Below are 56504 nucleotides of genomic sequence, written 5' to 3' on the forward strand. Positions count from 1 at the left end.
ATTGACCCGGGGGTCCTTACGTCCTTCACTACAGTCGGCATTCGCCGTCACCGGCCCCGAGATGGCCGGTGACGGCGTCGGGGAATTTCGATGAACCGTCAGTCCTCTTCGTGAGGCCACAGACCCTGGACGTAGAGGCAGATCAGCGCGGCATGGGAGAGGGAAGTGCGAGAGTCCTCGATGTCGCCGTTGGTGGTGTAGTCGAGGAGGACGACGTCGTGCTCGCCGGCGAGGTGGCGCAGGCGCTCCACGAGATCGCTGGTTTTGTTCTCCAGAACCCAGCGATAGGCGGGAAGGTATATGCGGCGGCGTGCGCTCTGGTAAGCCAGCAGCCGGTCCCCGTGCAACCCTTCGCGATGGCCACGCACGGGTCCGTGTTTGCGCACGGTGCGTTTGAGCCCGGTCATGCTGGTGACGTGCAGTCTGCCCGGGTCGACATCGGCGGTCTCGAAGACTTTGAGCGCCTGCCAGACCCCTTCGACGGATTGGCTCCGCACACGCGGAGTCGAGGGGACGGGGATGCCACCATGAGGGTAGAACGGGCTCAGCCTCACCCACGGCGCATCCGCCTTGGAGGTCACATCGATGACGTGAGCGCCCGGAAAGGCTTTGGCGAGCGAGACTGCCGAACGACGGCGGTTGGCGACCTGAATCGGCATGACGACACCCTCACCTTGAGCAGCGGACAGTCGGGCTCAGGCTGTCAGACGAGAGTGACGATTTCGGGGTAAGGAGGTGGAGGCTCACGGATTCCCCTGGCCGCCATCCGGCGGGAACACCGTTCGAAGAACCTCGTGGTCCGATTGTGGGGCGGCCTGCAGGACGCGGTGGTCGGGTACGGCTGGGTGCTGACCACCACCGTGATCGCCGCCGCCGGCCGGACACTCCGCCGGGGGTAGGACCGAAGAGTGATCAGTGCCCGGAGATGTGCCGTCCTGTGATGGTCTGGGGGTGGATGGTGATGTACAGGTCGCGGTCGCCGCCGGCCCAGGGTTCCACGTCCGAGAGGCGTTCACCCTCGGGAAGGTGGTGGATCGCACCCTGAATGAGCACACTCCAGCCTTGTTGGGCTGCCTCGTCGGTATGGTCCACCTGGAAGGCGATCTTGAAGTCGACGCCCTCGACGCCGGTGCGCAGATCACGATCCATCGCGCCGCCTCTGCGGGTGCGGAAGACGACGACCCCCTCGTGGATTTTGTAGGTCACGGGCAGAATCACCAGCCCGCCTTGACCGGCGAACGCGACCCGGCCGATCCCGCCCGGGGAGATGAGTCGCAGGCAGTCCTCCGGGGACAGCTCCACCGGTTCGGGCAGGGCGTCGGCGGTTGACTGGGTGAGGAAACGTGTGAGCGCCCCGGTGTTTGAAATGGTCCACCTTCCTTGTCGAACGGGTTCTGGCAGGTAGGTATAGGTCAACTTGGCCTGGAGAGCGGCAAATTCCGTCATGTCGTGCGCCCTCCCCACAGCCGGATGTTCTCGGCGAGGTCGTCGACCCGGTAGGTCAGCGTGTCGCGCAGCGCGACGACCCCGTCGACGTTCTGCGCCTGCCGGACAGCGAAGATCGCTTCACTGCTGGTTTCCGTCTCCCCGGCCAGCGTGACGACCCCGTCCTCCACCGCGACGTCGATCTCCGCCACGGCGCGGGGCGGCAACTCCCGGATGACGTCGGCCTTGATGGACTCGTCGTCCCGGAGAAAAACCTTGATCAAATCCCGCCGGCTGACAATGCCGATCAGTCTGCCGTCGGCGTTGATCACCGGCAGCCGCTTCACCCCGTGCTTGTCCATCACCCGGGCCGCAGACACCACAGAGATGTCCTGAGTCGTCACGACCGCCGGAGTCGTCATCAGATCACCCGCTGTCTCCCCCCGGGACTTCGTGTGGGTGCCGCCCTCATGGTCGACCAGGTGACGAAACCGGGCCCGCAACGCCGGCCGGTAGTCGTCGCCGTAGTACTGCTGCTTGAACTCCGCCTTCCGCATCAGATCGGCCTCGGAGATCACCCCGACGACCCGGCCTTCGCCGTCCAGCACCGGGACGGAGCTGATGCCGTGCTCGATGAGCGTCTCGGCGACATCCTTGAAAAGTGTGCCCCTGCTGACGTGGACGACATCCCGGGTCATGACATGCTCAACCTTGGTACGCATGAACGAGTTCTCCTAAAGGCCGGTCGGCGAGGGCTCTGGCCGCCCACGGCGGCAGAGGGGAGCAAACAGGTCAGACCTGGAGGGTCTCGCTCAAGGTCCGACGCGGAGCCCGAGGTACGGCAGTGCCGTACCCAAGCCTCATGATCATCTGAGAGACACAAGAGGCCGTTTCTGCGCCGGCCGTACGGCAAGCCGGAGATTGAACAGCGCGGCACCGCAACTTACGTGAAGAGAACGGCCACGCGGGTCGGCGACCCGCAACCACCGATCCCAGTCCGCCGGCAGCTCGACGAACTCCCTGCGCCCCACCGTGAAACGCCACGGCTGCGTGTTGTCGACCGACGGCGCCTGTCCCGCGGTGAGCACGACTCGGCGGGCAAACGATGTGACCACGGCGCACCTCCTACCTCTGAGCTTCGCCCACGCCACTCCAGCGGGGCAGTGCCGTACGGCACCGCCCGCGGGGACCAAGGTCCTTGCCCGTGGTGGCCGGTCGTGGAATGAGGCGCCTTTACTCCCGGGAACCGCCGGCAAGAGTGAGGTGCAGCATCGTCGCGCCGACGGATGCGCGGCCAAGACCGCTTAGTGCGGCCAACCGGCCCGTGCGTGCGGGAAGCAGGTGGATATCGCCGCGGGCCACATATCCGCAGACGGCCACCGCCGCGCCCGGATGGTTGTCCAGGATGCTGTGCGCCAGCCCGTCGAAAGGCACAAGAACTCCTTGAGGGGCCAGGTCGCGAATACGCTCCGGCAACGGCCGCACGGAACGCAGATCCCTGGCCCCCGACACCACGGCCACCGGCCAGGTGAAATCCCGCAGGGCGGCGGACGCGTCAATGGGTTCGCCGGCGAAGGAAGGGAACCTGCCGGCGATCGTGGAATAGCCGAGCGCGGGATCCAGCGGACGCCCGTCGGGCCTCTGCGCATATGCCTCACATGCGTCGGGCACGGCCACGAGGTCCTGGGGGGCCTCCAAGACGGTGAGATCCTCCCAGGTCAGGTCATTGCCCGCCCGATCGCGGCGGGAGAATCCGACACCGCGATGCTCAACCATGACCACATCGAACCCGCGCTTGGCGGCCATCCGCCGCAGCCACCGATACGGCAACACCGAGCCAAGCCCCGGCCCGCCGGGGATCACCAGGAGCGGCACACCCCCGCGGCTGTCCGTCCTGACATAGGCCACATCCACCTCGCCACGCGAAACACGCCGCACCCCGAAACGCCGGTCATCATGCGTCACCATGCGGCTCATTCAACGGCGTGACGCGACGTCAAGGTCAACAGCTCGTACGGCACCGCTGGCGTGTTCGGGCGTGGCGATAGGCGTAGTGTGCGGGATTAGCCTGACATGATGAGATTCCCCGTTGAATCGATGATGTCCACATCGCGGAGGTTGGGGGCAGATGGCAAGGCTTCGGCGGGAGCCATATGAGAAAGAGTTGCTTCACCTGCAGACCGAGTTGGTGAAGCTGCAGGAATGGGTGAAGGCTGAAGGGGCGCGGCTCGTCATCGTCTTCGAGGGGCGGGACGCCGCCGGCAAAGGCGGCACGATCAAGAGGGTCACCGAATATCTCAACCCGCGCGTGGCCCGCATTGCCGCCCTGCCCGCACCAACCGAGCGAGAACGCACGCAATGGTATTTCCAGCGATACATCAAGCATCTTCCGGCGGCTGGAGAGATCGTGCTGTTCGACCGGAGTTGGTATAACCGGGCGGGAGTGGAGAAGGTGATGGGCTTCTGCACTCAGGAGGAGTACACCAGATTCCTACATCAATGCCCAATTTTTGAGCGGTTGCTGATTGAAGACGGGATCTTGTTGCGGAAGTACTGGTTCTCGGTCAGCGACGAGGAGCAGGAACGGCGCTTCCATGCCCGACTGCAAGATCCCACGCGACGGTGGAAGCTCTCACCGATGGACCTTGAGTCCATCACCCGCTGGGAGGACTACTCACGGGCCAAGGACCAGATGCTCGTGCACACCGACATCCCCGAAGCACCCTGGTATGACGTGCCAAGTGACGACAAACGAAGCGCCCGGATCAACATGATCACGCATCTGCTGTCCACTATCCCCTACCAGTCGGTGCGCCCGGCCAAGCTGAAGATCCCCAAGCGCCCTGCCGCCCAAGGCTATGAGCGCCCTCCCCGTGAAGCCGAAACCATCGTTCCGGACGTGGCAGCACGCCTCAAGCCATAAAACCGGCCAAGATGACGCCGTCAGGAGTCCCCGGGCAGCGTGATCGCGTAGGCCTTGCGGAGGGTCTCATGCACGGTCCACGTCGTGCGGTCGCCGCGGCGCAGCACACCGAGATCTCCGGGCCCGATGTGGAGCGTCGGGCCGTCCTCCACCTCAACTGTGGCGCGCCCGCTGACGACCACGAAAAGCTCATCCTCCTCGACGTCCGTCACCACCCCCGGCGTGATCTGCCAGATCCCACGCGACTGCCGCCCGTCCGCCGACTCCCACAGCACTTTCCCGCTGACCTCGGGGAAACCGGAGACGATCTGCCCAGGATCGAGCGGGTCGGGCGCGAGTTCGGCGTCGGGAATGTGCACGACAAAGCTCTGGTCCATGGCGCGGGTGGTTCCTCTCCTTACGACGCGGCGCCACCGACCATCTCACAGGATCGGGGCCGACGACCTCGCCTGCCCACATGAGGTACGGCAGAGCCTGCCGATGGCCGGCTGTGCCGTACCGATAATGAAGTCGCGGACTGGAAGCACCGGGCGCGATGCTGGATCCGTGAATCCAGTGCGGGAGACCACGCCTTCCCGGTGATCACATCAGCCTCGCGGAGATATGGGGGTACAAGTGGCGGAGATCATTACACGGAGCGCGGCGGAGGAGGACATGCCCGCCGTGCGAGCGATCGCGGAAAAGTTCGGGCTTCTGCACGGCTGGCCTCCGGGCCGCGACTTCCTCGACGCCGAACGTGCCTTCGGCACGCTCCTCCTCGCCCCCACGGCGGACGGGCAGGCCCGCGGCTTCGGCGGCACGTTACGGCGCGGGCCCGTCACCCACCTGGGTGACCTGTTTGTCGCGGCCGAACACCAGTCTTCCGGGGTGGGCCGCGCCCTCCTGGCGGAACTCCTGAAGGGGGACGAACCCAAGGTCACCTTCGCCTCCTCCGATCCCCGGGCGATGAGCCTCTACATCCGGTACGGCTTGCGCCCCTGGTGCCCGCTGCTCTACCTGACCGGGCCCGCCGCGGGGGTGGCCGGTCCGGCGGTCCGGGAGGCGCGTCTCGACGACGTCGCCGACCTCGACGCGCTCGCCGGGGGCGGAGCACGGCCGGAGACACTCGCCTGGTTCGCCGCGACACCGGGAGTCACGTGGCATACGACCGGTTCGGGATATGCCTTCGCCCGGGTGAGCGGCGACGTGGTTGTGATCGGCCCGGCCGGCGGTGCGACGCCACGGGACTGTGCGGAGGCGGTGCTCGGCGCGATCTCCCGGGTGTCCGGTGCCGCCACTGCGCCCCTGAGCGCCCGGATCGCTGTTCCCGGCGTGCACCCGCTCGTCTCCTCCTTGATCGAGGCGGGGTGGAGGATCGGCGACCTGGACACATTCATGGCCGACGACGATGCTCTGTCCCTGGTGCGCCCCGACCGTTATGTTCCCCATCCCGACCTCGGCTGAAGGCCGGCTATTCGACAAGCCCTTCCGGTCCGGCCGCCGGGTCCGCGCCCGCCGCGAACGCGGTCTCGAAGGCGGCCTCGCCCACGGCCTTGCTCAGCGAAGCCGTGATCCGGTCCACGTCGCCGCGCTCGGCCTCCACCAGCGGTGCGCCGACCGAGATGCTGCCCCGCAAGATCCGGGTCAACTCCGTGGCCCCCGGCTACATCAAGACCCCGACGATGGGCGTGGCCGGCATGACCGAGGAGGAGCGCCGCGAGTTCGAGAAGCAGGGGAGCGAGACGACCCCGCTGAAGCGCAACGGCACCGTCGATGAGGTCGCGGCGGCGGCGCTGTTCCTGGCCGCCGACGCGGCCGCCATCCTGCCCGTCGTCTACGGCGTCAAGGAGATCGCCAAGCACGGTGTGGAGCCCGTCTCGCTGATCGCGCTGGTGGTCGGCATCGCTCTCGGCATCGTCTTCGCCCGGCGCCAGTTGCGCCTCGCCGACCCGATGCTGGACCTGAGTCTCTTCCGCAGCCGCGCCTTCAGCATGGCCCTCGGCGTGATGCTCTTCGCTGCCGTCGCGATTGGCGGAATCTACATTCTTGTCACGCAATATCTGCAGATGGTGGCGGGGCTCTCCCCGCTGCGGGCCGGCCTGTGGCTGCTGCCCGCCGCCGCACTGCTCATCACCTCGTCGATGCTGGCCCCCATCGCCGCCCGCCGTATCCGGCCCGGCAACGTCACCGCCATCGGTCTGATCCTGTCCGCCATCGGCTACTTCATCCTCACCCAGGCACACGTCGGCGCCGGCGGGCTCGCCACAGTGATGATCGGGTTCAGCTTCGTCTACACCGGCATCGGCCCGGTGATGGGCCTCAGCGTGTCCCTCATCGTCGGCTCGGCGCCCCCGGAGAAAGCCGGCGCCGCCTCCGCACTCCAGCAGACCAGCAGCGACTTCGGCCTGGCCGTCGGCATTGCCGCCCTCGGCAGCCTGGGCACCGCGATCTACCGCGACGGCATCGCGGACGACGTCCCGTCCGGCATCCTGGCCTGGGTCGCAGAGGCGAGCCGCGACACCCTCGCCCGAGCCCTCGACGCCGTCCAAGGCCTGCCGGGAGCCACGGCGGCCCAGATCGTCACCCCCGCTCGCGAGGCCTTCAGCTCCGGCTTCAGCACCGTCGCCCTCATCGCCGGAATCCTGCTCAGCGCCCTCACCGTCCTCGCCCTCACCATGCTCCGCCACGTGGCCCCCACCAATGCGGCAGAGGAGGCGGTTCCCGAGCCCGCCGCCCTCACCAAGGAGAAGCGGCCTGTCTGAGAGCACACGTATCCGCGGCCCCGGGCCGGTGTCCTGGGCGGGGCACCGGCCCGGGGCCGTCGTGCCGCTTGCGATGAAGTTGTGCGGGATGGTGTGGTCAACAGCTGCGGGGCACTGACCGGCCCGCCGGTTTTCCATCTCCTGGCCCGCCGGTCTTCCGGTCTCCGGTCTTCCGGTCTTCCGGTCTGGAGGAGGATCGGCGGCCTGGACACGTTCAAGGCCGACGACGATGCCCTTTCCCTGGTGCATCCGGACCGCTGAATTCCACGCCCTGGCGTGGAGAGTCGCCTGGCCGGCTCTGCCGTACCGGCTCGATCAGGTGTGTGCCGTCGTGATGCCGGATCGCCGGGCGGTCGTTTTCGCGCATCGCGTCGAGAACACGGATGGCGAATGCCTCCGATGTGAGGGAGAGCACCTCGTCGGCGGTCACCCATCGGAAGTCCCTTGTCTCATCGGTCTCGGCCGGAGTGCCGTGTACGGCGCGGCACCGGAAAACCAGCGCGACGACTCCACACGTCATGTTCTTGTAGACGCCCGTCAGCGTTTCGAGCTCAACGGTAAGGCCGGTCTCCTCGAAGACTTCGCGGAGTAGACCGGTGGTGATGTCCTCATCCCGTTCGAGGATTCCTCCTGGTGCCTCCCAATGACCGTTGTCACGTCGCCGGATCAGGAGCGCCCGGCCCGTCTCGTCGAGGATGACGCCGGCGACGCTGACGGAGTGGCGATTGTCGTGCTCCATGCGATCCTTTCGAATGGGTTCCGCCTTTCGAATGGGTTCCGGCAACGAGGTCCGGCCTCGCAAACCTGTCGGTCGCGGGGCCGGAGTTTCGTCGATCAGGTGGCGCGGAGGAAGCGGATCGCCACCATCGCCGCCAGCAGCACTCCTGCTCCCGCCACCCAGGGCAGAAGTCCCGCACCGGATTCCGCCGTCATCGGCGCCGCGAGTGCTTTCGTTTTGGGTTGCGTCACTGCTGATTGTTCCTCGGACTCCGTCGCCGCCGGTTTGCCGGCCGCTTTCGCGGGCTGGTCGTGGCCGCCCGCCTGGCCGCGACGGTCGTAGTCCGAGCCCGGGAGCCTGTCGGCATATCGGCTCTGCACTATCCGCCGGTATTCGGCCAAGGATACGCCGGAGGCGCCGACCGAGGCGGTGGCCTGTTCGTTGAGCGGCACGACTCTGTGGCCGCGGATGACATACCAGGCTCCGAGTTGTGGCTCACGGAAGACTGCGCCGGGCGGTCCCTGCCCCGCGTACCGCTGCTCGGTGTCGCCACCGGCGATGTTGCCCAACTTCCAGGTGCCCGGTGCGGTGCGCGACATCCACAGGGACGCCAGCAGATTGCCCGGTCCTTTCGCCCCTACCGCGATGAAGGAGAAACGGCCGGGTAGCCACGACCGGTTCGCCACGAAGGCGGGGTCGAGTTCGTTGACCACGAGGGGCCGTCTGATGATCTCGACGGGGATCTGCCCTGGAGGAGCTCCCTGGGCCGTGAAGAACGCCACGACCGTGTCCTTGGCCGCGATGGCCGCCGCCAGCGCCGCCGCCAGGTCCGCCGGGGTGGGATGGGCCGCACGGGAGGTCCCCGCGTGGGCCGCGGCGGGAGCGAAAAGGAAGATGACGGCCGCCGCCGTCGCTGCGATGAATTTCACGGGGTCTCCTTCAGGCGCTGACGTTGTCGAGGGAGTGGGTCCACGACCAGCGCGAATTGTTGACGTAGAAGTCGTAGGTCGAAAGGTTGTAGCGAGGGTCGGGGCCCCAGGGATTGCTCCAGTGCACGCTGTTGCTTCTGCGGTCGTAGCCGAAGATCACTTCCATGTGCCCGCCGCCCGCCTTCCACTGCACGCGGGTCAGGATCGGCCGATGGGCGTCGATCTCACGGACGACGGCGGAGAACGCCAGGTAGTTGGCCGAGTAATAGCCGGGCTGGCGCATGCCGATGCGCCGGAACGCTCTTTGATCCTCCGCCAGGGTCGCCTGGTTGTTGGGACAGGCGAGGTTGATGTCCTGGTTGCCGAAGGCCATGTTGCAGAACTGGTTCTGGCTGTACTGCCCGTAGCCGTGGTAGGCGGCGACGGAATTGCCGATCGCGGCCCAGCACCAGTTCGACTTCTGCTGTTCCTGCTGGACGAAGTTCAGCTTGTACCAGTCGTATCGCTGGGCGTGGGCGGGGGTTGTGGTGCCGATCCAGGTGGTCGTCGCTATTGCGAGGGCCACGGCGAGTCGGAACATGGGCGCTCCTTGAGTGAGGGTGTTGGGGGCGGTCGTTCCGGCGGACGCGCCTGCATCTGGGGCGATGGCTTTATGCGTCGGCGGGGATCCGGCCGCTCTACGCATCACTCACGATACGGCTACATACTGTGACCGCAAGATAACTGTCTGTGACCATAGTGGAAGAGGATGATTCCTCATTCGGCACGTGTGAGTCCGGTCACGGGGTGGAATTCCATGTGCGGGGCGAGGGTGTCTTCCGCGTCTCCGCACTCGGCCAGGTTGCGGGCTGCGCCGTACTATCCGGTGCCGTCAAGCCGGCGGCGTGCGACCCGCTCGTTCATGAAATCTTCAGGCTTGTGGCCGGTGACGCCTGTTGTCGCGCGCCCTCGTGATCGTAGGCTGCTTGTCATGGACGGCGGTGGAACGTTTCTTCGGGCGGCGGACATCACGGCGACGCTGGACACCGTACTCACTGCTATGCAAGCTGCGGATGCCGACCTCGCTTACCGCGTGGCGGGCACGAGCGCGGCTGTTCTTCAGGGGGTTCGGCTTCCCGCCGGGGATATCGACATGCTGGTGACCCGGCGAGAGGATGTGGATCGGTTCGCCGCCGCGCTCTCTTCGTTTCCCTGCCTTCATGCCGCCTCGTGGCTCCCAGGGCCCTCGCAATACTTCGCTCGTTACGAGGTGGGCGGGGTCGCGGTGGAAATCAGCACTGTTGAGCGGCGGGTCGACTCCGACGGTATGGAATGCGTCGGCCGCGGCCCGTGGCGGCACTGCGTGTGGATCACATGTGGCTCGCACCAGGTTCCTGTGGTTCGTCTGGAACTACGGCTGGCCACGGAGCTTGTACGGGACAGGGTCGATCATTACGAACCTCTACTCGACCATATGAGGGCGCGTGGGTTCGATTTTGACCTGTTATATCGGGCTATGAGGGACCAAGGGCTGTCGGCGGAACGGCAGCGGCTGGTCTGGGATCGCCTTACCTACTGACAGCTGTTGAGGGTCGAGCGAGGGTGCGGCCCGGTGGCCGGGCCGCACGCTCATCAGGCGTTCGCCGTACGCTCAACGGCGCGTCATGGAACTAGTGCCTCCGCCACCGGTCGGTCTCGTATTCGTCGACGGCCTTGCCAAGACCTGCCAGCTTCTCGGTGAAGGTCATAGGGAACAGGCCGGGCTCGGCCGGCGGCCGGTTCGCGTCGACGTATTGCGTGCCGAGGTTGGTGAGGGCGACCACGATGTAGTGCCTGCCCGCCTTGCCCGGCAGCGACTTCACGATGCCGGCGTCGGCGCCCGAGTTGCTGACCCAGCCGGTCTTGTGGGCGAAGCTCACCTCGGCGTTGGCGTCGCAGGGACGCACGTCGCGGCCGAACCGGTTGCCGGCGACGGTGACGGTCCCGTCGTCGCCCACCCAGCGCGAAGGCACCCGGTGCGGGATGCCGGGCACCGGGCTGTCGCACCGGTTGGCCGTGGACAACATGTCGTTCCAACCCTGGTTCGCGAGGTGCACCTTGAACACCTGGCGCGAGGCCGGGCTCAGCACGGCGGAGGTCACCGGGGTGCCGTCGGGCGCGTTCCATGCCTTGCCGGGCAGCCCGTTGACCAGGGCGAGCAGCTTGGCGGTGTCCAGCGAGGTCATGGTGACCGGGTTGGACCAGCGCCCGCCGGTGGCGGGGTTGGTGTTCTTGAGCTGGAGGGTTTCCAGGCCGAGGCTCTGGAAGGTCTGGTTCAGCTCGTTGACGGCTCCCTTGTCGTGGAGCAGCTTGACCAGGGCGCAAGTGGCCGGGTTGTCGGAGGTGGTCAGCGACGCCTGCAGGTAATTCCCGACCGTGTTGCTGGTGTCGCCCCGGCACAACGAACTGTTCTCCGTCGGCCGGTAGTCATAGGTGTCGGTGAGCGCGATCGTGCCCTTGTCCACCAGACGCAGGACACCGAAACCGACCATCAGCTTCAGCACGGAGGCGGGGTAGGGCGACATGAAGTCGATGGGTGCCTGCTCACGGCCGGGGACGATGTCGATCGTGCCCCTGCCCTGGTTGGCATACCAGCCATTGTCGTCCCACTGACGCCAGCGGACGGCATTCGTGCGGTAATTGCGGTCCACAGGCACGGCGACGCCGTCCGGATGCTGCGGACTCATCAATACGGTGCCGGACGCCAGCGGGTTGCCGTGCTTATCGAGTTCCAGCACGGTCACGTCGAGTTGCGGCTGCTGCGTGATCGGCTGGGGATCGGCCGCGGTGAACAGCCGGGAGTACTCCGAAGGCGTCCTGGCCATTTTCTCTTCGACGTCCGCGAGCCGCATGGCCTGAGTTGAGCCGGGCGGCGCGAGATCGAGCACCTCCTGGAAACGCGCGTCGTTCATGGCCCGCTGGAGGAAACGGGTGATGTGGTTGGTCTGACCCTCGGCTTCGGCCTGCGCTGGCACCGTCGCCAGGCCCAGGAAGAGGATGCCGGCGGCGGCCCCCGCGGCGGCGGCGCGGCTCTTCTGGATAAAGGACATCTGAGGATCTTAAGTCGCCGATCTTGCTCATGCGCCGGAACGTCGCCTATCGCTGGGGCTCGATCATCGTGCCCACCGGTTATGTGGACTACGACGTCTTCCATGCGGCCGGCGGGAACCCCTATGGGCTGAGCCGAGTAAAGAACTGCTGGTGGGCGCCCGATATCAGGGAGGCCGGCCGACGCGCATCGCCGCCGCGGTAGCCTATCTGCGCGCCGCGTGACTCCTGCCGGCGTGGTGTTGCGCTTCTCGCTTATGGCAACAGCGACGCGCGCCTTCGTGACGGGCCCGGGGCGGCTAGGTGTTCGCCTTACAGGATCAGCGGCGGGAGTAGTTCTCCGGGGTTCCGCATCGCTGTCCCACCCCGGGGAAGTTCTGACACACGGTGATCTTGATTCGCCAAATGTGGCCGGCGTTGGGGGAGAAGTTGATGCGCTTCGCGCCGTCGCTGACAGTCCGGCTGTCAGACGTCCTCTTCTCACCTAGATCATTGAACGTCTCGAAAATCACCGTGGTGGAGTAGTCACTGTTCCTGCGGTTGACCACGCTGCCGCTGATGTTCACCAGAGCGCTGGGGAGGCTCCAGGCGATTGTCCCCGTGCTGAATCCCATGTTGCAGTCAGAATTCTTGTAGCACACATGGAACTGTTCGCCGGCGTTCACCGCGGACGCGGACGCGGGCGCGGTGGCCGTCAACACGCCGGCGAGCGCGGACAAAACGAGTGCGGCACGTAGCGACTTTCTCATGTTTCCCCTTCTCAGATGCGGGTGTCCGTTCGGCCCGGGCCAGAACTCACCGTGACCGACGAGACAGCCCGTCCAACCAACCAGGTCGGTCCGCGTGCGGGGAGAGCCGTGCACGAATCGGAGCGTAAACCTGCACGCCTTTCAAGCGGTGCCTCCGCCGGCTGTTCACTCGAGGAATCCATCGAGGAATCCATCGAGGAATCCATCGAGGAATCCATAGAGAAATCCGTCGAGAACAGGAGGTGGCCGGGCTCGCCGCCGGAGCCGGGGAGAGGGGAAGGGGAGTCACCCGGCGGGAGGCTGGTCGATCGGGCCGGACGACATCCGCATGGAGCTGCGGTAAGCGACGGGAGTGGTCCCGAAGGCCTGGCGGAACGCATGCGCGAAAGTCGACGGGCTGGCGAAGCCCCAGCGCGCGGCGATGGCGTGAATCGGCAGCCCACGCAGGCCGGGATCGGCCAGATCGGTGCGGCAGCGTTCGAGGCGGCGTCGCCGTACCGACGAGGCCACGCTCTCGTCCCGGCCGTCGAAAAGAGCATAGAGCCCACGCAGCGAGATGTTGTGGCGGGCGGCGATGGAACGGGGGGACAGTTGAGGATCGGCGAGGTGGTGGTCGATGAAGGCGTCGATACGCCGCAGCATCACCTGCTGCCGCGTTTCAGGTGGAAGACCGACATTGAGCTGTTGGGCGAGCAGTCCGGAGGCGAGACTCAGCGCTGTCTGCTCCAGCGAGCGCAGGTCTTCCGGCGAGCATTCGGCGCCATTGGTTTCGAGCGCGGTGAGAAACTGGCGATACAGAGCACCTAGACCGCGCCGAGTGGTGAACCGGCTGCCCAGCGCCGCGTCCAGCCCGTTGGCGGGCAGGCTGAACATCGCGCGGGGGATGCTCAGCACCGTCACCACGGTGCCTTCACTGTCGAGCGGTGCAGCGACGTAGGGGTGGGATGTGTCCCAGAGGACCACGTCCCCGGTCTCCATGCGAACATCGGTGCGGTTCCGGGAAAAGCCAATGTGACCGCGCTTGATCAGCCCCAGGAGGTAGTGTTCCGGATCGCTCTGCCGGATCAACTGCGGGGTGCGCCGGTCTCGGTGCCCGGCCTCGATCTGCTGCGACAGTTCGATCTGGCCGAGACTCAACCCTCTGAACCGGACATGGAACACCTTGGAATCGGTGATCGTGACCTCGTGAGGAGCCAGGGAGCGAGACAAGTTTTCGCGGTACCACTCTTCTCGCTCTCCGGCCTCGACCTCGTCTGTGGAACCCCGTGACCACACGACAATTCTCCTGCCAGATTGGGGAAACTGCTTCGGGCCTCGATCGGCCCGATGGGAATTCTGCCCTCTGGAGATCGCCTCCGGTTGGGCCAGTGATTGGCCGGGGCGTTCGAGACCGGCATGGCGGTGGCCGGCGACCGTGGGGTCTTGGGCAAGCCTCGTGACGTGCATGTCACCGATCGGCCACTGTGACCACCCGATCACGCTCGACTACCGTCCGCGTCTAGCGGATCACGTAGCGCGACGTGCTTGAATCGGAGTCCCTTCATGCCCCTTCCCCCACGCGCAGCGCCGGCCGCGTTGGCACTGCTCACCCTCGGCGCTCCCTTAATGGGCACCACACCCCCAGTCTCGGCGTCGACACAGACCCAGGCTCGCGCACCGCAACCGTTGCTGCGGGAAGCCGTCGCCTCTCGGCCTGAGAGTGCCGTAGCCACCCCCGCTGAATCCGCGTCACGACTCCTCGCAGCTGACGCCTTCCAGCAGGACTGCCTCAAGGCGCACAACACCTATCGCGCACGGCACGGAGTACCCGCAATGCGGACCGAGCCGGCGGGCCTCGAAGCGGCCAAGAAATCCGCCACCTATTACGCCCAAAAGGGATCGATCGACCACTCCTCACCTTATAAGCACGCCCGCGGGGAGAATCTGTTCGTCTTCATGACCACCAACTCCGACACGGTGGCCTCATGCGCAGACGCCGTGAGAGCCTGGTACCAGGGGATCAGCCACTACGACTTCAACCGTCCCGGCTTCTCCTTCGACACAGGCTGGTTCACACAGGTGGTGTGGAAGTCCTCAACCCAACTGGGCTGCGCCCAAGCCATCGGCCAAACATCCGGCCGATCCGGGACGTACATCGTGTGCCTCTACAACCCACCCGGCAACCTCCTCGGAAACGACGGCGCCCACTTCAGGGACAACGTTCCTCGTCTTATCAGGTAATACTTTCGGCCAAGGGAGGGTTCTGAGAAAGCGCGGCTGAGGATGCCGTGTTGCGACCGTTCGCGGGGCGATGGGGACCCCACGGCAAAGCCGCTGCTCTTAGGCGGTGGGGTCGATGGTTTCCGGCCTGATTTTCAGCAGACCTCCGGTAGTGCAGCTGAGCCTGGTGTGTCGCTGAAATCTGTCGCTATGGATTGGTCAAGGATCGTGGTCACAGAATCTCTGTGCGCTCAGATTCGGTGGCTATTCCATCGGCCACATCTCCGGCTGCCATATCAACCCGGTCACCCACCCTCGTGGTCATCGAGTTGTACGTGGTGTTCAACGAGGTGGCAGGCGTGCTCGCCGCGAAGAATGTGACTATCGCCCGCAGCCTGGTGGGCAACTATGTGACCAGTTTGGACATGACGGGTGTCTCCATCACGGTGTGCAGGGCGGATACCGACATGCTGTCTCTGTGGGACGCGCCCGTGAACACGCCGGCCCTGCGCTGGGGAGTCTGAACCGGGTCGGGGCGGGGCAAGGCACGAGGCACGGCTTGGGGACCGGCCGTGTGAACCGCACCCCGTTCCGACATACACCGATCCGATGAATGGAGGACTCCCCTATGCGCAGCGAGCCGACCGGCAAAGCCCTTAGCCGTGAAACGGCGTTGGATGTCTGGCAACTCGTGCGGGATCGGTGTATGGCCTCGTTGCCCTGACCTTGCCCGGCGCCTACTGCGGGTCCAATGTCGTAAGAACTGCCAAGAGGGTTTTCTCGCATGAGTCTGACACTCCGGGCGGCCTCGCCCCTCCGTATCGGTCTGGGGCTGGCCGCCGTCGGTCGGCCCGGGTACATCACCCTGGGCCGGGACACGGATCTGCCTGCCGTACGCTCGGCCGAAGCTCTTAAGGAGCGGGCCTTCGCCCTGATGGACGCGGCCTATGCCCAAGGGGTGCGCTACCTCGACGCCGCCCGCTCTTACGGTCTGGCCGAAACGTATCTCGCCGAGTGGCTGGAATCCCGTCCCGACGCCAAAGACGTCGTGGTGAGCAGCAAGTGGGGCTACACCTACACCGCCGACTGGCGCACACAGGCCGATGTCCACGAGGTCAAAGACCACAGCATTGACGCGTATGACCGTCAAGTCGCCGAGACCCGCGCCCTGCTCGGGGACCGGCTCAATCTGTATCAGGTTCACTCCGTAACCCCGGACAGCCCCGCATTGAGCGACACCGCCCTGCATGAGCGTTTGGCACAGCTGACGGAAGAAGGAGTCACCGTCGGCCTGTCCACCAGCGGTCCCCGCCAGGCGGACACCATCCGCGCGGCGCTGTCCGTCACGGTGAGCGGAAGGCCGGTGTTCGGCAGTGTCCAGACCACCTACAACCTGCTGGAGCGCTCGGCAGGCGGCGCTCTCGCCGAGGCACACGACGCCGGCTGTGCGGTGATCGTCAAGGAGGCCCTGGCCAACGGCCGCCTGGCCGGTCCTCACGTCGTCGCCGCCGAGATGGGCGCTCTGCGGGAGATCGCCCAGGAAACAGGTGCCTCGTGCGATGCCGTCGCCCTCGCGGCCGTCCTCGCGCAGCCCTGGGCCGACGTCGTGCTCTCCGGAGCCGCCACGGTTGATCAGCTCACTAGCAACATCGCGGCGACACACGTTCATCTCAGTTCCGCCCAGCTGGAGCGGCTCACCGAGCTGGCTCAGCCCGCCGAAGCCTACTGGGCGCAGCGATCACGGCTGGCCTGGGCGTGAGCCGTACGGCAGGCGCCTCACTTGACCTCAACGCCCATCGACCTGGAGCTTCCCGATGACGTATTTCCTTCCGCAGGCCGACGCGGTCCTGCGTGCCGCACGCGGTCTCGCCCTGGCCCACCCCGGCCTGATCGAAGTGAACACTAGCCCTCTGTACCTGCGGGCTCGCACCAGCAACCCCAGCCGCACTGTCGCGTTGGTCGCAGGAGGCGGCTCCGGCCACGAGCCGCTGCACACCGGCCTGCTCGGCCCCGGCGGCCTCGACGCCGTCTGTCCCGGTGAGGTGTTCGCGTCTCCGCACAACCGGCAGATCTACGAGGCCAGCGTGGCCGCCGCGAAGAGCGACGGCGTCTTGCTCATCATCAAGAACTACACCGGCGATGTGATCAACTTTCAGATCGCGGCGGAACGCCTTCGCCACGACGGCATTCCCGTAGCCACTGTCCTTGTCGACGACGACCTGGCCACCGACAAGAAGGACGCCGCGACCGGCCGCCGAGGCACCGCCGCAACCGTGGTCCTGGAGAAGCTGCTTGGAGCCTTCGCCGACCAGGGCGCCAAACTTGTGGAACTCGTCAGACTGGGCGTGGAAATCGTCGCGCGCTCCCGCAGTCTCGCTGTCGCGGCCCGAGCCCAGACCTCACCCTCGACCGCGGCGCCGGCCTTCGAGCTGAGCCCCGGCACGCTCGACTACGGTGTCGGAATCCACGGCGAGCGCGGGACACGCACCATCGACCACCGCCCCGTCGAGGAGCTCGTCCGGCAGATGACCGACGATCTACTCGGAGCCCTGCCCGCGAGGCAGGACAAGGTATTGGTCGTCGTCAACGGACTCGGTGCGACGACCAGCCTGGAACTGCACGCCATCGGCTCGATCCTGTACGACCTGCTGACGGCCCGCGGCATCCAGCCCCTGGCCATCGTGCCCGGCACGTTCACCGCGGCGCTGGACATGGCAGGCTTCTCCATCACCCTCACCCATATGAAGGCGGAGTGGGAAGACCTGTGGACGGGACCCACCGGCACACCGCTTCAGCTTCCCTCCCTCACCCTGACCCCGGACACCGCGGCGACCATCGTCACCGAACCGGCCCCTACCGAAGCACACGTGAGCGAGGCCCCGGCAGGCCGAGCCGTTCTCGACCGTTATTCGATGATCGTCTCCCAGGTCCGTGACAACCTCACCACCCTCGACCAGCTCGTCGGCGACGGCGACTTCGGCGACAACCTTCTCGGCGGCGTGCGCCGGGCGGTCAAGCTGAACGAATCGGGGACCGACGGCATGGCTGCCCTGGCCAAGGCGTTTCTCAACGATGTCGGCGGCACCAGCGGCCCGCTCTTCGGGCTCCTCTTCCAGCATCTGGCCACCGTGTCCTGGCCCGACGACCAGGCCCCCGATGCGCCGGCCGTCGCCGAAGCGGCGCGGTCCAGCCTCGCCGCCATCCACCGAGCCGGCGGAGCCGAGGTTGGCGACTGCACCCTCGTGGACGCACTCGCTCCCGCCATCGACGCCTTGGCCGCGGCCACCGACAGCCCCTTCACCGCCGCCGCCGAGGCCGCCATCCAGGGTGCCCTGAACACCGCCTCCCTCACCCCCCGGCGTGGCCGCGCCAGCTACGTGGGCGAGCGCGCCATCGGCGTCCCCGACCCGGGGGCCTTCGGCGTGGCGCTACTGTTCACCGCGATCGCCGACATCTACGAACCGGCGACCGCCGCGCGCCTGCCCGACCCCCAGCACATCACCTCGCGCTGATCCGGCCCGGCGCCGATCACCGCCGAGGTACGGCACAGCCTTCCCGGCCACAGACCCGCGCCCTGAACGGGCCTGAGGATGCGACGGCGCCCTCAGGCCCGTCAGGCGGAAAGGTGCCCAGGCAACGGATTTTCCAGCACCGCCAGGCGCCGGCTTCCCGACGGGAGGCTGCCTGATCTCCGTCACACGTGGGCGACACTCGCCCCCAAGGCATGCCGGTCAAGGTTGTTCAGGAGCGGTTGGGGCACACCAACCCAAACATCTACCCCCAAAGGTCAGCATTCTCACCAGTCCTTGCCCCTGGCTCTACCGAACAGCCAGGTGGTCAGCCCAATAAAAGCTGCGATACCGATGCTTATCAGCGCGGGCATGTACCAATCAGGGCCAGGCATCGCGACATCGTACTCGTCGTTGATTCGCCAAGGCGAAGTTGTGGGATTGACTGCTATGGCCACGGCAAGAGTCAGCAAGTACATCACGCCGACCAGGCACGCCAGGATTGTATTCACGGTGGATCGGCGGCTAGGACGGTCGAGCACAGCGAGAAAGAGCGCCTCGACGCCGAGGATAAGGGTGTAGACGAACGTTCCCGCGCACGCGTGAGCGATAGCTCTGTCCAGTTGGTCCAGCGTCACAGCAGTCCAGGGATCTCCGTACCAGGAAAGCCCCGCTGGGTGGGCGGCGGCGATCTGGAACATGATGAGATTCACTGCGGCGTACAGCAACGGGGCTGCTAGAGCGAACAACAGAGCCGGCGAGCTTGCTAATGGACGCCGGCTCAAGCCCGGAGGTTTCAGCGGCGGCACCGGCCCCCTCGCCCCGGGCTTCGGTGATCAGAGGGTCACGTCATGGTCTGATTTTCCCGAGGATTTGCCGCACGAGCTCGTCGGGCTCCGAGTCGATATCGGCGACGATGCCGGCTTCGTCGAGTTCGAGCGGCTCGAGAATCGCGAGCTGGGAGTTGAGAAGTGCGGCAGGCATGAAGTGGTTCCGGCGCGCGTTCAGGCGGGACTCAAGGATTGCTCGCGGGCCGTCGAGGTGGACGAATATCACGTCGGGCGCGATCACGCGGATCCGGTCGCGATAGCGACGGGCGAGGGCGGAGCAGGCGACGACTGCCGCCGGGCGACTGTCGAGCGCGCGGCCGACCTCGTCCAGCCACGCCCACCGGTCCTCGTCCTCGAGCGGGATCCCCGAGCGCATCTTTACGACGTTCGATGCCGGATGCAGGTCGTCGCCGTCGATGAACGGCATGCCGAGTGCGGCTGCAAGTGCCTGGCCGACGGTGGACTTCCCTGAACCCGAGACACCCATCACCACGATCCGCGATGCGCCCGCGATGGCGCCATGCTCAGATTTCACGGTCACCAGTCGTGGACGGTTCCGTCAGCGAGTCGGTTGTAGGGCAGGTAGGCCCGCACATAGGGGTACTTCCCCGCCTCGTCGGTATCGAGCTCAACGCCCAGACCGGGCTGGTCGCCGGGGTGTAGCAGGCCGTTCTGCCAGGTATAGCTCTGCTGGAAGACGGCATCGGTCTTCTCGCCATGCCTCATATACTCCTGGATGCCGAAGTTGTGGATCGCCAGTCCGAGGTGCATCGCGGCCGCCATTCCCACGGGGGAAATATCGGTTGGCCCGTGCATGCCCGACTTGATCTGATACTGCGACGCATAGTCGAGCACCTTCTTCAAATGGGTGATGCCGCCGGTATGCGTCACGGCACTGCGAACGTAGTCGACCAACTGCTCGCGGACGATCTGCTGGTAGTCCCACACGGTGTTGAAGATCTCGCCGATCGCCAAGGGCGTGGTCGTGTGCTGACGCACCAGTCTCAGCGCCTCCTGGTTCTCCGCCGGTGTGCAGTCCTCTAGCCAGAACAGGCCGTACGGCTCGAGCGACTTGCCGAGTTGTGCCGCCTGGATCGGCGTCATCCGGTGGTGGCCATCATGAAGCAGCGGAAGCTCGGGACCGAATTCGTTGCGGACTGCTTCGAAGACCGTGGGGATATGCCGCAGGTAGGATCGGGTGTCCCAGTCCTCCTCGTTGGGTAGTCCGCCGCGCTGAGCCGGCTCGTGATCGTATCGAACGCCAGTGTTCCCGTCATACGTCGCGTTCGACGCGATTCCGTAGATCGACTTGAGTCCGGGGACCGCGGCTTGAATACGGATGGCGCGATATCCCTGTTCCTGATGCGAGCGGACGCTGTCGAAAAGCTCCTGCTCGTCACGCCCACTCGCGTGGCCGTACGCGAGGAGCCCGGTACGGCTCGCGCCGCCCAAGAGTTGGTACACCGGAAGCCCGGCCGCTTTGCCTTTGAGGTCCCAGAGGGCCATGTCGACGGACGCGATCGCCGCCATGGTCACCGGGCCCCGGCGCCAGTAGGCGCTGCGGTACAGGAACTGCCAGGTGTCCTCGATACGGTGCGCGTCCCGACCGAGGAGCAAGGGGACGACGTGCTCCGCAAGATAGGCGACGACCGCCTGCTCGCGGCCGTTCAAGGTGGCATCGCCGAGTCCGGTCAGGCCGTCGTCGGTCGTGAGCTTGAGGGTCACGAAGTTCCGGTCGGGACTCGTGACGATGACTTCGGCACGTTCGATTCTCATGTAGGTTCCTTTTTCCTGCCGGCGTGCCGGCATCGTCAGAGGTCGGTCGCGGCACTTGCCGCGGCGATGATCTGTGCCGAGAGTGCGTGGTCCTCCACGAGGCGCTCGTCGACAGCGGCCAGCCGGACTCGGTCGCCATGCGTTCCGGGTGGCGCTTCACGGAGCGCGGCGGCGGCCGGGTCGGGTAGGTCCGGGCGGCGTTCGGCGAGACGGAGCCAGGCGGCGACCGCCGCGATCGACGTGTCGGCGGGCCGTCCGGCGGCGAGCTCTGCCTCAAGGATTGGGAGGATCCGCAATCGCACCTTGAGGGTCGAGTCGGCCGCTATTTGCTCGAGACGGTGCCGGATACGCGCGTTGGCGAACCGCTGGATCAACTGCGCGCGATACCCGTCAGGGTCGACCTCGGCGGGTAGTGAGCGCGCCGCCTCGTCCCAGAAGCGCTCGACGAGCTCGCGAGGCTTCGGGTCCGCGATCGCCTCTGCCACGGTCGTGTGGCCGCGCACGAGCCCCGTCGCGGCGAGAATCGTGTGCGCTCCGTTCAGCATGCCGAGCTTGCGCCGCTCGAACGGCTCCGTGTCGGACACGAAGGTGGCGCCCGCCAGCTCCCACGCCGGTCTGCCGTTCGGGAACTCACCCGCGAGCACCCAGTCGTGGAACGGCTCGGTCACCACCGGCGAACGATCGTCGAACCCTGTCAGCCGCGACCCCGCAACGACATCGGCGGGCGTCGTGGCCGGAGTGATCCGGTCGACGACAGTCGAGACGAAGGCGGCCTCTCGATCGATCCAGGCGGCAAGCAGCGGGTCAATGCGGTCCGCCAGCTGGAGCAGGCCAGATCGCACCATACGGCCGTTGTCCGGCACGTTATCGCAGGGGACGACCGCGATCGGACCTCCTTCGGCCCGGCGGCGGGCCTGCAGTCCGAGTAGCAGACGCCCTGGCGCCGTCACGACGGTCGGCGGCTCCGTGTCCGCTCTCCATCGCCGCAGCGCATCGAGATCGGCGTCGACCTCCGGGGCGGCGATCGGTTGTCCGTCGGGGGAGATTCGGTACCCTGCCTCGGTGATGGTGCTCGTGACGATCGCGACACCCGGATCAGCGAGGTAGCCCGCGAAGCGCGCGGCGGCCGCGCCGTCGTGCGCGGCCGAGATGCTCCCGACGACCCGCGCCCGATCGCCGTCGGCAGCCCGCTCGATGACGGAATACAGTCCGTCCTGAGCCATGAGCTCGACCGCTCGGTCAGGGGATTGTCCGGTGAAGGCGGCTATACCCCACTCCTTCGCCTCGTCGACCACGTCGGTATACCACGCTTGGTGCGCTCGATGGAACGCTCCAAGTCCAAGATGCACGATGCGCACGGGCCGGGGGGCGGTCAGCCGCGGCTCTGTCGTGGCAGCCGTCGCACGGGTCAGCCGTGGTCGCCGTTTCATCAGGGGAACTCCGGCCGCGGGCACGACCACGCCGCGTGTCTCACCCGCCGGATCGTCTGATCCAGACTCTTCATCGTCAACCCTTTCGTGGGGCCATGCCGGACGGTCGCTTCGAGTCATGTCGGATCACAGGGCGCGAACGCGAGCTTCGTAGCGGTCGAGAAGATCGCGATTCACCCGGTCTCCGCCGGGCGCGTTGCTCGAAGCCCAGCTTTCCGCCGACGAGATATCCGAAGTCAGGAGGCTCGTCGCATCGAGGAGCGTCCAGGCCAGCGCGAAGGAGTTGGCGGCGGTCGCAAGCGGCACTGTGAGGCCGGCGTCGCCGATCGACGATACGTCCCCAGGGGGTACGCGGGTGTCGACGTGTATGTCCGAGACGTTGGAGAGAGCAGTGTCCCCGAGGAATCGTGAAGGATGGCCATCCGGAATGGCAGCCTCGCACTGCAGTGATGAGTATCCGACCACGAGTGCCCCTCGTTGCCGGGCGCCGAGCCCCATTTCGATAACCGTGGCGTTCACTCCGAACGCGTTGACGATGAGCACGATGTCGCCGTCGCCGACGCCGTGCTCGTCGAGGAGTCGTGCGGCTCGCCCTGGCGTACGCTCGTTCGTCGTGGAGCGGGCCGCCCCCTGCGTGAGGAGGGTGTCTTGATCCACGATCGGCGAGACCGCCGCGAGCATTCCCGGGCGATAGAAGACGTCGAGGACTGCGAGGTGGGAATGCCCGCCCGGGCCGGCCACGTGCACGAGCCGGCCGCATCCGACTCGGTCCGCGATCGCGCGAGCCGCTCGCGAGACCGGCTCTCGGTTCGTGCGGATGATCTCGTGATGCAACGCCGTGACGCTCGAGGCGAGGACCGCACCGAGGCCCGGTGAATCCGCGTCGTGATCGAGCTCGTATCCCGCCGATAATGTGCTGCCTGTCACGATTCGGTGCTCACGCGGCCGAAACGCGATCGAGGATCGCGTCGACCGCGGCCTCGCTGCAGATACCGAACGCATCGACCGCGGGCGCGACGATAACGCCGACCCGCTCGTTGGCGATGGTCACAGCACGCATCATCCCGTTGACGACAAGGGCGACCACACCTCCCGCCTCCGACTCGGCGACGATCTCGGCGATCGTCGCGTGATCCCTCGCCGACACGGACGTCTCGGGCACGACGACAGGGAGCAGCACCGTCTCGCCCTCACGACGCAGTTCGCGGACTGCCTCGGCGGAGGCGGTGCGTGCCGCGAGGGTGACCGCGATTCCTCGCGCGGACGCGGCATCCGCGATTCTCTTCGCGAGGACACTCTCCCCGATCACCACGAGGTCGCGCGTCGACGCGACGGCACCGGCGGCGTCGACGGTGAAGGCGCGGCTCGGATCGTCCCATCGCGATGGCAAGTCGAGCGCTTTGGGGTCGAGGGCGGGCTCCCCGTGGCCGGCGATGGTGCGGCGAAGGCCCGTGAGCCGCTCGACCGACCGGTCGATCTCGGCGATGGAGAGCCGGCCGTCATCGACGGCCGCACGGACGGCCGCGACCAGACTGGGCAGGAGATCCGCCTCGCACTTGGCGTTGACAACGTCGGCGCCGGCGGCCAACGCGAGCACCGCCGCCTCCTCCGGCGACCAGCGGTCACTGATGGCGGCCATCCTCAGTGAATCGGTGATGATGACACCGTCGAACTGCAGACGCTCACGAAGCCATTCGCGGTTGACCTTTGCCGACACGCTTGCCGGCTCGTCCACCCCGAGGGCCGGCAGGACCACGTGACCCACCATGATGCTCTCGACGCCGGCGGCGATCGCGTCGCCGAACGGAGGAACGTGGATCTCATCGAGTTCACCGCGCGTCCGGTCGATCACCGGAAGCCCGAGATGGCTGTCGATCACACTGTCGCCGTGTCCTGGGAAGTGTTTCGCGCAGGAGATGATGCCTCCGTCGCGGAAGCCGCGAACCTGTGCGCTCCCGAGTTCTGATGTCTTCGCCGAGTCGACGCCGAACGCACGGACCCCGAGGATTGGATCACTCTCCGTCGTGCGTACATCGACCGTCGGACTGAATGTCCAGTCGTAGCCCACGGCACGCGCCTCCCGGGCGGCCTGGAGCGCCGTCCGGTACGCCACATCGACGTCACCTGTCAGCCCGATGCCCGCGGGGTAGGGAAGCTCCGTGCCTATTCGCCCGAGGCTATAGCCGATACCGGATTCGAGATTGCCGGAGATCAGGGGGGCGCGCACGCCGGCGGCGGCGGCCTCGGCTCGCACGGCCGCGTGGTAGCGGGCGGCCGCGGAGGCGGACATGTCCACGACACTGTGCAGGACACCGACCCCGGCTCGGATCGCTGCTCTCGTCGCCTCATCCGGCAGCCCATCCGGGCCGACACCTGGCAAGACCAGGAGACATGCGGCGATACGCCGATCGAGGTCGAGAAGGCCGGTCGAGTCGTCGACAGCAGAAACTGGTACTTGACGGGAAACGTTGGGCATGCGTTAGTTTCTATCAAACGTTTGCAGAAAATCCTAGAGGTAGACAAATGCAGACATCGATGAAGGCAGCACTCATCGCAGGCTCCACCGCGATGGCGCTGATGCTCAGCGGATGCGGGCTCGGGTCCGGACAGGTCGCGGATGCGGATCTGAACGGACAGATCGAGGGCACCATCACATTCCAGACCATGCAACTGTCGCCGACGTTCGACGACTACATCAACGGGCTCATCAAACGGTTCGAGGCCGAGCACCCGAACACGACCGTCAAGTGGACGGACATTCCGAGCGATCAGACGGCCCGGAAGGTGAGCGCTGACGCGGCCGCCGGTTCGCTGCCCGACGTGATGGACCTCGACTCGGCGACACTCGCCCCACTCGGGCGCGATGGCCGAGTCGTCGACATGGCGGACGCGGCGGGCGGGCTGAAGGAGGACTACGTCGCCTCCGCGTGGAACTCGTTCGACTACGGCGACGTCTCGGTCGCCGCACTGCCCTGGTACGTGAACTCCCCGGTGCTGCTGGCGAACTCGGCACTTGTCACGAAGGCGGGTTCGCCGGCCACCCCGACGACGTACTCCGAACTGCTCGACGTCTCGGCCAAGATCGCCAAGGAAAGCGGCAAGGCCGGTTTTCAGCCGGAGTCGGTCCGGTTCCCGGACTACCTACTGAGCGTGGGCGTTCCGCTCGTCAACGAGGATTCGACTAAGGCGCGGGTCAACACCGCCGAGGCGCACAAGTTTGTCCAGAAGCTCGCAGATCTCTATGCGAGCGGCGGCATCCCCGCAGACTCGGTCACCGCCGCCCCGCGCGCCGAGATCGACACCTTCTCTCAGGGCGCGACCGTCTACCTTGAGACCGGCGCCTCGCGCCTGAAGATCCTTAAAGAGAACGCACCGGCCGTCTACGACGCAATCGCCGTCGAAGAGCCGATGGGCGCGGCCGACGGAAAGACGTGGGTCGTCGCTCACGGGCTGGCCGTGCCGAAGAGCAGCAAGAACGCGGCCACTGCGTTGGCCTTTGCGAAGTTTGTGACCAACGCGCAGAACCAGCTCGCTCTGGCCCAACAGTCCGCTGTGTTCCCGAGCGCCGTGAAGGCCCTCAACGATCCCTTCTTCACGGCCAAACCCACGGACGCGCCGACGGAGGCGAGGAAGATGGTCGCCAAGATCCTCTTCGACGGCCGGACGACACCGAAGCCGCCCGCTGTCGATGCCGAGTACGCGACCACGCTGTGGGCTTCGCTTCAGTCGGCGATCACGGGTGAGGTGCCGGTCGCGGACGCGCTCGCGGCGGCGGAAACGCGGCTCACGGAGATGCTTCAGAAGCGAAGCAAGTGACAGCGGTCAGCGAATCGAGCGTCCGGCGTCATCGCTGGTGGGTGCCCCTCCTTTTCATTGGACCCGTTCTGCTCGTCCAGCTCGCTTTCTTGTTCACCCCGCTCTTGAACACGTTCGTACTCGCGTTCACCGACGCGAGTACGATCGGCGGCGGCACGTTCACCGGCCTCGCCAATTTCGAGGAGATGTTCTCGTCCGCCTCCTTCTGGGAGGCGGTCGGTCACACCGGTCTCTACGTCCTGCTGGCGACACCGTTCATCGTCGGCATCTCCATCGGGCTGGCGATCCTTATCAACACGAGGATGCGCGGAGCCGGCATCGTCCGGCCCATCCTGTTCTCCCCACTCGTGCTCCCGATGGCGGTCGTCGCGCTCATGTTCCAGTATGTGCTCGCCTCGGACGGCCTCGCGAACCAACTCCTGCAGGGACTGCATCTGGTCGCGGCACCCGTGCCCTTCCTCACGAACACGCATCTGGCGCTGATCAGCTGCGTGATCGTCACGATCTGGAAGGGCTGCGGCCTGTACACCATGATCTTGCTCGCGGCGTTGCAGAACGTCTCGAGAGAGCTCAACGAAGCCGCGGAACTCGACGGGGCGTCATGGTTGCGGCGCACGTTCAGCGTCACCATCCCGCAGATCAGCGGCACGATCTCCCTGGTCACCGTACTGACCGCGATCTCGGCCCTCCGCGCCTTCACCGAGCCGTACGTGCTCACTGCCGGCGGGCCCGGGACGTCGTCAACGACAATCGTCGTCCATCTGTTCTCGAAGGGAATCGCCCCCGGAACGGAGGCTGGATACGCTTCGGCGATCAGCCTTGTGCTCTTCGTGTTCGTCCTCGCCGTCTCGTCCGCGTCCTGGCTTCTCACCCGAAAAGGTCGTGCATGATGACCGCTCACTCACAGGCGACGTCCGTACGGCGGCGGCGGGGACGAAACGACATTCGACCGCTCGAGCGCACGATACGGTGGGTGCTCATGCTCGTCGCCCTAAGCGTTGTGCTCGCGCCACTCCTCTGGCAGCTGAGCACGGCGCTGAAGGGGCCAGGCGAGTCGACAGTCGGATTCCCCGGGGACCTGATCCCATCAGACCCCACGTTCGCCAATTTCGTCGCGGCGTTCACGACGGTGCCACTTGGCCGCTATCTCTTGAACTCGGCGGCGATCGCCGTTCTCGGGGTGACGATCAACCTCGTCCTCGCGACCCTGACGGGTTACGCCCTTGCCCGGATTCCCTTCCGCGGACGCGGCCTGTATGTGAGCGTCCTCCTCGCCACGGCTGCACTGCCCTTCGAGGTCATCCTCGTCTCGACCCTGCTGGTGACCCGCGGCCTCGGACTGAAGGACACGCTGATCGGCGTCGTCCTCCCCCAAGCCGTCTCCATCGTCTCGATCTTCGTGATGCGACAGGCGTTCATCGGAATCCCGAACGAGATCGAGGAAGCGGCCGTCATGGACGGGGCCGGCCCGGCTCGAACATTCTGGTCGATCATGCTGCCGTCGGTGCACGGGTCGGTGGCAGTTGTCGCGGTGCTCGGTTTCATCGACAGCTGGGACCTCTTCCTCTGGCCTCTCGTGATCCTGAGCGACCCGGCCAACTATCCGGTGAACGTCGGTGTGCAATTCTTGTCGGGCGCCTTCTCCGCAGATCAGCGGGTGATTAGCGCCGCAACGTTGATCGTCATGGCTCCGCCGCTTCTCGTGTTCTTTTTGCTTCAGCGACAGGTCTTCTCAGGTCTGGCCGAAGGCGCCCTCAAAGGATGAGTGGGATGGTGACCCAATGAACCGAACAGGTCCGGCAAAGCTGAAGGACGTGGCGGAAGCGGCCGGCGTCTCGATTTCCACGGTCTCGAGGGTGTTCTCCAATCCAGAGCTGCTCTCGCCGACCACGGTTCAACACGTGCGTGAGGTCGCCGAGCGACTCCGGTTCACGCCGAACGTCCTTGCCCGTGCGTTGATCACCGGCGTTCCGGCGAACATCGGCCTGATCGTGCCGGACATCACCAACCCCTACATGACGACGGTATTGAAGGCTGCCCAGGGCCGTTCGCGGCTCTCTGGCGTGGGGGTGCTGGTCGCCGACACCGATGAGAGTGTGGTGTTCGAGCGGCAAGCGGCCGCTCAACTCGCTCCGCAGTCCCGAGGTCTGATCCTCTGCGCGCCCCGGATGAGTTCTACACACATCCGGGAGATCGCCTCTATCGTGCCGGTCGTCTTGATCAACCGTGTGGTCAGCGGTGTCCCGTCCGTCGTCACCGACTCCGGGCCGGCGATCGGTGAGATCATCGCTCACCTCGCCGAACTCGGACATCGCAGAGTCGCCTATCTGCCCGGCCCATCGCGCTCATGGGCCAACCGGCAGCGACTCAAAGCCGTCGCGAAGCGAACCGGTGGCTTGGGCATCGACTTAACCGTGCTCAACGAGACCGCTGCGAGATATGAGGACGGGATCGAGGCGGCATCAGCCGTGGTCGAGGCCTCGGTGACCGCCGTCATCGCCTTCGATGACATCCTGGCATCCGGAATCATCCAAGGTCTGCGAAGAACCGGCAGATCGGTGCCGGACGACGTCTCCGTGATCGGGCACGACGACGTGATTGCCGCCCTCGTCCAGCCGGGTCTGACCACTATCGCCGCCTACAGCGATCGAGTCGGGCGCCTCGCCGTCGAACGGCTGCTTGATCCGGACGGGGAACAGCATCGCGAGGCGTCGATCGCTGTACGCGCCGATCTCGTCCCGCGAGAGTCCGTCGGGCGACCGTGAAAGCCGCTGGTGTGAGCGAGTCCGGCGCCCCGTACGACCTGCCTTCGCTCTGGGAAGCAGACGGCGCCGCACCATCGATCGCGCGTTGGGAGCGCCGCCGAGAGCGCATTCGTGAGTCCTTCGCGAATGCGGTCTACGGGCACACCCCCACCGGGGGCCGGCTGGACGATGTCACCGTCGTCTCCCGCCGCGCCGACGCCCTCGGCGGCTCGGCGATTCGCATCGAGGCGGACCTGATCCTCGCCGGCCCCCTCGGCGTCAGGCGCGCCTCGCTGCTCGTCTACGCACCGGTCTCGGACACGCCCGTTCCGGCCTTCCTCGGCCTCAACTTCTGGGGCAACCACGCCACCACGACCGACACCGACGTGCGTCGCTCGGACGCGGTCGAGGCCGTTGCGAAGGCTCACGGCTCACCCCCCACCGAGCGAGGAAGCGACACCCGGGCCTGGCCGTACCCGCTGATCAACGGTCGTGGATACGCGGTCGCCACGATCTGGTACGAAGAGCTCGAAATCGACCTGCCCGGCTACGCCGACACCGGAGTTCGGGGACTGTTCGGCGCCCCCTCCGGGCTCGGGCAACCAGCGTGGGGGGCGATCGGCGCCTGGGCATGGAGCCTCTCCCGGGCCTTGGACGCACTCGGCGCGATCGATGAGATCGACCAAACGGCGGTAATCGCCGTCGGCCACTCGCGCCTCGGTAAGACAGCACTGTGGGCAGCGGCCCAGGACACCCGCTTCGCCGGCGTCGTGAGCAATGAATCCGGCTGCGGTGGAGCATCCCTGTTCCGGCACGTCGGCGTCGAAGACATCCGAGTGATCACCACGGCGCGGCCGCACTGGTTCACTCCGCGCTTTGCGGAGTATCGTGGCGCCGACCACCTGCTCCCGGTTGACCAGCACCAGCTTGTCGCGCTTGTAGCCCCCCGGCCGACACACGTGGCGAGCGCCACTGACGACCCCGGCGCCGATCCCTACGGAGAGTTCCTGAGCACTCTGCACGCGACTCCGATCTTCGAGCTCTACGGATCGGCCGGGACAGCACCGACGGATCTTGCCCCGCCTGGCGCGGACCTCGCTACAGAGCATGCGTTGCGCGTTCCTTACCCGACGCCCGGTGTCCGTGTCGGTGAGCGCTTGTCATACCACCTTCGCGAAGGCAGGCACGCGATGGTTGAGGAAGACTGGCGTCACGTCCTGGACTTCGCCGACCAGCATTGGACGAACACGGGCTAGTGTGATGCGCCGGAAATTGCACCTGTAATTGGCATGCTTTTCGTGTCGCATGGAGGTCCGCGAGCTGTCGAGGTTGTGCTCTCGTGGGAGGAGCGCATCGACTAATCGCGTCGGGCGTCGGGCGGCGCGGGCGCTCGGGTGGCCGAGCCGGCACAAGTCCCCATTCCGCCGTTACGGCTGCTGGGGCCAAGGATGCGCGACGCCCGCTAGTTTATGCAAACGTTTTCGATATAATCACCTTCATGACCGTTCCTACCTTCTCCATCGCCGCGCACTCCGACCCAGGGACCATGGGTGCCGCTGCTGCGAGATCCGCTGCGCACGCACTGCGTTCGGCGATCGCCGAACGAGGCTCCGCACGGATGATCGCGGCAGCGGCACCGAGCCAGACCGAGGTCTATCGGGCGCTCGCCCTTGAGCCGGACATCGACTGGAGCCGCGTCACGATCCTGCACATGGACGAGTACGTCGGGTTGCCACAGGAGGCGCCTCAACGATTCGGCCACTGGCTTCGGGCCCATCTCGTCAATGCGGTCGAACCGGCTCGCTTCCATGAGATCGGGTCCGAGCTTGGCGTATCCGACGCAATCGCCAGATACGCCGCCTTGCTCGAGGAAGGACCTATCGACCTCGTCTGCCTCGGCATCGGGGTAAACGGGCACATCGCGTTCAACGATCCACCCCATGCGGACATCCAGGATCCCGAGTTCCTTCGCCTTATCCGCCTTGATGAGGTCAGTCGAATCCAGCAGGTAGACGACGGCTGCTTCGCGACGCTCTCCGACGTACCCACCCAAGCCATCACGTTGACCATCCCTGCCCTCATGCGCGGTGGACACCTGGTGTGCTCCGTCCCAGGCGTCCGCAAGGCGGAAGCGGTGCGTGCACTCGTCGAGGAGCCGATTGGTGCCCTGTGGCCCTGCACGGTGCTTCGTCGCCATCCGAGCTGCGAGGTGCATGTCGATCGCGACGCGGCAGGCCTATTGCCGCTCGGCCTGTGAGCACCGCATGCTCCCGCGCGATGCAGAGCGTTCTCGAGGTGTTCTCCATCGTCGTGGCGTCCTCCACCCATACCGTTGAGCCGGGGACCGGCGCGAATGGGGAAGGCGGGTGACCTCAACCGGCATATGGCCGGCTGACGACCTCCGTCTCCGCACTGTCGGGACGAAGGCGGGTGACCCGACGACGGATGCACTGACGCGAGACGCCGAGTTCCTTCGAGGCATGCGCGGTCGGCCGCCCTACCGGCACCCGGCGAACAATCATCCGGCCCGCCGAAGTGAGCCGGGCATTTCCTTCGACCACGAGAATGCCTCCACCTTCGCGTGACGTTGAACACCACCCAAAGTGGAGGCCTTCTCACTACCCCCGCATCACCAGCCTGCCGACCGAGTACATCTAACGTCCGGATACCCACCGAGCCATTCGAGGGCCGAAGCGAGCCTGGCGCTTTTCACGGAAGGCGCGCTGCCCCTCGGCGGCGTCGTCCGTCAACCCCACATCGACGGAGAGCCGGTCCTCGGCCGCGTGTCCATCGTTACGGCCATGGCGAAGGCCGGTGTTCACGGCGTTCTTCGTCGCGGCGAGCGCAGTCGGCGAGCGCAAGGTCAGGTCGTGCGCGAGAGTTCGCGCCTGACTTTGAAGGTCTGCGTCGGGGACCACGGCTTGAACGAGCCCGATCCGGAGGGCTTCGTGGGCCGTGATGATCTCGCCGGTCAGGAGGAGCCGCTTCGCGTTTCCGGCGCCGACATGTTGTGGAAGGCGCTGCGTGCCTCCAGCGGACGCGAAGGTGCCGACCGCGACCTCGGGGAACCCGAAACGTGCCGATTCGGCGGCGATGCGGATGTCGCAGGCGATCGCGAGCTCCGCACCTCCGCCGAGCGTCGTCCCGTTGCAGGCGGCGATGGTCGGGAACGGTGCCTCCTCGATCGCGGTCCACAGGTCTTGTTCGAGATGCGCGGCACTGGACAGCCAGTCGCGTTCCTGACGAAACTCCCTGATGTCGGAACCCACGGAGAAGGCGGTGCCGGTGCCGGTGACTATGGCTGCTCGCAAGCGGGTATCGAGGGCGAGTCCTGCAATGAGCTCCCTAAACGCCTCTTTCGCCGAGGTATTCAAGACGCCGAGGGGTTGCGCCGTGAGCCGGATCAGCGCGATGCCGTCGTCGACGGTGACATCCAGCGCGTCACTCATGAGACCTCCAAAAGGTGACTCCGCCGAACCCTGCTCGATCGCGGCTTCGATGCCATTGTTTCCGCGAGTGCGATCTCTCCTGCACCGAACAGTCGCCTGTCCATGACAGCGAGCTCGGGAGCGATCGTCGGCGGGAAAGTCATCTGTGCGAGCACATCCTGCTCCAAGTCGATCCCGGGAGCGATCTCGACGAGGGTGAAGCCACCCGGGGTCAGCCGGAAGACGGCACGTTCGGTGACGAACATGACCTCCTGCCCATTCTCCAGCGCGTACTTCCCGTTGAAACTGATCTGCTGGACAGCCTCAACAAACTTCGGATGGCGCCCCTCGCTGAGAATCCGCAGTGCGCCGTCCGCGACCTCTACCTTGAGGCCGCCGGCCGTGAACGTTCCGCTGAAAACGATTTTGCGTGCATTTTGGCTGATATTCACGAAGCCGCCCACACCGATGATGCGGTTGTTGAATCGGCTGACGTTGGCATTTCCCGCACGGTCCGCCTCGGCGAACGAGAGGAAGGCGAGGTCGAGGCCGCCGCCGTCGTAGAAGTCGAATTGGTACGGCTGATCCACCATGCAGCTGTAGTTTGTGGCGGCTCCGGCATCGTTCCCGCTTGCCGGAGCGCCGCCGATCAGTCCCTGCTCATTGGTGAAGGTCACTGCATCCGTGACACCTTCATGCCAGGCGACGGCCGCGATCCGGGTCGAGATCCCCGCGCCGAGATTGCATACCGCTCCCGGATAGAGCTCGAGCGCGGCTCGACGTGCGATCACGGTGCGGATATCGATCGGCGGAATCGGAAGGCCGCCCGCAGGGACGCGGATCTCTCCGGCGTAGGCAGGGCTGTACGCGGTGTCATACGTCTGGCGCTGATCCGGGTCGACGACGATCGCATCGATCAGGATCCCGGGGACCTTCACCGATTTCGGCGGCAGTGTGCCCCGCCTAGCGATCCGCCGCACTTGGGCGATCACGATGCCGCCCGCGCGCTTCGTCGCCTGTGCCATCGAGAGCATCTCACCGAAGACAGCCTCCTGCTCCATACTGAGGTTCCCGTCCTCGTCCGCCGTAGTGCCGCGGAGAAGCGCGACATCGGGGCGGAAGGGCTTGTATCGCAGCCATTCCTGGCCATCAAACTCGACAAGCTCTATGAGATCCTCGGTGGCCGAGGCACTCTGCCGGCCACCGAGGGAACGAGGATCCACGAACGTGTGCAGGCCCACTTTCGTGACCAGGCCGGGTCTGCCCGCCGCCATCTCGCGCATCAACTGCGACAGCGCGCCCTGGGGAAGGGTGTATGCCTCGATGGTGTCGGCGGCCGCCATGGCAGCGACCTTCGGGGCATCCGTGAATGCACCGCAGACGACGCGCTTGAGTAGCCCCTCATGAGCCAAATGGCCGACCCCGAGCCGGTCCTCGTCGCCGAGACCGACAGGGTGCAGGGCAGTCAAGCGCTGCGGACTCTCGCTGGCGAGAAATCGATCCTCCAACGCGGCGAGGATCGACTCGGGAACCGCATGACCACCACCGGACCCACCGATCAGCAGGGTGTCGTCGTCCTGGACGAGTTCCGCCGCTTGCGCGGCCGTGAGCACCCTCATGGTCGAGCCCCGGCGACGGTGCCCTCGGCCGTGAGCAGGTCCATGTCCTCCAACGTCGTGCGAATCAGCTCGCGCTCGTCCTCACGGAGCGACAGGAGTGGCTCCCGCATCTGAGTGCTCGGAATCACACCCTGAAGGGCGAGTACCTCCTTCACCCGGGCGCGATAGTTCGCCACCGGCGGGGCGAACACGATATCGGCGAGACGTTGGACGCGCTTGCCGAGCATCCGTGCTTCACCGAGCGATCCGGCCGCGACGAGCTTGATGAGTTCCACCTGCTCTCGCACCATGATGGTTCCGAATCCCAGCAGGGCGCCCTCGGCTCCGAGCACGAGCGACTCGAAGATGAAGTTGTCGTTGCCGGTGAGCATCACGACGTCGTGCGCTGCCTCGCCGACGATCTCGACCGTGTCCATGAAGGTGCGGGCGTCGAAGGATGCCTCCTTTAGTGCGACGACACCGTCGATGGAGAGCAGCCGCTCAAGAACGGGTCGCGGGATCACGGCGCCCCCGAGGGCAGGCTGGAGCTGGAAGAGGATCATCGGCACGCCCGCCTCCGCGATCGCCGAATGGTAGCGGTATGGGATCTCGGGGTCGAGTGGCGTCGAGTAGTAGGCCGGGATAGGGAACACGAGCAACGCGTCAGCGCCGATCGCTCGATACTCACGCGCCTGCCGGCGCGCTGCCTCCGTGTAGGGGCCTCCGAGCCCGGCGACCAGCCCGACGCCGGACGGCAGCTCTTCACGCACGATCTCGAGCACTCGGCGACGCTCCGCCGGAGAGAGGTGCGCAGTTTCACCGGTGTCCACGTTGATCGCCAAAGCGGTCACGCCCTGGCCGGCGACCCAGCGAATGTATGGGCGCAGGGCCGCCTCATCCGGCTTTTGATCCGGCGTCATCGGCACCACCGTGGCGGCAGTGAGTCCCCTGAAGTCGATGGCAGTCACTCACTGTTCCTTTCGTCCTGACTCTTAAGAGGCAGTCGTTGTGTCTCGTCGATCACCAGATGCTCCATCCGCCGTCCACCGTCATCACGGAGCCGGTTGCGAAGTTGAGCTCGTCACCGGCCAGGATCGCCACGGCCGCCGCGATCTCGTCAGCCCGGCCGAGTCGACCGAGGAGCTGGCGATCGGCGAGGCGCCGCCGGTATGTCTTCGGGTCGCCGACATCTCGATCGATCTTGTCGAAGTACGGAGTGTCGATCGTGCCTGGCGCAACACAGTTCACACGGATGTTCTGGGGCGCATGATCGACGGCCATCGCACGGGTCAGGCCGATGACGGCGGCCTTGGTCATGCTGTATGCGGCGCGGTCCGGAGTCGCGATCTGGCCGAGCACCGAGGCGATGTTCACGATGCTGCCCCCTCGCTCCCGCATCGCCTCCACGGCTCGTCGACTGCCGAGGAAGACCCCGGTAACGTTCGTCTCGAAGATCGCGTTCCACGCGGCCAGGGTCGTCTGCGTGATATCGGCTTTGATTCCGTAGCCAGCGCTGTTGACCAGGATGTCCCACCCGCCATGCATGGCGGCCGCAACACCGTCCCAGGTCTCTTCGCGACCGACATCACCGACGACCACGCGCAGCCGATCACGCGCCTCCGCGAGCACTTGAATCGATGGGGGATCCATCGCCGTCCTGTCGACGACCAGCACCTCGGCCCCGTCTCTGATGAGCCGCTCGGTCACAGCCAGGCCGATTCCCGACCCGCCTCCTGTGACGACGGCGCGCTTTCCCTCGAACTGCATTGGTCCTCCTAGTGGGAACGATTGCAGCACGAGCTTTTTTGGTTCGTCAACTCCCCGCTGGCTCCGCTGAAGACAGCATCGGGGATGCTTGTGAAACCATGACTAGCCGGGTCAAACAGGACTTGAATCCGTCGGCCGCCTATGCGTATGCTAGCCGGGCTACATACTCGAAACGATTGCAGAAAGACTGTGATCGTCTTGCCGTGGCAACACGGATGCCCGGGGGGACACGTCGATCGCGGCGCTCGGCACGCCCGACTACACCTCCTCGCGCATCGGGCGCTACGGTCACCACGCAGGGCAGGGTCGAGATCTGATGACGATGGATCGTTCGGACGCCGTGCGTAGGTGTAGATGGGAGCGAAGTAGTGGCAGGTTCTAAGGCCCCACCGACGATTCAGGAAGTCGCCGAGCTCGCTGGGGTGTCCAAATCGACCATCTCCCGGTACTTCTCCGGATTCCCTGTTCGTAACCCTGAGCAGATTCGGGCCGCCGTCGAGAGGCTCGGGTATCGTCCGAACTCCGCAGCCCGTGATCTGAAGAACGGGCGCACGCGGACCGTGGGCGTTGCCGTTCGCGATCTCGCGGACCTTTATTTCGCGCGAATACTCAGGGCAATCGGACTTGCCTCCTCCGAAGTCGGTTTCCACCTGCTCGTGGCGGATACCAGCCTCACGAGCGAACGACTCGCCTACGAGACCCTTCGCCAGCGCGCGGACGGCCTGATCCTGTGCGCGCCGCAGCTCGATGACTCGGAGCTGGAGTCCCTCGTCGACGATCTCCGGCCGGTGGTCATCGTGGATCGCCTTGCGCCCGGCGTGCGGGCACCGCAAGTCGGTGTCGATTTCTACGCCGCGATGCTCGGTCTGATCGCCCACACCATGGACCTGGGGCACCGCCGCATCGCCTACTTCGCCGGTCCACCGCGATCATGGGGTGACCGGGAGCGGCGCCGCGCCTTCGAGACAGCCAAGACATTTGGCGCGATCCCGACCATCCTTGAAGCAGCGGATTCCGACCAGCTGGACGCCGCGATCAACACGGCTCTCTCCGACGGGACAACCGCGATCCTCTCGTTCGACGATTTTATCGCCTCATCGACGATAAGCCGCCTGCGCAAGCTGGACGTGTCCGTTCCCGACGAGATCTCCGTTACCGGGTTCGACGACGTCGGCTACGCGTCACTCTCGAACCCGGAGATCACGACGGTCCGCACGCCGCTCGGAGACCTCGGCGAGCGTGCCTGGAGCGAGTTGCGCGCCCTCATCGAGGGCGCAGAGGCCACAGCGACGTCGGTGCTCCTGCCCGCAGAGGTCGTCGTCCGCGCCTCGGTCGCAGCGATCGCGAAAGCGTAGATCCAGCCGACGCCGATGATCTTGCCGCAACGTGACTCGACCCTCACGAAGATAAGGAGCCCACATGGCTGACCAAATGATTGGACGCGACCCCCTGAGCGGTCAGGCGATCTCTGTCCATTTCACCGAGGCCGGCATCGAGCAAATCACGTCGGTCGAGAGCGACACGCAGCTGTGGATCTCGCCCGGACTTCTCGACCTGCAAGTGAACGGCTTTGCCGGGCATGACATCAACTCGGCTGAGCTCAGTCTCACCGAGGTCGAGGCGTTCGTGCGAGCGCTCGCCGAGAACGGGACCACTCGAGCGATCCCAACCGTCATCACTTCGAGCGAAGCGCAGATCTGCCGCTCCCTCTCGGTGATCGACGCGGCGCGCCGAGCGAACCCGATCGTGCACAACGCCATCCCATACGTCCACATTGAGGGTCCGCATATCTCGGCGGAGGACGGCCCTCGCGGCGTACACCCGGCCGAGCACATCCGCCCCCCAGACGTCGCCGAGTTCAAGCGCTGGCAGGAAGCGGGTCGAGGTCTGGTCGGCATGGTGACGCTGTCGGCGCACTATGCGGAGGCGCCCGCATACATTCGCGCGCTCACCGACTCGGGCGTTAGATGCGCAATCGGACACACCAGCGCAACGCCGGACGAAGTCCTGGAGTGCATCGAGGCCGGTGCGGTCCATTCGACACACCTCGGCAACGGTGCCCACGAGTACGTGCTCCGTCATCCCAACTACATCTGGACCCAGCTGGCCGACGACCGACTCACCGCGGGGTTCATCGGCGACGGCCTGCACTTGCCGGAGCACACACTCCGTTCGATGGTCCGCGCGAAGGGGCGCGAGCGTTCCATCATCGTGTCCGACTCCATCGCGCTCGCCGGTCTGCCGGCCGGCGTCTACGAGACGCCGGTAGGCGGACAAGTCGAGCTGACCGCCGACGGGCGAACCAACAAGGTCGGCACTCCGTTCATGTCCGGGGCTGCACGCCCGCTCGCCGACTGCGTCGCGACGACTGCCAAGCTTGCGCAGATCGGCCTCGGTGACGCCCTGCAGATGGCGACGATCAACCCCTCTCGGCACGTCGACGACCGCGGATGGCTCTCAGTAGGAGAGCCCGCCGACCTCATCCAGTTCGCCTGGGAGCCGGGAGCCGACCGTCTCGACATCCGCCAGGTCGTACAGGGAGGCCGTCTTCTGGAGCCCGCCGCATAGCACCTGCGGACTGCTATCGGTGCCGGCACGGCTACACCAGTGCTGGATCTCGCGAGGTGTCCGGCCCGAGGTTTCTGTGGCTACGTGAGGATCGGCTGCCGGTAGAGCTCCTGGCGCATGTTGGCGGCGGCGAACTGGGTGGGCCGGTCGAGTTCGTCTCCGCACTCGTGCCTGTGGCGTACCAGCAGGGCCGCGAGCCGCACACCGCCGACCACGAGCATCAGCGGCTCGCCCTCGACCAGGCGGGGCATTGCCGAGGGGCTGACCCGCGACGGCACCCCGGGCCTCCGCGACCGGCACCACGCGGGAATCACTCGCTCCAAGAGCGCGGTGCGAGGCCGCCCGTGCTTCTCGGGAATCACTCGCTCCAAGAGCGCGGTGCGAGGCCGCCAGTGCTTCGCCGTACTCGCGTTTGAACCTACGGCGCGCCGGTCAAGTGCCGGAGTCTGGGTTCTCGGGGGCCGGGTTCAGCCGGGTGCGTGTGCGGGCGCTGCGGCGGCGTTTGGCCGATAGGAAGGCCTCGATGACGGCGGAGGCCGAGGCGCTGATCGGGCCGGCGGGGTGGGCCAGCAGGATCTCGCGGGGTGGGAAGGCCTGGCGGATGCCGATGGTCGGCATGCCGGCGTTCTCGGCCACGCAGCGCGGGACGATGGCGATGCCGACGTCGGCCTGGACGAGCGAGACCAGCAGCGCCATCTGGCCGAGGTCGGCCACGACGGTGCGCGATGTGCCGAGGACTTCGTCGTTGACCTGGCGCAGCGTGCTGCCTTTGAGGAACTCGACCCACACCTCGTCGGCCAGTTCGTCGAGGTCTACCGTCACCCGGTCGGCAAGGCGGTGCGTCGGCGATGTGATCAGGACGAAGTCCTCGCGGTGCAGCGGCTGCAGTTGTACGCCGGGGACCTCGTCGCCGTTCGCGGGAACCACGGCGAGATCCAGCCGGCCCTTCGCCACATCGGTGAGCATGGTGTGCGGCTGCTCGTCGCGGAGGTGAACGGAAAGTCCCGGATGGCGCTTGCGGAGATCGGCCAGGGCGCCCGGGATGTCGATCCCCTCGAGTGTCTGGATGATCCCGATTCTGATCGTGCCGGTGAGCAGCCCGCTGACGGACGAGACGTCGTCGAGGGCCTCGCGTGCGGTGGCAAGCAATCGGCGGGCCGCGGGCAGGAAGACCCGGCCGGCTTGGGTGAGCTGAACGGTCCGGCTGTCCCGGATGAACAGGACCGTGTTCAGGTCGCGCTCAAGCGCCCGGATCGACGAGGAGACCGCCGACTGACCCAGGTGCAGCCGCTCGGCGGCCCTGGAGAAGTTGAGCTCTTGGGCGACGGCGACAAAGTGCTCTACTTGCCGTAGCTCCATCTAGTGATGCTATCCATACCTACCTTTGAAAGCTTCTGTTGGACCTCGCGGGGTATCCGCCGCGACATTGAATGCGTAACCGTCGAGCGTGGATCGTCACGATCTGTAATCTCCGGCCGGATTCTCATCATGGTCCTGACGTCCGCGCTCCCATCCGCAGCCGCGCCGATGCGTGGGCTGACTCTGTTGGAGGCGTTGTGACCTCATCCGCGATTCCCGATCGGATTCTCGTCAACGGCCGGATCACCACTCTCGCCGAGGTCGCCGAGGTCGGCGAGGTCAGCGCCCTCGCGATCGCCGGCGGTGTGATCACCTCGGTGGGGGGTGACGAGGAGATCCGGTCGTTGGCCGGGGAATCCACCGAGGTGGTGGATCTCGGCGGTCGCCGGGTCATCCCCGGACTGATCGATTCACACGTCCACTTCGTACGGGCCGGCCTCACCTGGGACGACGAAATCCGGTGGGAGGACGTCTATGAGCTGTCCACCGGGCTTGAACTGGTCGCGGAGGCGACGCGGCGGCAGCCCAAGGGCAGCTGGATCCGGGTTATCGGCGGCTTCGACGAGCGGCAGTTCCGGGACGGCGGCCGGGGGCCGACCAGACAGGAACTGGACCGGGTCGCCCCCGACCACCCCGTCTACGTCCAGATGCAGTACACCTACGTTCAGCTCAACACGCTCGCCATGGAGGCCATGGGGATCACCGAGGAACTGGTGGCGTCCGTCACCCACCTTGGGAGGTTCGAGCGGGACGAGAACGGCGAGTTGACCGGCCGCGGGCGTGGCGTCCAGCTGATGCCGTGGTTTTATCGGCAGCTCCCGACCCCGGCCTTCGAGAACCAGGTCGCCTCGACGGCCTCCCTGTCCCGGGAGTTCGCCCGGGTCGGCCTGACCGGTTGCATCGACGGCGGCGGCTTCAACACCGGGCCGGACGTCTACCATCCGATCTACGAGACGTGGCGCCGGGGTGAGCTTTCCACCAGGGTACGGCTCTTCAAGCACGGGGCCGCGCCCGGCACGGAGGAAGAGGATCTGTCGGGCTACGCCCGGTTCCTTGAGCCGCACTTCGGCGACGACATGATGCGGATGTCGGGCATCGGCGAAGTGATCATCTTCCACAGCCATGATCTCATGGAGACCCCGGGCGACACCTCGGACGAGGCCATGGAGCTGCACGAGCGGCTACTCACGCCGTTCGCCGCCAAGGGGTGGACTGTGCAGATCCACGCGTTCCACACCCGGTACATCGACCGGCTACTAGACGTATGGGAGCGCATCGACAAGAAGCACCCGATCTCCGGCCTTCGCTGGACGATCGTGCACGGCGTCGGGATCACCGAAGAGCACATCCCCCGGTTGAAGGCCCTCGGGGCGGGCGTGATGGCCCAGAGCCTGATGCGGTTCCACGGTGATGCGTCCATCAAGTCCTGGGGCGCACCGCTCATCGCGAAGTCACCGGAAATGCGCAAGCTCATCGAGGCGGGCGTCCCGATCGCCCTGGGCTCGGACGGCATGCGCGGCGCCTCCTACAACCCGTTCACCAGCCTGGAGTGGTTCCTCACCGGTCTCACCGTGGCGGGCACCCCGACGCTGGCTCAGGAAAACCTGCTGACCAGGGAGGAAGCTCTGCGGGGCTATACAGTTGGGAGCGCCTGGTGCACCTTCGAGGACGAATCCCGGGGGCGTCTCGTCCCCGGCAACCGTGCCGACCTGGTGGTGCTCTCCAAGGATTACTTGACGATTCCCACCGAAGAGATCCACACCATCACCTCGGAACTGACTCTGTTGGATGGCCGCACCGTGTGGACGAGCGGCATCGTCGGCTGACCGAGACCGTATAAGACGAACACCTGGCAATCACGGTGCCGTCCTATCGGCCGGTGCCCCCTACTCCCCCTCGAAACATCCTGATCTCCAAGGAACCACATGAGATCGTTCAGAGCATTTCCCCAGGGGACGCAGCGCGCCCTGTACTCGATTCTCGCCGTCGGCGCCCTGGTCGCGACCGGCGCCTGCAGTTCCCAGTTGAACACCACGCAGGGGGCGCGTGGCGGCACAGGCAAGGACGTCAAATACGCCGTGGCCGGTGAACCGGGGCAGCTGGACCCGACACTGGCCAACACCTTCTCCTCCGTCGTGGTCTACGAGGCGATGTGCGAGACGATCTACGCGATCAGCCCCGAGGCCACCATGGTGCCCCGGCTCGCCGCGAGTGAGCCGGAGTTCAGCGAGGACCACAAGACCGTCACCGTCAAACTGCGCCAGGGCGTGAAGTTCGCCGACGGCACCCCGTTCAACGCCGAGGCGGTCAAGGTGTCCCTCGAACGGCACCTGACCCACCCGAGTTCGCAGCGGAAGAACGAGCTGGCCGCGCTTGAGAGCGTCGCGGTCGCCGACGAGCACACCGTGCGGCTGACGATGAAGAAGCCCATCTCGCCGGGTGCGTTCAGCGTCATGCTCAGCGACCGCGCGGGCCTCGTCATGTCGCCGACCGCGCTCAAGGCGGCAGGGGACAACTTCGGTGCCTCTCCCGTCTGCGTCGGCCCGTTCAAGTACGACAGCCGGGCTCCGCAGAACTTCGTCAAGGTGGTCAAGGACCCGAACTACTACGACGCCGCCAAGATCCAGCTGGACAGCGTGACCTTCCAGGTCATCGCGGACTCGACCGTCCGGGTGACGAACCTCCGGTCCGGCGACATCGACGTCGTGGAACGGGTTCCGACGACGGACGTCGCCGGCCTCGACGGAAAGAACGGCACGAAGATCATCAAGTCCAACGGAATCGGTTTCATCGGCCTGGAGGTGAACGGCGGGAACACCGGCCAGATCGGCAAGCCCGGCAAGGTCGAGGGGCCGCTGCAGGACCTCAGGGTCCGTAAGGCCCTTGAGCTGAGCATCGACCGCGAGGCGCTCAACAAGGTGGTCTACAACGGCCAATACGCCGCGGCCTGCGGCTTCATCGCGCCGTCGTCCGCCTTGGCCAGTGAGCCGGCCACCGCGTGCACGCCGCACGATCCGCAGAAGGCGAAGGAGCTGCTGAAGGAGGCGGGCGTTACCACACCGGTCAAGGTCTCGGTGCTGCTCAGCAACACCCCCGAGTTCACCCGGATCGCCCAGGCCCTGAAGTCGATGGTCCAGGAGGGTGGTTTCGACCTGCAGATCGACGCGCGGGACTCGACGGCGGTGCTGGCCGCCGCGACCGCCGGGGAGTTCCAGCTGCACATGAACACCTGGTCGGGACGGATCGACCCGGACGCCAACATCAGCCGTTTCGTCTCCACCGGGAGCCCGTCCAACTACGGGAACTACTCCAACCCGAAGGTCGACGAAATGGTCACCACGGCGCGGTCGGCACCCGACATGGACAAGAGGCGTGAACTCTACGGGCAGCTCACCGTCGAACTCGCCAAGGAACTGCCCATGATCTACTTGCTCCGCCCGTCCTTCTACGCCGGGGTGCGCGACTCGATGGAGGGCCTCACGGCCCAGCCCAACGGAGTAGTCGACTTCCGCGCCGCGCGCGTGACCGGCCGAGGCTAAGCGAGAACCTCGTGCGTTTTCTCGCCCGTGCAGGCAGCGCCCTGATCACCCTGCTGATCGCCGTCGCCGTCGTATTCCTCGGGGTACGGGCGCTGCCGGGAGACCCGGCGGTCGCCCTCGTCGGACAGGAAGGCGATCCGGCGGCCCTGGAAGCCGTACGACAGCAATACGGCCTCGACCTGCCGATCACCGTACAGTTCGTGAAGTACCTGGAGCAGATCGTCACCGGAAACCTCGGGACATCGGTGCGGACTGGAATGCCGGTCTCCGAAGTCATCGCCGGCGCGATTCCGGTGACGCTGGAGCTGGCGGTGGTGGCCATATCGGTGGCCGTCGCCATCGGCGTCACGACCGGGGTGATCGCGGCCCTGGGGCGGGGAAAGGCCACGGGCTGGCTGGTCAGCGTCGGGGCGCTGATCGGCCTGTCGATCCCCGCGTTCTGGCTCGGAATCATGGCCATCCTGGTGTTCGCCATCATGATTCCGATCCTGCCGGCGTCGGGGTTCGTCCCGATCGACGTAGATCCGGTGGCACACGTCACCCACCTGGTGCTGCCGGCCCTCGTCCTCGGGTCGGCGTTCGCCGCGGTGATCATGCGCCAGACCCGCGCCGCGATGCTGGAGGCGCTCACCACCGACTATGTCCGTACGGCTATCGCCAAGGGGCTTAGCCGGCGTCAGGTCGTGGTGAAGCACGCGCTGCGCAACAGCCTGGTCGTGGTGGCGACGGTCGTCGGCCTGCAACTCGGCACGCTGATCGCGGGCGCGGTCGTCACCGAGCAGGTGTTCGTCATCCCGGGATTCGGCAAGCTCATGATCGACGCGGTGACCACCCGCGACTACCCGCTCATCCAGGGGGTTGTGCTGATCACCGCCACCGCCTACATCGTCATCAACCTGCTGACCGACCTGCTCTATTCGTTGCTCGACCCGCGGATGCGGATCATGTCGGGAGGTTCGGCGTGACCGGCGGCGACCTCTCCCTGAAGACGGCGGCGGAATCCGCCGGTTCACGCAGACGGTTCTCCCTCGTCCGCAACCGCGCGGCCGTCGGCGCCCTGGTCGCCGTGGTGGTGATCGTGGCGATAGCAGTACTGGCACCGCTACTCGCCCCCTACGACCCGGACGCCACCGATTTCAACGCCGTACTGCTCGCGCCGAGTGGGCAATACCTGCTCGGCACCGACGACCTCGGCCGCGACGTGCTCTCCCGGACGATCTACGGCCTGCGGGCGTCGGTCCAGATCGGTCTGATCGCCGTTCTGGCCGCCACCGCCCTCGGTGTCGTACTCGGCCTGCTCGCGGGCTTCTACCGGAAGGTCGACCTGTTCGTCTCCCGCCTGGTCGACGTCACGCTCGCCTTCCCCCACCTGGTGACGGCGGTCGGCCTGGCCGCCATCCTCGGGGCTTCGGGGCTCAACGCGGCGATCGCCATCGCGATCTCCCAGCTCCCGGGGATGGTCAGGGTCGCCCGCAGTGAGACGCTGCGCCTGCGCGGGATGGACTACGCCGCGGCGGCGACGGTGACCGGTGCTCGCGACAGCCGCATCCTGTTCCGCCACATCCTGCCCAACTCGGCGAGCGCCCTGCTCGTCCAGATCAGCGTCTCCATCCCCGCGGCCATCCTCGGCGAGGCGCTGCTTTCCTTCCTCGGCCTGGGGGTCCAGCCGCCGGCGCCGTCGCTCGGAGTGATGCTGGCGACCGGCCAGTCCTTCCTCCAGGTCGCCTGGTGGATGCCGGTCTTCCCCGGCATCGCCATCGTGGCGATCACACTCGCGTTCAACCTCACCGGCGACGTCCTGCGTGACGCGCTCGACCCGCGGTCGGTAAGCCGATGAGGACCGTTGCGGTCGGTAGGCCGATGAGGGCCGTCAAGGGAGAGCCGACATGAGCCTGCTGGATGTCCGTGATCTCACGGTGCGTTTCTCCACCAAGAAGGGGCCGGTCCTCGCTGTCGACGGCCTCTCCTACCACTTGGAGCCGGGCGAGATCGTGTCACTCGTCGGCGAGTCCGGCTGCGGGAAGAGCGTCGGCATCATGAGCCTGCTCGGCCTCCAGGGACCGCAGGCGGAGATCTCCGGCTCCGCCCGCTTCGACGATCAGGAGTTGCTGGGCGCGTCGGAGCGGAAGCTGAGGTTGGTTCGCGGCAAGCAGGTGGCCTGCGTCTTCCAGGACCCGATGAGCTCACTGAATCCGGTGGTCACGGTGGGGAAGCAGGTGGCGGAGGTGCTGCGCCGGCATCGGGGCCTGTCCGCCGCCAAGGCCAGGCTCCGGGTGATCGACCTGTTCGAACGGGTCGGGATCCCCGCCCCTGCGCAGCGATATGCGAGCTATCCGCATGAGATGTCCGGAGGGATGCGCCAGCGCGTCATGATCGCGATGGCCATCGCCTGCGAGCCGCGCCTGCTCATCGCGGACGAGCCCACCACCGCGCTGGACGTGACGATCCAGGCCGGAATCCTGGAACTGCTCAAGGAGCTGAGGGACGGGACGGGCATGGCGGTGCTGCTGGTGACCCACGACCTCGGGGTGGTGGCGGACATCGCCGACCGGGTGATCGTCATGTACGCGGGACGGAAGGTGGAGGAAGCCGAGGTGCGAGCGCTGTTCAACGACCCGCAGCACCAATACACCCGGCGGCTGCTGGAGGCGATCCCCCAGCGGGGCGGCGGGCGTGACCGGCGGCTGCACGGCATCCCGGGTACGGTGCCCACCCTGCGCGATTCCCCGGACGCGTGCACCTTCTCCGAGCGATGCGCGATCGCCTCCGAACGGTGTCATACCGCGCGACCGGGCTTCGCCGAGGCCGGCCCCGGTCAGGCCGTGTCCTGCTGGCATCCGGGCGCCCAGACGGCGCCTGCGGTGAAGGGAGCGGTTCGATGAGCACGACCGTGAACGGGGTCCGGCCCGCACTGCAGGTCACCGGGCTGACCAAACACTTCAAGACCGCCGCGGGCATCGTGCGCGCCGTCGACGACGTGAGCTTCTCCATCGGCAAGGGCGAGATCGTCGGCCTGGTCGGGGAGTCGGGCAGCGGCAAGTCGACGGTCGGCCGGTGCGTGGTGATGCTTCACCCGCCCACCGGCGGCAGCGTCGTCATCGACGGCGCGGAGATCTCCGCGCTGCGGCGTGGGCGGCTCCGCCGTCTGCGCACCGGCTTCACCATGATTTTCCAGGACCCGGCCACCTCGCTCAATCCCCGCATGACGGTGCGCGACATCGTCGCCGAGCCCCTGGTCATCCACGGCATGGGCCGATCCGGGGACCACCCCCGGCGGGTGGCCGAGCTGCTCGACCTGGTGGGGCTGCCCCACTCGACCGGGACGCGCTTCCCGCACGAACTGTCCGGCGGGCAGCGTCAGCGGGTGAGCATCGCCCGCGCGCTCATCGCCTCCCCCTCGCTGGTCGTGGCGGACGAGCCGACCTCGGCCCTGGACGTGTCCATTCAGGCATCGATCCTGAACCTCATCAAGGACCTTCAACGCGATCTTGGGTTCGCCTGCCTTTTCATCAGCCACGACCTGGCGGCGGTGGAATACGTGGCCGACCGCGTCCTGGTCATGTATCTCGGCCGGGTCGTGGAGGTCGTCGCCTCCGAGACACTGAACGAGCGGGCCGCCCATCCGTACACCCAGGCGCTGGTGTCCGCCGCACCGGTGCCCGACCCGGACGAACAGCGCAGCCGCCAGCGGATCACCCTGTCCGGGGACATTCCCAGCCCACTCGCCCCACCACCCGGCTGCCATTTCCACCTGCGCTGCCCGGTGGCGCAGGACGTGTGCCGCGAACGGCCTCCGGCGCTCCTGCCGGGCGCCGCGTCCGGTCAGCTGGTCGCGTGCCACCTCGTCTCCCCAGGCACCGTCGACTGACCGGCCCACCCCGTACGGCGAAGCGCTGCCGGCGCACGCCGTACGGGGATCCGGGCCATCACGCCGCCCGCGGGCCCCACGGCTGGCTCAGGCCCGACCGGCGGTAGTACTCACGCGGAGAGCCTGGCCACGGTGGTGGGCAGGGCGAAGGGGAGCTTGTTGGCGTTCTGGGCCACGTCTAGGACCAGCATGCTTTGGGCGGCCGTCGCGGACTCGTCGGCCTTCTCCAGTTCGCTGCTGCCCTTGGCCACGAAGGCAGCCGCCATATGCGCGTAGATCTTCGTGGTCTCCGTTTTCCTGGCGAGCCTGCTCATCTCCAGGCGGTGGTCGAGCCACATGCCCAGACCGATCAGCAGGAACGGGATCAGGGCGAGGATCGCGACCAGCGTGCACAGGGGTCCGTCAGGTTGCTGGCTGTTGAGGAGGACCAGGGCGAGGCCGCCGGGACTGGCGCAGGCGGCAGTTCCCGCCACGGCGCCGGCGCGGGTCTTGCCTAACGAGGATCGCATCACCTTCCGGCCTCAGCGTCATCCGTGGCGATCTCGGGGTGGACCCCCAAGCGTCGTTCCAGCGCGATCAGCGCGGCGCCATGGGCTCCGTCGTACGGGCCCAGCGGCTGGGGGAGCACCTCGAAGCCGGAGTATGCCTGATGCGTGTAGTCGGTGAACGTGCGCATCCTGGCGAGGTATTCGGTGGCCGCGTTGCTGTCGGGCTCGGAGAGAATCGGAGGAAGGTAGACCACGAGCGGCGAAGCGAACATGTTGATCATCAGACCGACGCCGTGTGCCAGGCCGGTGCCCGCCTCCCTGAAGGCAGCCAGCACCTTTTCCCGAACGTCGCCGTCGGCGGCCTCAGCCAACTGGACCGCGCCGACCAGCCCCCCTGAAGCCAGGTGGGCAGTGACGTCGTACAGTGCCGACAGTATGCCCCGGGTGCCGGCGCTGGCCTCGATGCAGCCTTCGCGGCCGCAGTCGCACGGCCGCCCCAAGTCTTTGCTGTTGACCTGGCCGACCTCGACCGACGCACGGCTGAGCCTGCCGTCCTCGATGTACGCGCCCCCGACCCCTTCACGCACCACCAGCAGCGCGAACGTGGAGCGCGACCGGCCGAGGCCGAACCACCGCTGATAAACCGCCAGGGCACTGGCGTCGTTGGCGATCGCCACCGGCCAGTCGGTCTGGTCCTGGAGCGGTGTGCCCAAAGGCTCGTTGTGCCATGTGGTGAAACCCAGCTCTTCTCGCCGATCGATGGGTGGGCTCTTGCAGTAGAACCGCACAACTCCGGCCTCGCTGTCCACCGGACCGCCGACGACCAGTCCGAGCGCCACGTGCCCGGCGGGCAGGTAGTCCAGCCCCGCAGCCTTCACGAGCCTCTTGGCCAGCGCCGCCGACGCGGCGACCACGTGGGAGACGCTCATGTCTTTCAGCCGCCGATGGCCGTCCAGCAGCCGCCGGCCCTTCTTGTCGATCAGCGTGGCCACCAGCCGGTAGGGCAGCAGTTCAATGCCGACCGCCCAGCGGGAATCCTCCAGTTCCCTGGCCCGGTCGATGGCCGCATCCACGAGTTCGGGCGCGACGGTGTCCGCCGCGTCCGCGCCCTGCGGAGATGATGAGGCGAGGAGCCGCTCCAGTTCCTCCATCGCACCGTTGTTCACTGTGCTGTCGTATCCCTCCTGGGAAAACACGCCTTTGTTGTGCTGTTCCGGCATCAGAGCTCCGAGACTTGTGAAGGAACGACGTTTCACGTCTGCGGGATGTCGCCGCTTGCGAGCGGCCGGTACGCCAGACTGGGGGATCGTCATTGTTTTCCTTCCTCCCCGGACCCGTTTTCATCGGCCGGCCTGAGTTTCTGCCGGCCGCGATAGCGGTAGACCGCGTTCTCGATCTTCTTCTGTTTGACGCCGAGGAACTCGGCGATCTCCGGCATCGTGTAGCCCAAGGAGTGCAGAAAAAAGGCCGCGCGCAATAGGTCGCTGGGAAGGCGTTCCAGCAACTCTCGGGTACGCTCGCGGCTGATCACCACGTCGGCCGGATCGCCGAAGTCCTCGTTGCGCCCGGTGTCGGTCACGTACTGATTGATCTTCTCGTCGCCTATGAGCTGATCGTCATAGCGCCGTTCCTTGGCCCACTGGCGGTAGGCGTTGGGGAATTGGACGAGACATTCGTGGATGAATGCCGTTTTCAAGCCGGCCCCTCCATCCGGTGACCACCAGCCCTCGGCCAGCCTGGCCTTGAACGTCACGAGGGCGGCTCCGACGACCTGGACCGGGATGATTCTGGCGGCCTCCTGATCCAGTTCGGGAAACTTCTGGCTGCCGCTGCCGACGGGCATTCGTTTGGCGCCGAGCCTGGTGAAGATCTCGCCTTTGGCGATCCAGGACTGGAAGATCTGGAGTCCGTACGCCGCCAGCTTGCGCTCTGTGCTCTCCCAGAGCGGGCCTCGGAAATTCTCCTCGGCCAGCTGCTTGATTAGCTCTTCGTGGTTATCGGGGGGTTGTGACATGGACGCCCCATCTCAGTAACCTGGAGTACCGGGACAGGGTGTTCTTTCGCATGAGTCACCGTCACCTTCTACCTGGCCTCGAGCGGAAAAACGGATCTTTCACCGCCACGCTTCAGGACCCACCGCATTGTGGGCCCCACGGGCCTTGCATTCCCTTTGTAGGTCAGGCCGCGGGTGCTACTTCTCACTATCGGCAAAGATTTTATCGCCGTGACGGGACAACGTGTGGCGGCTCGGGTGGGAAGAGCCGGTACGGCCGAGGTGACCAGCACCGTTCCCCTATTTCGAACTCGTCCGAAAGGCGGACGGCGCCGGAGCCGAATCGCCTACGAAAACGCAGAATGCGGAAAGCGCATCTAGGCGTGTCAGCGCGATCCTGTCAGAACCTGCGGAATTCATGCTCGGCCGTACGGCCCAGCCGGGTGAGCCGTACGTGGTGTCGGTCGATGCGACTCTGCCGGGTGAGGCCCTGGCCGGGGTGCCGGCCAAGGGCAAGAGCGCAGCCGAGATCGCGCGGATCGCTCGCGAGCGCGGCCTTCAAGTGAGCTACACGATCGATTGGCCGCTGAATGAGGGGAGGGGCTTCGCGTTGGAGGGATCCGAGGGGAAGCTGCCTGCTTCCCGCATCGATCCCGCCCCGCGCCCGTTTGGAGGGGGCTGAAGTCTGTTCCGGCCGCGCAGCGGGTCAGTGCGGCGGAGATCAGGGGCGATGATCGAGGAGGTCGGGAATCTTGTGAGGCTCGTCTCAGAAGCGGATCCGGACGACGGGGCCAAACTCTATGCCCAGCTTGGGCTGAAGCTCCTACTACCCTCAAAAACAGTATGTGGAGGCCCGGATCGAACCGGAGCCCCCACATGTGCGTGCGGTGTGTGTCCGAGGGGGGAGCGCCACCACTCGCCCATGGCCCATTGAGGTAATCCCAACGACTTTCATGTGATCCTGCTGTGCTCGAAATGAACAAGGACCAGTGCAGCTCGCACGATGTCGCCGACGCGACCCGGACTCAGCGAGATGTGCCGGAGCGCCCGCCACCGCCGGTCAAGCAGCGCGAATCCCCGCTCCCCGAGGCACCTCAAACCCCGCAGCAGCACGTTGCGGGCCCTGATGTCCACATCCAGCTCGACACCGCCGCCCAGGTGCTTGACAGGTGTGTGGATGCCCCGACCTGCGCCTTCGTAGGCCGCGTCGGCAAGCACCGGCATGTGCTTGAGGAAGGGGCGCAAGGTGTCGAGGACCAGGAGCCGCGCGGCGGTGACGTCGTGGACGTCCAGGTAGCGGTAGGCCGTCGAGCGTGACAGCCCGAAACCGCGCCCGAGTGTGGGGATGTGGCCGCCGGTGCGGAACCAGGCCAGGCTGAACACCGCTTGCCACCAGGTCGAACACCTGCGGGTGCCCTTGCGGGTGCCGCGCCGGCGGCGCTCGGCCTTGAGAAGCCCGGAAAGGTGGGAAACCAGCGCGCGGGAAACATCGAGAGTGGCACGATAGGCAATCACGTGGAGTCCTCGGTGGTCGGCGGTATGTCAGCACATTCGCTTCTACCGGGACTCCACGCCCCTGTCAGGGCAATGGCGTCTTCTCCGCATCTGCGCGGCTTTGCCCCTCATGGCACCACTATGCCTGCTGGGATTACCTCATTGTCACCCCCATACACCGAGCCTTTTTCATCCTCTCTTGGAGAAAGGGCATGTCACAACATGATCGCGATGCTGCCGAAGCGTCCGTGACGTAGCGAAGCCCCTGGTAGGCGGGTTGATCGACCAAGATTGACCCAGCAGAACCAGAGGCTTCGAGTGCTTTTCTACCGTGCCGCCGTCGATTTGTCTCCTCAGACCCTCAAGTACGTCGGCGGCCTGATCCGCCGCCACCGCAAGGCCGTCGGCACCGTCTGGCGCCGGCTCAGTCCGGGGCAGCAGGCCATGCTCGTACTGGTCTGCCTGCGCAAAGGCGAGACGTTCCGCGAACTCGGGGCCGGTTTCGGCGTCTCGGCGGCGACGGCCTGGCAGGTACGTCGAGGAGACCGTGGCGCTGCTGTCGGCCCGCTCTCCGAAACCGGGGCGCGTGCTCGGAAGGGCGCAATGGGAAGGACTGCGCCACCTCGTCCTGGACGGAACGCTCACCGTACCGACCGGGTCAGGGCCGATCGGCCGTACTACTCCGGCAAGCATCGGACGCACGGGATGAACGTGCAGGTCATAGCCTCACCGGAGGGGGCGCTCCTCTGGACCTCGGGGGCGCTGCCCGGCAGCGTCCACGACCTGGTGGCGGCCAGGGCTTGGGGCATTCTCCGCCGCCTGGAGCAGACCGGGCTCCCCGTGCTCGCGGACAAGGCGTACCAAGGGGCGGGAGGACCGGTCGCAACACCCTGCAAGGCCATCGCGGTCCTACAGAACTATGAGGTCGCCCGAGGATGAAAAGGGCTCACCGTATCCCCATGGCTTGACATGCTTCTTCCGTGCGCCCGGCGGAGCGAACAGACGGGCACTATCGGTTCTTGGAGGGGCAGCGTGTCCGCTTCAGAATCCACGTCGGGACCCCTCGTAGGGGCGATGAGCACTGCCACCCTTCTTCGGGGTTGGCCGGACGTTTCGGACTGTAACCCCCCGTAGGGGCGATGAAGACCGGCGACTCGAACCTGTCGCTCACCGGCGATCCCTGGCGAAGTACGCTGTCGCTTTTGAGGAAATCGTTTTCCGTCCGCAGTTCCCGGATCTCGCGTTCGTTCACGGAGGCGGGCTCTTTCATCCACCGCCAAAGGGGCCTCTGCGTCTGCTTCGTGCTGCTCCCGCCGATAGGCGTTCACCTAATTGTGGAGGGTGTGGGAACTGATTCCACGCTCGCGCGCAACCTGAGCGCCCGGGCGCGAGGTCTCGATGACAAGACGCACGGCCTCTTCCCGGTACTCGGGCGAGAAGCTCTTTTTCTGTCGAGCCAAATCTCTTACCTTCCGGGCGACCCCTACTCTAGCGGGTGACCTGTCCGGAACCTTCGAGGCACCTCAGACGGACACGGCTAGGCCCTGCCGGGCGGATGCCTGTTGTGACCCCTCGTAGGGGCGATGAAGCCATTGCTGCGCGCGAAGCGAACCGCGCAAGCTGAGATGTTGTAACCCCTCGTAGGGGCTCGTAGGGGCGATGAAGACGCCAGCAGGTCGTCGGGCAGGCAATCGAACATCTCGAGTCGTAACCCCTCGTAAGATCTTTACTTGGCTTCAGACATATGTAACGATCAAGCGGGTTGAGCCAGTCTTATTAGAAGGGTTCACATGGGAATATCCTCAGCAAACTACGGTGCGTTATCATCTCGCTACCGCCGCGTTTCTCTGCTCGCGGCCCTAAGCCTATTCACCTCCCTGTTGACCGCACCTCCTGTCCTTGCCGGGTCAAGCTCTTCCCGGTCTTCTGCTTCTCCACCGATCCCTGGTTCGGTGGATGCTGCCAAGCACGAAGCCAAGAAACAGAATAAGCGTATCGAAATCCCTTACCTGCGAAGTGAGAACTCGACTACATTCGCCAATCCCGATAGCAGGACGTTATACACCGAGGTACACTCAAACGCAATTAGAGTGCAAAAGGACGGCGCCTGGCAAGCTATCGACACGATGCTTGTTGAACAAGATGGCATCGTCAAACCCAAGGCCATTAAGGGTGAACTAACCCTTTCAGGCGGTGGCACAACAACCCTACTGGAAATCAAAAGCAGTGAAGGCAAGGCAACGGTATACGCAAATGGCAAACTACCTAAGCCGCAGCTTTCAGGCAACACAGCACTTTATCCGGCTGCATATGGTGAGGGCATTGATCTGGTCGTCACTGTCACACCAACGGGATACCGGCAGGATATTCTGATCCATCAGAGGCCCACCAAGAAGATCCAGATTCGAGTCCCCGTGGATCTGCCAGATGGGCTACGCTACGGCAAGGGCTCCTCCAGCGGGCTAGCGCTACTCTCAATCAAAGACAGTAAGAAGATTGCCAACATCGCGCCAGCCCCAGTCGCGGATGCAATTGCGGCAAGCAATCCCGATAAAGGGCGCATCGGCTCCGCGGCTATATCCGTTGACGGGGCCGGAAAAAGGCAAAATCTCCTGATCGCGCCCGACGCGAAATTTTTATCGGACCCCCATGTTACATACCCGGTCACCATTACCGCCGCCTCCGACACCTGGACGGGGACCGGCTTGGATGGCGACACTTTTGTCAGCCACAGTTATCCAAACAGCTCTAGCAACCAAAGCCTAGACCGAATAATCGCAGGCAAGTCCAATAATGGCAGTGTGACATGGCGATCTTATGTTCGCTTCAACGTCGCGAGTACGCCGCTAATGGGAGGAACCGTAGAGAATGCGGACCTGCGACTCTGGAACCACCAGTCCAATACCTGCGATTCAGAGATAAATTCTGGAATAATCGCGCGACGAATCACCACGGACTGGGACATCAACACAATGACATGGAACAGTCAGCCGTCGGTGACCGACCACGCCTTTGTGGCAAATAAAGGCGCCTACGATATGGACTGTCCGCGAGGCGAAGGCGAGCTCTACTACTCTATTGAACAGATGGTCCAAGGCTGGATGGACGGTACTGCGGACTATGGCGTACAGTTCAGCGCGGTTCGCGAAGACGATATTACCAACTGGCGCTGGCACAGATCCTCGGAGTATGGATACTGGGGTAGTGGTACGCCTCGCGGGCCCGTTCTGTTTGTACAATACATTCCTGCTCCTCAGCCTGCCGAAGTTGGAACGCTTCAATACGGCAACTGGAGTGCAACGCAGGAGGAGCTGATCGATCAGCAGGGCCGACAGACCGAAATAGAGGATCCCCCCTTCACAACACCATCGGACGAGGAAGCTCGCCAAGCAGCCCTTAACTCGGATGTACGTACCTCCATAAACGCCAATGAACTTCAGGCACCGGTACATCTTACCGGTGATGCGTTGCAGGAGTTCGCTGACGATGAGGGCGGTGGATTCGAGGAGTATCCTGAACCCCCACCAGAGCAGGACACAATCCCACCCCAGGTGCTGACGGACCCCTCCGATGGCGAAACCGGCGTTGATCCAAATGTCGAGATTCGAGTAGCTTTCACGGAATCGGTTTCGGGCCCGATATTTGCCATTAGAGATTCGGTAGGAGCAGACGTCACCTTCCTTGCAACTCCGATCGGTGATGACCCAGACACCCCAGAGGTCGAACCAGGGGATCGAGGATGGGCACTCAAACCTGCACAGCCTTTGCACGCAACTAAGCCGTACCGCATCGAGGTTAAGGCTGCCAGTGACGCGACCGGTAACATAATGGCCGACTATGCCGCCACATTCACTACGCGGGGACAAGTAGTACCTGTGCCTGGGTTGGTCGCTGCCTACGGCATGGAAGAAGGCGCAGGAGCAACCGTCACGGACGCTTCCGGACAGAACAACACAGGCACCGCGGTCGATGCCACCTGGGATTCGGCCGGCAAGTTCGGCCAGGCCCTCTCATTCAACGGCAGCACCAGTGTGGTGAACGTCGCGGACGCTCCTTCTTTGCGTCTGACGACCGCTCTCACGTTGTCCGCATGGGTCAAGCCCACAACGTTGACAGACTGGCGCACTGTGGTGGCCAAACAGCTCTCCTCGAGTAACGGTGCCTCGTATGTGCTCTACGGTTCCAACGGCACCGGTCCTTCTGGCTGGTTCCAGAGCGGCGGGCAGAGCTCACAGATCAGCGGACCCGAACCGCTGGCCGTGGATACGTGGAGTCACGTAGCGGTCACCTATGACGGGACGACTGCACGGTTGTATGTGAACGGGGAGCAGTTTGCCGAGGTCCCGCTCAGCGGTGATCTGGACGACGACGGTGGAGCAGTTCAGATCGGCAGCAACAGCGTCTGGGGGGAGTTCTTCAGCGGTCTGATCGATGAGGTGCGCATCTACAACATCGCTCAGACCTCCGGCCAGATCCAAACCGACATGGCCTCCCCCATCGGAAGCACTCAATTGCTGAGTGGTTCCACTCCGCCGCTATCACATAAACTTGCGCCGAGCAAGTCCCATGCACTGAAGCTCATAGCCACGCCTTCGGAGAAGGTTGCCGGTAAGACTTTGGTCACCAGCCTTGCGCCACGGTTCAAAGTATGGACTACAGGTGTCCCTCGACTCGTAGAGATGCAGGTAATCGAGGCACCAACCAAATCGTCTAGAAGTGTAAAGACGCTTTGGTCGGGCAAGGCGATGCAGAGCGTTAAGAGATCTTACGTCCATCTAGATATGTCAAAGGGCAGGCTTCGAAATGGTCAGAGCGTACGTTGGCGTGCGCGGACCGATACAACGGCTGGTTGGTCGCCCTGGCAGGATCTCAGAATTGAGGTCGCTGAGAAAGAGCCAAAGGGCAGAAAGGTCTCCTCTGTTTCAGTTGACTCTATAGCAGCCCAAGCAGATGAAGATGCTCTAGTGACCGATTGCTGGGCACATGAACATTCGGCAAGGAACCTCGCAACAGACGGCTACCTGGCGAGTCGTCATAGCTGGTGCGCCATCCAAGAGCTCGCCAAAGGCGATGCCAGATTCGGCACAAGTAATATGGTTAACGGCATCACTGCGGATACCACGATTGTGGGATACACCATCTCCAATGGAGAAGGGCAGCCGACCGACCTACGGTACAGCCGCTATCGGATATCACTTAAGGATGTGACTCCGGTCGGTGGAGCCTACAACCAGTGGGGCTGGATAGCCTTCGGCGTTAAAACCGAGAACAGTCAATGCAAGGTTTGGGGCGATACTTACGTAGAGGGAAGCTGGCAAGAGTGGCGCGACGGCAAGGTGGCAGCTTTTACCATCGCCTCTGAGGAGAGAAACGGCACCGGCATAGATAAGGTCGAGTGGTGCTATCCGAAGTTCTACAGTAAGGTCTGGCTACCTCAGGTGCCCAGTACGAAGGTGAAATACTATTGGTCTGACGCCAAACCTCAGGTCCGGTGCGACTCTGCCTACTATATAACCCGAAATTATGGGAGTGGTTGCGTCTTCGACA

General features: G+C 65.6%; 57 protein-coding genes (2 of these 57 only partly in view). 27 read left to right on the top strand and 30 right to left on the bottom strand.

Annotated features, from left to right (window positions below; translation table 11 throughout):
• Positions 1-5, top strand: partial view of a chymotrypsin family serine protease gene (locus Ssi02_RS27930; RefSeq protein WP_204030559.1) — the final stretch only. 910 nt of this gene lie to the left of the window's left edge; only the last 5 of its 915 coding nucleotides appear in the window; its start codon lies beyond the left edge, outside the window; it ends in the stop codon at positions 3-5.
• 93 nt (positions 6-98) lie between these two features.
• On the opposite strand, the gene Ssi02_RS27935 is transcribed toward Ssi02_RS27930, so the two are convergent.
• The 5 genes from Ssi02_RS27935 to Ssi02_RS27955 all read right to left on the bottom strand — a co-directional run bounded on the left by Ssi02_RS27935 (position 99) and on the right by Ssi02_RS27955 (position 3393).
• A complete protein-coding gene (locus tag Ssi02_RS27935; RefSeq protein ID WP_204030560.1) occupies positions 99-659 on the bottom strand; it encodes a DUF6939 family protein in 561 nt (186 codons plus the stop codon).
• A 253-nt stretch (positions 660-912) separates the two neighbouring features.
• Positions 913-1446, bottom strand: coding sequence for a pyridoxamine 5'-phosphate oxidase family protein (locus tag Ssi02_RS27940; protein ID WP_204030561.1), 534 nt, complete (start codon positions 1444-1446; stop codon positions 913-915).
• On the bottom strand, positions 1443-2147 hold the full coding sequence (locus Ssi02_RS27945) for a CBS domain-containing protein (RefSeq protein ID WP_204030562.1): 705 nt from the start codon (positions 2145-2147) through the stop codon (positions 1443-1445). The genes Ssi02_RS27940 and Ssi02_RS27945 overlap by 4 nt, the downstream gene beginning before the upstream one ends.
• A 144-nt stretch (positions 2148-2291) precedes the next feature.
• Complete coding sequence (locus tag Ssi02_RS27950; protein ID WP_204030563.1) at positions 2292-2540, bottom strand: hypothetical protein; 249 nt, start codon at positions 2538-2540, stop codon at positions 2292-2294.
• Between the two features lie 118 nt (positions 2541-2658).
• Entirely contained in the window at positions 2659-3393 is a 735-nt protein-coding gene (locus Ssi02_RS27955; RefSeq protein ID WP_204030564.1) for an alpha/beta fold hydrolase, read from the bottom strand.
• Between the two features lie 160 nt (positions 3394-3553).
• On the opposite strand from Ssi02_RS27955, the gene ppk2 reads away from it, so the two are divergent.
• Positions 3554-4348 (top strand): polyphosphate kinase 2, encoded by a 795-nt coding sequence (gene ppk2, locus Ssi02_RS27960; RefSeq protein ID WP_204030565.1) that lies wholly within the window; start codon positions 3554-3556, stop codon positions 4346-4348.
• 20 nt (positions 4349-4368) lie between these two features.
• On the opposite strand, the gene Ssi02_RS27965 is transcribed toward ppk2, so the two are convergent.
• Entirely contained in the window at positions 4369-4725 is a 357-nt protein-coding gene (locus tag Ssi02_RS27965) for a cupin domain-containing protein (RefSeq protein WP_204030566.1), read from the bottom strand.
• A 277-nt stretch (positions 4726-5002) separates the two neighbouring features.
• On the opposite strand from Ssi02_RS27965, the gene Ssi02_RS27970 reads away from it, so the two are divergent.
• Positions 5003-5791, top strand: coding sequence for a GNAT family N-acetyltransferase (locus Ssi02_RS27970; RefSeq protein WP_204030567.1), 789 nt, complete (start codon positions 5003-5005; stop codon positions 5789-5791).
• 7 nt (positions 5792-5798) lie between these two features.
• Here Ssi02_RS27970 and Ssi02_RS27975 read toward each other — a convergent pair whose 3' ends face one another.
• On the bottom strand, positions 5799-5963 hold the full coding sequence (locus Ssi02_RS27975) for a hypothetical protein (RefSeq protein WP_204030568.1): 165 nt from the start codon (positions 5961-5963) through the stop codon (positions 5799-5801).
• On the opposite strand from Ssi02_RS27975, the gene Ssi02_RS27980 reads away from it, so the two are divergent.
• Positions 5950-7089, top strand: coding sequence for an SDR family oxidoreductase (locus tag Ssi02_RS27980; RefSeq protein ID WP_204030569.1), 1140 nt, complete (start codon positions 5950-5952; stop codon positions 7087-7089). The two genes, Ssi02_RS27975 and Ssi02_RS27980, sit on opposite strands and share 14 nt — an antisense overlap.
• 214 nt (positions 7090-7303) lie before the next feature.
• On the opposite strand, the gene Ssi02_RS27985 is transcribed toward Ssi02_RS27980, so the two are convergent.
• From Ssi02_RS27985 to Ssi02_RS27995, 3 genes are all read right to left on the bottom strand, one after another.
• Positions 7304-7828: an NUDIX hydrolase gene (locus tag Ssi02_RS27985; RefSeq protein ID WP_204030570.1), complete on the bottom strand. Its 525-nt coding sequence runs from the start codon at positions 7826-7828 to the stop codon at positions 7304-7306.
• A 95-nt stretch (positions 7829-7923) separates the two neighbouring features.
• Positions 7924-8736 carry a hypothetical protein gene (locus Ssi02_RS27990; protein ID WP_204030571.1) on the bottom strand — a complete coding sequence of 271 codons (813 nt, stop codon included), beginning with the start codon at positions 8734-8736 and terminating at the stop codon, positions 7924-7926.
• 10 nt (positions 8737-8746) lie between these two features.
• Entirely contained in the window at positions 8747-9316 is a 570-nt protein-coding gene (locus Ssi02_RS27995) for a papain-like cysteine protease family protein (RefSeq protein ID WP_204030572.1), read from the bottom strand.
• Positions 9317-9706: 390 nt separating this feature from the next.
• Between Ssi02_RS27995 and Ssi02_RS28000 the strand changes: the two genes are divergently transcribed.
• Positions 9707-10294: a hypothetical protein gene (locus Ssi02_RS28000; protein WP_204030573.1), complete on the top strand. Its 588-nt coding sequence runs from the start codon at positions 9707-9709 to the stop codon at positions 10292-10294.
• Positions 10295-10385: 91 nt separating this feature from the next.
• On the opposite strand, the gene Ssi02_RS28005 is transcribed toward Ssi02_RS28000, so the two are convergent.
• Complete coding sequence (locus Ssi02_RS28005; RefSeq protein ID WP_204030574.1) at positions 10386-11804, bottom strand: serine hydrolase; 1419 nt, start codon at positions 11802-11804, stop codon at positions 10386-10388.
• A gap of 29 nt (positions 11805-11833) precedes the next feature.
• On the opposite strand from Ssi02_RS28005, the gene Ssi02_RS28010 reads away from it, so the two are divergent.
• Entirely contained in the window at positions 11834-12007 is a 174-nt protein-coding gene (locus Ssi02_RS28010) for a hypothetical protein (RefSeq protein WP_204030575.1), read from the top strand.
• Positions 12008-12122: 115 nt separating this feature from the next.
• Here the strand turns inward: Ssi02_RS28010 and Ssi02_RS28015 are convergent, their stop codons facing one another.
• Both Ssi02_RS28015 and Ssi02_RS28020 read right to left on the bottom strand, forming a co-directional pair.
• Complete coding sequence (locus tag Ssi02_RS28015) at positions 12123-12551, bottom strand: hypothetical protein (protein ID WP_204030576.1); 429 nt, start codon at positions 12549-12551, stop codon at positions 12123-12125.
• A 285-nt stretch (positions 12552-12836) separates the two neighbouring features.
• Positions 12837-13826: an AraC-like ligand-binding domain-containing protein gene (locus tag Ssi02_RS28020; protein ID WP_204030577.1), complete on the bottom strand. Its 990-nt coding sequence runs from the start codon at positions 13824-13826 to the stop codon at positions 12837-12839.
• A 330-nt stretch (positions 13827-14156) separates the two neighbouring features.
• Between Ssi02_RS28020 and Ssi02_RS38930 the strand changes: the two genes are divergently transcribed.
• The 4 genes from Ssi02_RS38930 (at position 14157) to Ssi02_RS28040 (ending at position 18262) form a co-directional block, all read left to right on the top strand.
• Positions 14157-14771: a CAP family protein gene (locus Ssi02_RS38930; RefSeq protein WP_275410754.1), complete on the top strand. Its 615-nt coding sequence runs from the start codon at positions 14157-14159 to the stop codon at positions 14769-14771.
• Between the two features lie 296 nt (positions 14772-15067).
• A complete protein-coding gene (locus Ssi02_RS38935) occupies positions 15068-15274 on the top strand; it encodes a dihydroxyacetone kinase subunit DhaK (RefSeq protein ID WP_373870210.1) in 207 nt (68 codons plus the stop codon).
• A gap of 260 nt (positions 15275-15534) precedes the next feature.
• Positions 15535-16509 carry an aldo/keto reductase gene (locus Ssi02_RS28035; protein ID WP_204030579.1) on the top strand — a complete coding sequence of 325 codons (975 nt, stop codon included), beginning with the start codon at positions 15535-15537 and terminating at the stop codon, positions 16507-16509.
• A 55-nt stretch (positions 16510-16564) separates the two neighbouring features.
• A complete protein-coding gene (locus Ssi02_RS28040; RefSeq protein ID WP_204030580.1) occupies positions 16565-18262 on the top strand; it encodes a dihydroxyacetone kinase subunit DhaK in 1698 nt (565 codons plus the stop codon).
• 284 nt (positions 18263-18546) lie between these two features.
• On the opposite strand, the gene Ssi02_RS28045 is transcribed toward Ssi02_RS28040, so the two are convergent.
• The 6 genes from Ssi02_RS28045 to Ssi02_RS28070 all read right to left on the bottom strand — a co-directional run bounded on the left by Ssi02_RS28045 (position 18547) and on the right by Ssi02_RS28070 (position 24585).
• Positions 18547-18960 (bottom strand): hypothetical protein, encoded by a 414-nt coding sequence (locus Ssi02_RS28045; RefSeq protein ID WP_204030581.1) that lies wholly within the window; start codon positions 18958-18960, stop codon positions 18547-18549.
• A gap of 148 nt (positions 18961-19108) precedes the next feature.
• Positions 19109-19630 (bottom strand): gluconokinase, encoded by a 522-nt coding sequence (locus Ssi02_RS28050; RefSeq protein WP_239129867.1) that lies wholly within the window; start codon positions 19628-19630, stop codon positions 19109-19111.
• Positions 19627-20865 (bottom strand): D-mannonate dehydratase ManD, encoded by a 1239-nt coding sequence (gene manD / locus Ssi02_RS28055; RefSeq protein ID WP_204030582.1) that lies wholly within the window; start codon positions 20863-20865, stop codon positions 19627-19629. Before manD ends, Ssi02_RS28050 begins: the two co-directional genes overlap by 4 nt.
• A gap of 35 nt (positions 20866-20900) precedes the next feature.
• Entirely contained in the window at positions 20901-22295 is a 1395-nt protein-coding gene (locus Ssi02_RS28060; RefSeq protein WP_204030583.1) for a mannitol dehydrogenase family protein, read from the bottom strand.
• Positions 22296-22421: 126 nt separating this feature from the next.
• Positions 22422-23297, bottom strand: coding sequence for a sugar isomerase domain-containing protein (locus Ssi02_RS28065; protein ID WP_275410751.1), 876 nt, complete (start codon positions 23295-23297; stop codon positions 22422-22424).
• Entirely contained in the window at positions 23233-24585 is a 1353-nt protein-coding gene (locus tag Ssi02_RS28070; protein ID WP_204030585.1) for a glycoside hydrolase family 3 N-terminal domain-containing protein, read from the bottom strand. The genes Ssi02_RS28065 and Ssi02_RS28070 overlap by 65 nt, the downstream gene beginning before the upstream one ends.
• Before the next feature lie 245 nt (positions 24586-24830).
• Here Ssi02_RS28070 and Ssi02_RS28075 point away from each other — a divergent pair, with 245 nt between their 5' ends.
• From Ssi02_RS28075 to Ssi02_RS28100, 6 genes are all read left to right on the top strand, one after another.
• The gene (locus Ssi02_RS28075) at positions 24831-26111 is read left to right on the top strand and encodes an ABC transporter substrate-binding protein (protein WP_204030586.1); all 1281 of its coding nucleotides are present in this window, start codon (positions 24831-24833) and stop codon (positions 26109-26111) included.
• Positions 26112-26200: 89 nt separating this feature from the next.
• A complete protein-coding gene (locus Ssi02_RS28080; RefSeq protein WP_204030587.1) occupies positions 26201-27001 on the top strand; it encodes a carbohydrate ABC transporter permease in 801 nt (266 codons plus the stop codon).
• 89 nt (positions 27002-27090) lie between these two features.
• A complete protein-coding gene (locus Ssi02_RS28085) occupies positions 27091-27876 on the top strand; it encodes a carbohydrate ABC transporter permease (RefSeq protein ID WP_204030588.1) in 786 nt (261 codons plus the stop codon).
• A 16-nt stretch (positions 27877-27892) separates the two neighbouring features.
• Entirely contained in the window at positions 27893-28876 is a 984-nt protein-coding gene (locus Ssi02_RS28090) for a LacI family DNA-binding transcriptional regulator (RefSeq protein WP_204030589.1), read from the top strand.
• Between the two features lie 11 nt (positions 28877-28887).
• Positions 28888-30111, top strand: coding sequence for a glucuronyl esterase domain-containing protein (locus Ssi02_RS28095; RefSeq protein WP_204030590.1), 1224 nt, complete (start codon positions 28888-28890; stop codon positions 30109-30111).
• A gap of 290 nt (positions 30112-30401) precedes the next feature.
• Positions 30402-31112 carry a 6-phosphogluconolactonase gene (locus Ssi02_RS28100; protein WP_239129876.1) on the top strand — a complete coding sequence of 237 codons (711 nt, stop codon included), beginning with the start codon at positions 30402-30404 and terminating at the stop codon, positions 31110-31112.
• A gap of 397 nt (positions 31113-31509) precedes the next feature.
• Here Ssi02_RS28100 and Ssi02_RS28110 read toward each other — a convergent pair whose 3' ends face one another.
• Genes Ssi02_RS28110 through Ssi02_RS28125 form a run of 4 tightly spaced genes read right to left on the bottom strand, consistent with a single transcriptional unit; the run spans position 31510 to position 35648 of the window.
• Entirely contained in the window at positions 31510-32304 is a 795-nt protein-coding gene (locus Ssi02_RS28110) for an enoyl-CoA hydratase/isomerase family protein (protein ID WP_204030593.1), read from the bottom strand.
• Entirely contained in the window at positions 32301-33902 is a 1602-nt protein-coding gene (locus tag Ssi02_RS28115) for an acyl CoA:acetate/3-ketoacid CoA transferase (protein WP_204030594.1), read from the bottom strand. Before Ssi02_RS28115 ends, Ssi02_RS28110 begins: the two co-directional genes overlap by 4 nt.
• Positions 33899-34849 carry a dihydrodipicolinate synthase family protein gene (locus tag Ssi02_RS28120; RefSeq protein WP_204030595.1) on the bottom strand — a complete coding sequence of 317 codons (951 nt, stop codon included), beginning with the start codon at positions 34847-34849 and terminating at the stop codon, positions 33899-33901. The genes Ssi02_RS28115 and Ssi02_RS28120 overlap by 4 nt, the downstream gene beginning before the upstream one ends.
• A gap of 52 nt (positions 34850-34901) precedes the next feature.
• The gene (locus Ssi02_RS28125) at positions 34902-35648 is read right to left on the bottom strand and encodes an SDR family NAD(P)-dependent oxidoreductase (RefSeq protein WP_275410752.1); all 747 of its coding nucleotides are present in this window, start codon (positions 35646-35648) and stop codon (positions 34902-34904) included.
• A gap of 368 nt (positions 35649-36016) precedes the next feature.
• Between Ssi02_RS28125 and Ssi02_RS28130 the strand changes: the two genes are divergently transcribed.
• Positions 36017-37003: a LacI family DNA-binding transcriptional regulator gene (locus Ssi02_RS28130; RefSeq protein ID WP_204030597.1), complete on the top strand. Its 987-nt coding sequence runs from the start codon at positions 36017-36019 to the stop codon at positions 37001-37003.
• A 64-nt stretch (positions 37004-37067) separates the two neighbouring features.
• Positions 37068-38216 carry an N-acetylglucosamine-6-phosphate deacetylase gene (locus Ssi02_RS28135; RefSeq protein WP_204030598.1) on the top strand — a complete coding sequence of 383 codons (1149 nt, stop codon included), beginning with the start codon at positions 37068-37070 and terminating at the stop codon, positions 38214-38216.
• 80 nt (positions 38217-38296) lie between these two features.
• Here Ssi02_RS28135 and Ssi02_RS28140 read toward each other — a convergent pair whose 3' ends face one another.
• Positions 38297-38494 carry a hypothetical protein gene (locus Ssi02_RS28140; protein ID WP_204030599.1) on the bottom strand — a complete coding sequence of 66 codons (198 nt, stop codon included), beginning with the start codon at positions 38492-38494 and terminating at the stop codon, positions 38297-38299.
• Between the two features lie 154 nt (positions 38495-38648).
• Positions 38649-39575 (bottom strand): LysR family transcriptional regulator, encoded by a 927-nt coding sequence (locus Ssi02_RS28145; RefSeq protein ID WP_204030600.1) that lies wholly within the window; start codon positions 39573-39575, stop codon positions 38649-38651.
• Positions 39576-39772: 197 nt separating this feature from the next.
• Here Ssi02_RS28145 and Ssi02_RS28150 point away from each other — a divergent pair, with 197 nt between their 5' ends.
• The 6 genes from Ssi02_RS28150 to Ssi02_RS28175 all read left to right on the top strand — a co-directional run bounded on the left by Ssi02_RS28150 (position 39773) and on the right by Ssi02_RS28175 (position 46982).
• The gene (locus tag Ssi02_RS28150; protein WP_204030601.1) at positions 39773-41401 is read left to right on the top strand and encodes an amidohydrolase; all 1629 of its coding nucleotides are present in this window, start codon (positions 39773-39775) and stop codon (positions 41399-41401) included.
• A 99-nt stretch (positions 41402-41500) separates the two neighbouring features.
• Positions 41501-43114, top strand: a complete 1614-nt coding sequence (locus Ssi02_RS28155; protein ID WP_204030602.1) for an ABC transporter substrate-binding protein — start codon at positions 41501-41503, stop codon at positions 43112-43114.
• Positions 43115-43125: 11 nt separating this feature from the next.
• Complete coding sequence (locus Ssi02_RS28160; protein WP_204030603.1) at positions 43126-44079, top strand: ABC transporter permease; 954 nt, start codon at positions 43126-43128, stop codon at positions 44077-44079.
• Positions 44076-44951, top strand: a complete 876-nt coding sequence (locus Ssi02_RS28165) for an ABC transporter permease (RefSeq protein ID WP_204030604.1) — start codon at positions 44076-44078, stop codon at positions 44949-44951. Before Ssi02_RS28160 ends, Ssi02_RS28165 begins: the two co-directional genes overlap by 4 nt.
• Positions 44952-45000: 49 nt before the next feature.
• Entirely contained in the window at positions 45001-45996 is a 996-nt protein-coding gene (locus Ssi02_RS28170) for an ABC transporter ATP-binding protein (RefSeq protein ID WP_204030605.1), read from the top strand.
• Positions 45993-46982 carry an ABC transporter ATP-binding protein gene (locus Ssi02_RS28175; protein ID WP_204030606.1) on the top strand — a complete coding sequence of 330 codons (990 nt, stop codon included), beginning with the start codon at positions 45993-45995 and terminating at the stop codon, positions 46980-46982. Before Ssi02_RS28170 ends, Ssi02_RS28175 begins: the two co-directional genes overlap by 4 nt.
• A 110-nt stretch (positions 46983-47092) precedes the next feature.
• Here Ssi02_RS28175 and Ssi02_RS28180 read toward each other — a convergent pair whose 3' ends face one another.
• From Ssi02_RS28180 to Ssi02_RS28190, 3 genes are all read right to left on the bottom strand, one after another.
• Positions 47093-47491: a hypothetical protein gene (locus Ssi02_RS28180; protein ID WP_204030607.1), complete on the bottom strand. Its 399-nt coding sequence runs from the start codon at positions 47489-47491 to the stop codon at positions 47093-47095.
• A complete protein-coding gene (locus Ssi02_RS28185) occupies positions 47491-48690 on the bottom strand; it encodes an ROK family protein (protein WP_204030608.1) in 1200 nt (399 codons plus the stop codon). Before Ssi02_RS28185 ends, Ssi02_RS28180 begins: the two co-directional genes overlap by 1 nt.
• 89 nt (positions 48691-48779) lie before the next feature.
• Positions 48780-49484 (bottom strand): RNA polymerase sigma factor, encoded by a 705-nt coding sequence (locus tag Ssi02_RS28190; RefSeq protein ID WP_204030609.1) that lies wholly within the window; start codon positions 49482-49484, stop codon positions 48780-48782.
• Between the two features lie 397 nt (positions 49485-49881).
• On the opposite strand from Ssi02_RS28190, the gene Ssi02_RS28195 reads away from it, so the two are divergent.
• Positions 49882-50145 (top strand): hypothetical protein, encoded by a 264-nt coding sequence (locus Ssi02_RS28195; protein ID WP_204030610.1) that lies wholly within the window; start codon positions 49882-49884, stop codon positions 50143-50145.
• 269 nt (positions 50146-50414) lie between these two features.
• Here the strand turns inward: Ssi02_RS28195 and Ssi02_RS28200 are convergent, their stop codons facing one another.
• On the bottom strand, positions 50415-50978 hold the full coding sequence (locus Ssi02_RS28200; protein WP_204030611.1) for a transposase family protein: 564 nt from the start codon (positions 50976-50978) through the stop codon (positions 50415-50417).
• A gap of 270 nt (positions 50979-51248) precedes the next feature.
• On the opposite strand from Ssi02_RS28200, the gene Ssi02_RS28205 reads away from it, so the two are divergent.
• The gene (locus Ssi02_RS28205; protein ID WP_204030612.1) at positions 51249-51896 is read left to right on the top strand and encodes a transposase family protein; all 648 of its coding nucleotides are present in this window, start codon (positions 51249-51251) and stop codon (positions 51894-51896) included.
• 389 nt (positions 51897-52285) lie between these two features.
• On the opposite strand, the gene Ssi02_RS39955 is transcribed toward Ssi02_RS28205, so the two are convergent.
• The gene (locus tag Ssi02_RS39955; RefSeq protein WP_204030613.1) at positions 52286-52417 is read right to left on the bottom strand and encodes a transposase; all 132 of its coding nucleotides are present in this window, start codon (positions 52415-52417) and stop codon (positions 52286-52288) included.
• 492 nt (positions 52418-52909) lie between these two features.
• Between Ssi02_RS39955 and Ssi02_RS28215 the strand changes: the two genes are divergently transcribed.
• Positions 52910-56504: the 5' portion of a LamG-like jellyroll fold domain-containing protein gene (locus tag Ssi02_RS28215; RefSeq protein WP_204030614.1), read on the top strand. 581 nt of this gene lie beyond the right edge of the window; only the first 3595 of its 4176 coding nucleotides appear in the window; the start codon lies at positions 52910-52912; its stop codon lies off the right edge, out of view.

This window comes from Sinosporangium siamense (assembly GCF_016863435.1).
Classification (GTDB): domain Bacteria; phylum Actinomycetota; class Actinomycetes; order Streptosporangiales; family Streptosporangiaceae; genus Sinosporangium; species Sinosporangium siamense.

Bases quoted from the DNA above. Each gene is read 5' to 3' on its own strand.
- Ssi02_RS28045 (WP_204030581.1), bottom strand. From the start codon at position 18,960: ATGTTCCAGATCGCCGCCGCCCACCCAGCGGGGCTTTCCTGGTACGGA.
- Ssi02_RS28155 (WP_204030602.1), top strand. From the start codon at position 41,501: ATGAGATCGTTCAGAGCATTTCCCCAGGGGACGCAGCGCGCCCTGTAC.
- Ssi02_RS28005 (WP_204030574.1), bottom strand. From the start codon at position 11,804: ATGTCCTTTATCCAGAAGAGCCGCGCCGCCGCCGCGGGGGCCGCCGCC.
- Ssi02_RS28145 (WP_204030600.1), bottom strand. From the start codon at position 39,575: ATGGAGCTACGGCAAGTAGAGCACTTTGTCGCCGTCGCCCAAGAGCTC.
- Ssi02_RS28065 (WP_275410751.1), bottom strand. From the start codon at position 23,297: ATGCGTTCGGTATCTGCAGCGAGGCCGCGGTCGACGCGATCCTCGATC.
- Ssi02_RS28110 (WP_204030593.1), bottom strand. From the start codon at position 32,304: ATGAGTGACGCGCTGGATGTCACCGTCGACGACGGCATCGCGCTGATC.
- Ssi02_RS28075 (WP_204030586.1), top strand. From the start codon at position 24,831: ATGAAGGCAGCACTCATCGCAGGCTCCACCGCGATGGCGCTGATGCTC.
- Ssi02_RS28090 (WP_204030589.1), top strand. From the start codon at position 27,893: ATGAACCGAACAGGTCCGGCAAAGCTGAAGGACGTGGCGGAAGCGGCC.
- Ssi02_RS28195 (WP_204030610.1), top strand. From the start codon at position 49,882: ATGCTCGGCCGTACGGCCCAGCCGGGTGAGCCGTACGTGGTGTCGGTC.
- Ssi02_RS28185 (WP_204030608.1), bottom strand. From the start codon at position 48,690: ATGCCGGAACAGCACAACAAAGGCGTGTTTTCCCAGGAGGGATACGAC.
- Ssi02_RS27985 (WP_204030570.1), bottom strand. From the start codon at position 7,828: ATGGAGCACGACAATCGCCACTCCGTCAGCGTCGCCGGCGTCATCCTC.
- Ssi02_RS28135 (WP_204030598.1), top strand. From the start codon at position 37,068: ATGGCTGACCAAATGATTGGACGCGACCCCCTGAGCGGTCAGGCGATC.
- Ssi02_RS27940 (WP_204030561.1), bottom strand. From the start codon at position 1,446: ATGACGGAATTTGCCGCTCTCCAGGCCAAGTTGACCTATACCTACCTG.
- Ssi02_RS27945 (WP_204030562.1), bottom strand. From the start codon at position 2,147: ATGCGTACCAAGGTTGAGCATGTCATGACCCGGGATGTCGTCCACGTC.
- Ssi02_RS28085 (WP_204030588.1), top strand. From the start codon at position 27,091: ATGCTCGTCGCCCTAAGCGTTGTGCTCGCGCCACTCCTCTGGCAGCTG.
- Ssi02_RS28035 (WP_204030579.1), top strand. From the start codon at position 15,535: ATGAGTCTGACACTCCGGGCGGCCTCGCCCCTCCGTATCGGTCTGGGG.
- Ssi02_RS28170 (WP_204030605.1), top strand. From the start codon at position 45,001: ATGAGCCTGCTGGATGTCCGTGATCTCACGGTGCGTTTCTCCACCAAG.
- Ssi02_RS28000 (WP_204030573.1), top strand. From the start codon at position 9,707: ATGGACGGCGGTGGAACGTTTCTTCGGGCGGCGGACATCACGGCGACG.
- Ssi02_RS27935 (WP_204030560.1), bottom strand. From the start codon at position 659: ATGCCGATTCAGGTCGCCAACCGCCGTCGTTCGGCAGTCTCGCTCGCC.
- Ssi02_RS27970 (WP_204030567.1), top strand. From the start codon at position 5,003: ATGCCCGCCGTGCGAGCGATCGCGGAAAAGTTCGGGCTTCTGCACGGC.
- Ssi02_RS28040 (WP_204030580.1), top strand. From the start codon at position 16,565: ATGACGTATTTCCTTCCGCAGGCCGACGCGGTCCTGCGTGCCGCACGC.
- Ssi02_RS27965 (WP_204030566.1), bottom strand. From the start codon at position 4,725: ATGGACCAGAGCTTTGTCGTGCACATTCCCGACGCCGAACTCGCGCCC.
- Ssi02_RS28010 (WP_204030575.1), top strand. From the start codon at position 11,834: ATGCGCCGGAACGTCGCCTATCGCTGGGGCTCGATCATCGTGCCCACC.
- Ssi02_RS27980 (WP_204030569.1), top strand. From the start codon at position 5,950: ATGCTGCCCCGCAAGATCCGGGTCAACTCCGTGGCCCCCGGCTACATC.
- Ssi02_RS27995 (WP_204030572.1), bottom strand. From the start codon at position 9,316: ATGTTCCGACTCGCCGTGGCCCTCGCAATAGCGACGACCACCTGGATC.
- Ssi02_RS28125 (WP_275410752.1), bottom strand. From the start codon at position 35,648: ATGCAGTTCGAGGGAAAGCGCGCCGTCGTCACAGGAGGCGGGTCGGGA.
- Ssi02_RS28070 (WP_204030585.1), bottom strand. From the start codon at position 24,585: ATGTCCGCCTCCGCGGCCGCCCGCTACCACGCGGCCGTGCGAGCCGAG.
- Ssi02_RS28100 (WP_239129876.1), top strand. From the start codon at position 30,402: ATGGGTGCCGCTGCTGCGAGATCCGCTGCGCACGCACTGCGTTCGGCG.
- Ssi02_RS28015 (WP_204030576.1), bottom strand. From the start codon at position 12,551: ATGAGAAAGTCGCTACGTGCCGCACTCGTTTTGTCCGCGCTCGCCGGC.
- manD (WP_204030582.1), bottom strand. From the start codon at position 20,865: ATGAGAATCGAACGTGCCGAAGTCATCGTCACGAGTCCCGACCGGAAC.
- Ssi02_RS27955 (WP_204030564.1), bottom strand. From the start codon at position 3,393: ATGGTGACGCATGATGACCGGCGTTTCGGGGTGCGGCGTGTTTCGCGT.
- Ssi02_RS28115 (WP_204030594.1), bottom strand. From the start codon at position 33,902: ATGAGGGTGCTCACGGCCGCGCAAGCGGCGGAACTCGTCCAGGACGAC.
- Ssi02_RS28175 (WP_204030606.1), top strand. From the start codon at position 45,993: ATGAGCACGACCGTGAACGGGGTCCGGCCCGCACTGCAGGTCACCGGG.
- Ssi02_RS28180 (WP_204030607.1), bottom strand. From the start codon at position 47,491: ATGCGATCCTCGTTAGGCAAGACCCGCGCCGGCGCCGTGGCGGGAACT.
- Ssi02_RS38930 (WP_275410754.1), top strand. From the start codon at position 14,157: ATGGGCACCACACCCCCAGTCTCGGCGTCGACACAGACCCAGGCTCGC.
- Ssi02_RS28060 (WP_204030583.1), bottom strand. From the start codon at position 22,295: ATGAAACGGCGACCACGGCTGACCCGTGCGACGGCTGCCACGACAGAG.
- ppk2 (WP_204030565.1), top strand. From the start codon at position 3,554: ATGGCAAGGCTTCGGCGGGAGCCATATGAGAAAGAGTTGCTTCACCTG.
- Ssi02_RS28190 (WP_204030609.1), bottom strand. From the start codon at position 49,484: ATGTCACAACCCCCCGATAACCACGAAGAGCTAATCAAGCAGCTGGCC.